The organism is Streptomyces sp. NPDC016677, from assembly GCF_055562815.1.
The window spans coordinates 56520-112230 of record NZ_JBVHEO010000013.1; the positions used below are offsets into that span (position 1 = coordinate 56520).

Consider the following 55711-nt stretch of genomic DNA (forward strand, 5'->3'; position numbering starts at 1 on the left):
GAGCCGCACCCCGGCAGGCCAGGGAGGCAGGGAGAACTCCCTAAACCCCTCCCTGACCCCCCTCCCTGCCCCTGACCAGCACGAATGATCCATCAGGGAGTCAGGGAGGCACGCAGCTCAGACCCCTCAAACACCCCACGCAGAGGCACCCCGAAGGGGGTGCCTCTGCCTCCCTGGCCACGCGCCAGAAGGGATTCCGCATGTACCCCGAGAACACCCCTCACGCGCCCGTTCAGCGGGCCATGGAAGTCCACCAGCCCACCCCCATCGTCCCCGCCGCCGTCGACCCGGCAACCGTCGTCCCCGTCCAGCCGCACACGGTGCCGACGGTCGCGAGCATTGTCCTCCCGGACGGCCGAGTCGTCACCGGCTACGCCGTGGCCCCGGCTCAGCCCGAACCGGTCACGGCCAAGCCGGCCGTGTCCCGCACAGCGGTCAACGTCGCCCTCGGCGGCATCGGGTTCCTCGCGGTGTGCGGCGGACTGCTCCTGCTCACCTCGTTCATCGCCGCGCTGACCGCGTTCATCGGCCAGCTCATCATCCTCGCCGCCGTCATCTTCGGCGGCTGGATCGCCGTGCGAATCTTCGCCTCGCACGGCCACCGCGACGGCGGCACGACCGTGCACATCCGGCGGGCTGTCTTCAAGCGCAACCACTTCCACGGCTGACCCGGGAGGACTAGCCATGGCTCTCACCACGGTCACGTGCATCGTCGCCGTCTGCGACCTGTGCGGACGGCACAACACCAACACGGAACACGGCGTCCACTACGCGACCCGGGACGACGCCCTCGCGGACCTGACTACCTCCTACGACGACGCCCCCGCGTGGGCCCTCACGGCCGACGGACGCCTGATCTGCGACCGCGCCGACCAGGCCCACCACGAACAGCGCATCACCGTCCACGGCTGGCACCCCACCGGCGGCGCCATGTCCCTCACCTTCACGCCCGACACCCCCGCGCACCGCGCGCACCCCTAGCTACGCCAAGGGCGGCCCCCGTCTCGCCAAAGTCCGGGGCCGCCCTTGTCCACCTGCCATCCAACTGACCTGTGGAGGTCTCCCAGCATGACGCAACCCACCCCGATCCGACGAGTGCGCGGCCGACGGCCGACGCTGCTGGATCTGTACTGCTGCCAGGGCGGCACCGCCGCGCTGGAGCTGCTGGGGGCCGGCCGTCTGGGGGTGGCCGCATGAACGCGACGCTCTACCCCCTGCACACCGCGCTGAGCCTCGCGGCGTCCGGCGTGCCGGTGCTGCCCCTGCGCCGGGGCAAGGTCCCCTTCGGCAACTGCACCGCGTGCGCGGGCAACGCGTGCGGTGGCCGGCCGAACATGAAGACCCCCGGGCCCTGCGACTGCCCCGGCGTCTGCCACGCGTGGGCCGCCGCCACTACTTGGCCCGGCGTCATCGTCTCGCCCCCGTGGCAGGCGGCGTGGCGACGCGCGGTGTGCGTCGGCTACCACCCCGGCGGCGCCGGGCTCACCGTCGTCGACCTGGACGACGCGGACGCCATCACATGGGCCCGCGCCACCCTGCCCGCCACCCGGACCGTGCCGACGACGCGCGGTGAACACTGGATCTACCGGGGCGCCACGACCTCCCGCAACAACGTGCGTCCCGGCGTCGACATCAAGTCGACCATGTCCTACGCCCGCTACCTCGGTGCTGGGACCGGCTCCATGACCGACCTCCCCGACACCGTCCGCGCCCTGGTCGCCAAGGTGCCCGCCCCGGCCCGCCAGGCGCCCCGGACCGTCACCGCGGCTGCCCCTCTCGGCGGCGGGGACTGCCCGCACCGCAGCCCCGTTTTCCTCGAACGCGGCATCGCGATGGCCGTGCAGCAGATCACCGCCGCCCGCAGCGCGGTCCACGCAACCGTGTACCGGACCTTCCTTGCCGTGCTGGCCCGGCACGGCCGGTGCGGCTGCCTCTCCGAGGCGCACGTCACGCGGCTGTTCACCGCCGCCCAGAGCAAGGGCGAGACGGCCCGGCACTGCACGGACGCGTGGACCAACGCCCGCACCACGTTGGGACTGTGAGCCATGTCCGATGACGACAAGAACCCCGCACGCCAGATCATCACCGACTACGCCCAATCACACTTCCGGTACTTCCGCACCGCTGACGGGACTGTGTACGCGCAGAAGAACGGCCATCCCGTGGCCCGCCCGATCCGCTCCCAGGGCACCACCGGAAGCCACCGGCAGGAACTCATGGTCGGACTCTTCCGCGACGGGGTGGGCGTGTTCAACGGCACCGCCATGAAGGAAGCGCTGGACCTGATCGAAGCACTGGCGCTGACCGAGGACGTGCAGCCCGTGCACATCCGCGTCGCTCCCGGGTTCGACGGGGCGACGTGGCTGGACCTCGGGCGCAGTGACGGGCAGTCGGTGCGTATCCACCCCACCGGCTGGGACATCCGCACCCCGGACCCGCGTGAGGTCTGCTGGCGCCGTACCCAGCTCACGGGGGAGTTGCCCTTGCCGGTCCGGGACACCAACGGCAAGGGCATCGATCTGCTGATGCGGCTGTGCAACTTCGCCAACGCCGAGACCGAGTGCCTGGCCATCGCGTGGCTGATCGGCTGCCTGGGCCCGTCCGTGCCCGTCCCCGCCCCGTTCCTCACCGGCCCCCAGGGCGCCGGCAAGTCGACCGGGGGGCGGATGCTCGTACGGATCATCGAGGGCATGAGCGGCGACCTGCGCCGGGCCCCCAAGGACGAAGAGAACCTGATCGCAGCGGTGGCCGCCGGATGGGTCACCGCCCTGGACAACCTCTCCCACATGACCCCGGACCTCTCCGACGCCATGTGCTGCATCGTCACCGGCGCGGAGAACGTGAAGCGCGCTCTGTTCACGGACGGGGACGTGTTCCGCGTCGGCTACCGCCGGCCGCTGCTGCTGACCGGGATCGACGTGGGCGTGATCCGCCCCGACCTCGCAGAACGGCTCCTTCCCCTGCGACTGGAACGCCCCCGGGTGCGGCGCACCGAGGCGGAACTGTGGTCCGACTTCGCAGAGGTGCTGCCCGTCATCCTCGGCTCGCTCCTGGACCTCACGGTGCAGGTGCGGGCGGCTGAAGCGGACATCCCCACCGACCTGCGCATGGCCGACTTCGCGCACCTGTGCGCGCAGCTCGACGCCGCAACCGGTCTCGGGGCGCTGGCCGCGTACCGGGCCAGCCTGGACGACCTCAACGACGACGTCATCGAGGGCGACCTGTTGGCGCAGACGGTGCTGAAGCACGCCGCCGGCATCGCGCCGGGGGCGGAAGAGCGGATGACGTCCGCCGAATGGCTGTACGCCCTCACGGGCCTCTACAGCGGCGAGGAGTGCCGTCCCCTTCCTAAAGGGTGGCCGACGACCGGCAAAGTGCTCTCGGACCGCCTCAAGCGGCTTCAGCCCACCCTCGCCGCCCGGGGCGTCTTCATCGACTGGGGACGCACCAAGACATCCCGGTACATCGAGATCGCGCGTCCCGCCGCACCACCGCCGCCTGAGCAGGAAGCCGCCTTCTGAGCGCCTGGCGCCCGGTCCGCTCGGAACAGCAAGAGGAGCACCAGGCCGCGCGTGCTCCTCTTGCTGTTCGGCGGCCCCGCCGCCCTGCGATGGACGCGCCGCGTAGCGGCTCCTTCTTCACGCTCTGAGCCGCGCACCACAACAGACACCACCCCCTCTCTTGTCCGAAGGAAAGAGACGCTGCGTCACCTGCGTCACCCGGCCCCCACAAACGGCGTGTGGCCTGCCGAAACAGCGGTGACGCAGACGGCCGAATCCTGCGTCACCCCGCGTCACCCGCGTCACCAGGTGACGCGGGTCTACGTCACCAGGTGACACACGCCCCCGCCCCTGCGTCACCCCGAAACCGCAGGTCAAAGCCCCGAATGACGCAGATGACGCGGGTGACGCAGAAATCCGCACCTCGGACACAGCCGCGCACAGCCGCACCCCGAAATGCCCAGGTATGGAGATCCCAGCATGACCACGCACACCCGGCGCCGCCGCACCCCGAAAGACGAGTTGATCCCCCTGCCGGAAGTCCTGGAAGAACTCGGCATCAGCCGCCCGACCTGGTACCGCTGGCGCGACCGTGGCCTCACCCCCGAGGCACGCCGCACACCGTCCGGCCGTATCTGTGTACGCCGCAGCGTCCTGGACGCCTTCAAGGACGAACTGGAGGCCGCGTGACCGAGTGGAGCTACACCGTCAAGTTCTGGGCCATCCGAAAGCGCAACTACCGGAAGCCGTACCAACTGCGGTGGATGGTGGGCACCCGCGAGCACGCGGAGTCGTTCCTCACCCAGGGCCTGGCCGACAGCCGCCGGTCGGAACTCATGACGGCGGCCCGGAAGGGTGAGCCGTTCGACGTGGAGAGCGGCCTCCCGAAGTCCATGGTCGACCAGAACCGAGACATCCCCTGGTACGAGCACGCACGCAACTACATCGCGATGAAGTGGGACGACTCCCCCGGCAACACCCGGCGGACGTTGGCCGAAGCCATGGCGACCGTGACGCCGGCGTTCGTGAAGGACACCAAGGGCATGCCCGACGCCCGAACCGTACGAAGCGCGCTCTACGGGTGGGCGTTCAACAAAAACCGGTGGGAGGAAGAGCCGCCAGCCGAGGTGGCGCAGGTACTGGCTTGGTTCCAGCGGAAGTCGCTGCCCACGTCGGCCCTCACGGACCGGCTCTTGGTGAAGGCCGCGCTCAGAGCCCTGTCCAAGCGGCTGGACGGGAAGACGGCGGCCCCAGGGACAATCAGCCGCAAGCGCGCGATCTTCTACAACTCCCTGGAGTTCGCGGTCGACGCCGAGTTGCTGACGGACAACCCCTTGGACCGCGTCAAGTGGAAGGCGCCCGAGCAGGTCACGGAGGAAGTGGACCCGGCGTGCGTCCCGAATCCGGCGCAAGCCGCCAAGCTGCTGGCTGCCGTGCGTGACCAAAGCAAGCGGGGGCGCCGACTCGTCGCGTTCTTCGGCTGCATGTACTACGCCGCCGCGCGGCCGGCGGAAGTGATCGGCCTACGGGTCACGGACTGCGATCTCCCCCGGCGGGGGTGGGGCGTGCTGCGGCTGCATGAGACCCGCCCCCGATCCGGCACCGCGTGGACGGACAGCGGTGAGGCACATGAGAAACGGGGCCTGAAGCACCGCCCCCGCAAGGCAGTGCGGCCCGTGCCGATCCCGCCGGAACTGGTCGCGCTGCTGCGGTGGCACCTCACCGCGTACGGCACGGCGCCGGACGGGCGCGTCTTCCAGACGCTGCGGGGCGGACTCGTGCAGGACACCGGATACGGGGAGGTGTGGGCAGAGGCACGGTCGCGCGCGCTCACGCCGGCCGAGTTCCACTCTGCACTGGCCAAGCGGCCTTATGACCTTCGTCACGCCGCAGTGTCGACCTGGCTCAGCTCTGGTGTGGAGCCGCAACTGGTGGCTGAGCGGGCCGGCCACAGTGTGGCGGTCCTGTTCCGGGTGTACGCCAAGTTCCTGAAGGACGGCGACGACGCGGCCAACGCCAAGATCTCCGCGCGGCTGGAACGGAGCGTCTGAGGGGGCGGAAATTCCGTCCGCGCTCCGTCCGCAGAGTCCGAGACGGGGCGTTCGAACGCGAGACAGGGTGAGACACCCCGCCTTTCGAAGCGGGGTACGACAAGAGGCCCGTGACCTGCTGAGACAGCAGGTCACGGGCCTCTTGTTCCCGTGTGGCGGCGCCAGGATTCGAACCTGGGAAGGCTGAGCCGGCAGATTTACAGTCTGCTCCCTTTGGCCGCTCGGGCACACCGCCGGGGTTCGCTGCCCTTCGAACCGCTTTTCGGCGGTGCTCCGTGGCAACGACGTAAACAATACCCGATGCCACGGGGTGCTTCGCCACCCGATTGATCTGCGCCCGGGGCGTGGCGGGTGGCTAGGCTTGGCCGACACGCAACCGGACACAAGGAGCCACAGGACATGGCCGACTCCAGTTTCGACATCGTCTCGAAGGTCGAGCGGCAGGAGGTCGACAACGCCCTCAACCAGGCCGCCAAGGAGATCTCGCAGCGCTACGACTTCAAGAACGTGGGCGCCTCGATCTCGTGGTCCGGCGAGAAGATCCTCATGGAGGCGAACTCCGAGGAACGGGTCAAGGCCATCCTCGACGTCTTCCAGTCCAAGCTGATCAAGCGCGGCATCTCGCTGAAGGCCCTGGACGCCGGTGAGCCGCAGCTCTCCGGCAAGGAGTACAAGATCTTCGCGTCGATCGAGGAGGGCATCTCCCAGGACAACGCGAAGAAGGTGGCGAAGATCATCCGCGATGAGGGGCCGAAGGGCGTGAAGGCCCAGGTGCAGGGCGACGAGCTCCGGGTCTCCTCCAAGAGCCGCGACGATCTGCAGACCGTGATCGCGCTGCTGAAGGGCAAGGACTTCGACTTCGCGCTGCAGTTCGTGAACTACCGGTAGTTCGTCGGACCGCCGCTGAGGGAGCGGCCTGGCCTGCGCGGAGACTGTCGGACGGCCGGGCTGCCGGACGGCCGGAGGCGGGTTGCCGGACGGCCGGGGGCGGGCTGCGGGCTGCGGGCTGCGCGGGCCGGTGTGCCGGTGCCGCTCGTCCAGGCGTGCCGCGTGCCGGTGCGGAAGGTCGTAGGTGTGGCCTGTCAGTTGCCCCGGCGGGTGTTGAGGCGGGCGGCCTGGCGGGTCAGGTAGTCGCGTTCGGCGAGGTTGGACGCCTTGTGGGCCGCCTCGGCGTACAGCCGGGCCGCCGTCGCCTGCTCGCCGCCGCGTTCGTGGAGGTAGGCCGCCGCGGCGGTGTGGCGGGGCAGCGCGGGATCCAGCTCGGCGAGCGCGGCCAGACCGGCGCGCGGTCCGTCGGCCTCGCCGACGGCGACCGCGCGGTTGAGCCGGACGACGGGGCTGTCGGTCAGGCGTGTGAGCTCGTCGTACCACTCGACGATCTGCGTCCAGTCGGTCTCCTCGGCGGTGGGCGCGTCGGCGTGGAGGGCGGCGATGGCGGCCTGGGCCTGGAACTCGCCGAGCCGGTCGCGGGCGAGGGCCGCCTGGAGGATGCCGATGCCCTCGGCGATCGACGCGGTGTCCCACCGGCCGCGGTCCTGCTCGGCGAGCGGTACCAGGCTGCCGTCGGACGTGGTCCGGGTGGCGCGCCGGGCGTGGTGGAGCAGCATGAGGGCGAGCAGCCCGGACACCTCTGGATGATCGATGCGGGCGGCGAGCTGCCGGGTGAGCCGGATGGCTTCGGCGGCGAGGTCGACGTCACCGGAGTAGCCCTCGTTGAAGACCAGGTAGAGGACGCGCAGGACGGTGGCGACGTCGCCGGGCTGGTCGAAGCGGACGCCGGCCACGGTGCGCTTGGCCCGGCTGACGCGCTGTGCCATGGTCGCCTCGGGCACCAGGTAGGCCCGGGCGATCTGGCGGGTGGTGAGGCCGCCGACGGCGCGCAGGGTGAGCGCGGTCGCGGACGACGGGGTCAGCGAGGGGTGGGCGCACAGGAAGTAGAGCTGGAGCGTGTCGTCCACCGCGGGCGCGGGTCCGGGCGCCGGTTCCTGCTCGGCGACGTCCTCGCGCCGGCGTCGGGCGGTGTCCGACCGGGCCTGGTCGAGGAACTTCCGCCAGGCCACGGTGACCAGCCAGCCCCTGGGGTCGCGGGGAGGGCCGTCCGGCCAGCGGCGGAACGCTTCGACGAGCGCGTCCTGTACGGCGTCCTCGGCCGCCGCGAAGTCGGCTCCGCGGCGGACGAGGACGGCGAGGACGTTCGGCGTGAGGCGCCGGAGCAGGGCCTCGTCCATCGGTGGGGTCACTCCGTGATGGTGGGCGGCGCGGTCAGGAACGGGCGCAGCTCCAGCCACTCGTGGATCGGCTCGCCGCCCGCGCCGGGGGCGGCCGACAGCTCACCGGCCAGCTCGACGGCGCGCTCGTAGCTGTCGACGTCGATCACCATCCAGCCGGCGACGAGGTCCTTGGTCTCGGCGAACGGGCCGTCGGTGACCGGCGGGCGCCCCTCACCGTCGTAGCGCACCCACGTCCCCTCGGGGGCGAGCGCCTGTCCGTCGACGAACTCGCCGGTCTTCTCCAGCCGGTCCGCGAAGTCCTGCATGTAGCGCATGTGCGCCGAGATCTCCTCCGGCGTCCATCGGTCCATGGGGACGTCGTTGACCGACGCCGGGGCGCCGCGGTAGTGCTTCAGCAGCAGGTACTTGGCCATCGTGTCTCTCCTCGGTGCCGACGCGGCCCCTTGTGGTCGCGTTCGATACGGGGACGGAGCCGGTCACTCGTTCTCGACATCGTCGACATCGTCGGCCGATATTTTTTTCTTCCGGGTCACCGGGGTGTCGTGGATGCGCTCAGTGCGGCCGGCGCACGGTACGAGTAGCCGGTTCAGCCCTGCTCCGCACGCGTGCGGCGCGGCCGAGGCCCCCCGGCCGCGCCGGGCGTCTCAGTCGCGGGAGTTGCCGAACAGGATGCGGTAGACGACCAGGAGGACGAACGATCCGCCGATCGCCGCCGCCCAGGTGGCCCCGTCGTAGAAGTCCTTCGTGATCGGGTGGTCCAGCCAGCGGGCCGATATCCAGCCGCCGATGAAGGCGCCGGCGATGCCGATGAGGGTCGTGCCGATGAGGCCACCCGGGTCCCGGCCAGGCAACAGGACCTTGGCGATGGCCCCGGCCAGCAGTCCCAGGATGATCCAACTGATGACGGTCATGCCGTGAACCTGCCCTCTCTTGCTGTGCCCGCGCTACGAGCGCACTGTGATCGGCATTGCTTCTGCCACGCTTCGCGCGGCGGTGCGGCCGTTCCTGCTCTCGGTTCTTCTCGCTCTCATTGCTTGAAGACGTAACGGTCACGGCGGTGGTTGCAGGGAGCCGTGGAACACGGCTCAGGGCGGGTACGTGGTTCGCGGATGCGACGGCCGCCGTGCCGGACGGGGCGCGGCGTCGGCGTGCTCAGCGGGCCGTGAACGGCTGGTCGGTCCGGACGATGTCGCGGCCCAGCGGGAGCAGGGAGACCGGTATCAGCTTGAAGTTGGCCACGCCGAGCGGGATGCCGATGATCGTCACGCACAGCACGACGCCGGTGACGATGTGGCCGAGGGCCAGCCACCAGCCCGCGAGGAGCAGCCACAGCACGTTGCCGACGCAGGAGGCCGCGCCCGCGTCCCGGCGCTCGACCGTGGTGTACCCGAAGGGCCACAGCGCGTAGATCCCGATGCGGAACGCCGCGATGCCGAACGGGATGCCGATGATCGTGATACAGAGCAGCACGCCCGCGAGCAGGTAGCCGAGGAACAGCCAGAAGCCGCTGAGGACGAGCCATATGAGGTTGAGGATGGTCTTCACTGCCTGCGACCTGCCATCTTCTCGAGTCGGGCGATGCGTTCCGCCATGGGCGGGTGGGTGGAGAACATCTTCGAGAGGCCCTGCCCCGGGCGGAACGGGTTGGCGATCATCATGTGGCTGGCCGTCTCGATACGGGGCTCCGGGGGCAGCGGAAGCCGCTTGGTGCCCGCGTCCAGCTTGCGCAGGGCGCTGGCGAGGGCGAGTGGGTCGCCGGTGAGCTGGGACCCGGACGCGTCGGCCTCGTACTCGCGGGAGCGGCTGATGGCCAGCTGGATCAGGCTGGCGGCCAGCGGGCCGAGCAGCATGATCAGGAGCATGCCGAAGAGGCCGGGGCCGTCGTCGTCGTCGGAGCGGCCGATGGGGATCAGCCAGGCGAAGTTGACCAGGAACATGATCACCGAGGCGAGGGCGCCGGCGACCGAGGAGATGAGGATGTCCCGGTTGTAGACGTGGCTCAGCTCGTGGCCGATGACGCCGCGCAGCTCGCGTTCGTCGAGCAGGCGCAGGATGCCGTCGGTGCAGCAGACCGCCGCGTTGCGCGGGTTGCGGCCGGTCGCGAAGGCGTTGGGGGCCTCCGTCGGGGAGATGTACAGGCGCGGCATGGGCTGGCGGGCCTGGGTGGAGAGCTCACGGACCATGCGGTACAGCCCCGGCGCCTCGAACTCGCTCACCGGGCGGGCGCGCATCGCGCGTAGAGCCAGCTTGTCGCTGTTCCAGTACGCGTACGCGTTGGTGCCCAGGGCCACGAGGACGGCGACGACGAGCCCGGCTCGGCCGAAGAAGCTGCCGATGACGATGATGAGCGCGGACAGTCCCCCGAGGAGTACTGCGGTCCTGAGCCCGTTGTGCCGGCGGTGCACGGTACGCCCTCCAAGTGGTGCAGCAGGGGAACCCCTTGTTTGAACCCTTTGCTTGCTGGTCTCGCTCGCTGGTCTCGCTCGCTGTGGTCGCTTCCCGGTCTGTCGATGCCACCGGTGTGTGGTGACACGTCCAGTGGACCCTTCCGTACTGGTCAACGCGAGGCGACGGCCACCAGTTCCCCGGTGGACGCGCGGGTGCGCGTGGACCGTCCGGGTGACTGGGGCGGTGTACGGGGTGGGGCGGTGTACGGGGGTGGGGCCGGGGCGGGGACTCAGAAGAGCCCGGTGTCGGCGAAGCGGAGGATCAGCTGGGGCGCTCCGGAGAGGGCGGCGGCCAGGACCGCGGTCACCGCGAGCGCGGCGGTGAGCGGGGCCGGCACGAGGTGCTTGCGGGGTGCGCCCGCCGGGGCGCGGAACAGCAGGGCCGTCCACCGGAGGTAGTAGTACAGCGCGACGACCACGTTCACGGCCATGACCACGGCGAGCCAGCCGAGGCCGGCGTCGACCGCCGCGGAGAAGACGGTGACCTTGGCGAACAGGCCGATGATGCCCGGCGGCAGCCCGGCGAGGCACAGCAGGAAGAAGGCCAGGAGGAGGGCGGTGAGGGGGTTGGAGGCGTACAGGCCGCGGTAGTCGGTCAGGCGGTTGCCGGACTTCGTACGGCCCACCAGGGCGGCGACCGCGAAGGCGCCCAGGTTCACGGCGCCGTACATGAGGGCGTAGGCGAGGGTGGAGCCGATCGACCGCTCGGGGTCGTCGGAGTACGCGGCGGCGGCGATCGGCACCAACAGGTAGCCGGCCTGGCCCACTGACGACCAGGCAAGCAGGCGTACGGCGCTGTACGCGCGCGTGCCGCGCTGCCGCAGGGCGCCGGCGTTGCCGACGGTCATGGTGAGCGCGGCGAGCGCGGCCAGGGCCGGGCCCCAGACGTCGGCGTACGACGGGAGGGCGACGACGGTGACGAGGACGAGGCCGGAGAAGCCGACCGCCTTGCCGACGACGGACAGGTAGGCGGCGACCGGCAGGGGCGCGCCGACGTAGGTGTCGGGCACCCAGAAGTGGAAGGGCACGGCGGCCGTCTTGAAGGCGAAGCCCACGAGGGTGAGGACGACGCCGGTGTGGGCGAGGGTGGTGAGCTGCCCGTCGACATCCTGGACGCGGCCGGCGATCTCGGTGAGGTGGAGGGTGCCGGTGGCGGCGTAGACGAAGCTGACGCCCAGGAGGCTGACGGCGGTCGCGGTCACCGAGGAGAGGAAGAACTTCAGGGCGGCTTCGGAGGAGCGCCGGTCACCGTGCCGCAGGCCCACCAGGGCGAAGGCGGGCAGGGAGGCGACCTCCAGGGCGACGATGAGGGTGGCCAGGTCGCGGGAGGCGGGCAGCAGGGCGGCGCCGGCCGCGGACGACAGCAGCAGGAACCAGTACTCGCCCTCGGGCAGGCCCCGGTCGGCGTCCTTGAGGGCGGTGACCGACAGCAATGCGGCCACGAGGGCGCCGCCGAGCACCAGGAGTTGGACGGCGAGGGTGAACGGGTCGACGACGTAGCTGCACGCGCGCGTGGCGCCGGTCAGGCAGAAGGTGGCCCGGTCGCCGTCCAGCAGGGGCAGCAGCAGGAGCAGCGAGGCGGCCAGGCCGGCGACGGACGCCCAGCCGAGCAGGGCCTTGCGCCGCTCGGCGACGAAGAGGTCGGCGACCAGGACGGCGAGTCCGACGACCGCCACGACGGTGGGCGGCGCGACGGCGAGCCAGTCGACGGACTGGACGAGGTTCTGGGCCAGTGGCTGGGCGGCCGGGGCGCTCATCGGGTGCCTCCTGCGAGGAGCTGCTGCACGGCCGGGTCGGTCAGGCCGAGGAGGGCCCTGGGCCACAGCCCGGCGACGACGGTGAGGGCCACGAGCGGGGTCCAGGCCGCGAACTCGTAGCGGCGTACGTCGGGGAGCGCGGGGGCGTCCGGCGCGGTGACGCCCATGCAGACGCGGCGGACCACGATCAGCATGTACGCCGCGGTCAGCAGCGTGCCGAACGCGGCGATGGACATGAAGGTGAGGAAGGCCGGGCGGCTGAGGCCGCTCGCGGGGTCGAACGCCCCGAACAGGGCGAGCATCTCGCCCCAGAACCCGGCCAGTCCCGGCAGACCGAGGGAGGCGACGGCGGCGAAGGCGAGCAGACCGCCGAGGCGGGGTGCCCTGCCGTAGAGCGCGGCACCGGTCTCGGCTGCGAGGGTGTCGAGGTCGGTGGAGCCCGTGCGGTCTTTCAGGGCACCGACCAGGAAGAAGAGCAGGCCGGTGATGAGGCCGTGGGCGATGTTGGCGAACAGGGCGCCGTTGACGCCGGTCGGGGTCATGGTGGCGATGCCGAGCAGGACGAAGCCCATGTGGCCTACGGAGGAGTACGCGATGAGCCGCTTCAGGTCGCCCTTGGCGCCGCGCCGGGCGAGGGCCAGGCAGGCCAGGGAGCCGTAGACGATGCCGACGACGGCGAAGGCGGCGAGGTAGGGCGCGAAGGTGCGGAAGCCGTCCGGGGCGATCGGGAGGACGATGCGGACGAACCCGTACGTACCCATCTTCAGCAGGACACCGGCCAGCAGGACCGAGCCGACGGTCGGCGCGGCGGTGTGGGCGTCGGGCAGCCAGCTGTGCAGCGGCCACATCGGGGTCTTGACCGCGAGCCCGATCCCGATCGCCAGTACGGCGATGACCTGCACGGATGTGGTCAGCGACCGGCCGTTGTCAGTGGCCAGTGCCATCATGTCGAACGTGCCCGCCGTGATTCCGGTCAGGAGCAGGCCGAGCAGCATGACCACGGAGCCGAGGAGCGTGTACAGGATGAACTTCCAGGCGGCCTCGGCCCGGCCCTCGCCGCCCCAGCGGGCGATGAGGAAGTACATCGGGACGAGGACCATCTCGAAGGCGAGGAAGAACAGCAGCAGGTCGAGGACGGCGAAACTGGCGAGCGTGCCGGACTCCAGGACGAGCAGCAGCGCGACGAACGCCTTCGGGGTCGGGCCCGAAGGCATCTTGAAGTAGGAGTAGAGCGCGCAGAGGAAGGTCAGCAGCGCGGTCAGGACCAGGAGGGGGAGGGAGATGCCGTCGATGCCGAGGTGGATGCGCACGTCGAGTGCGGGGATCCAGCTGATGTCGGTCGTGGCCTGCATCTTCGACGGCTGGTCGTGGTCGAAGCCGAGCGCGAGGACGACCGCGGCGATGAGGACGGCGCCGGTCACGGTGACGCCGTGCCGCAGCACGGCCTGCTCGGGCGACTTCCCCTTCAGCCCGGGCGGCGCGGGCAGCAGAGCGGCGACGGCCCCGAGAAGCGGGCCGACCACGATCAATGCCAGAAGGAACTGCATCACGGACTCGTTGATATCGATCACGCCTGCTCACGCTCCCGTGGCGACGAGGACGGCGGCGACCGCGAGGACGACGGTGCCGGCGAGCAGCGCGCTCACATAGGTCTGCACATTGCCGGTCTGGGCACGGCGTACGGCGGCCCCGAGCCAGCGGGGCAGGGCGCCCGCCCCGCGTACGTAGGTCTCGACGACCTCGCGGTCCAGGAACCGGACGAGGCTCGCTCCGGCCCGCACCGGGCGGACGAAGAGCGCGGTGTACACGGCGTCCAGGTGGAAGCCGACGGCCGCGTGCCGGTGCAGCGGGCCGAGGAGGAGCCGTCCGGGGTCGGCGGGGTCCGGCGCGTGGGCCACGCTGCCGTAGGCGGGCTCGTGGCCGGCGATGGCCTCGGCCTCCACGACGCCGGCGTCGCGCTCCGGGTGGGCGGCGACGGCGCCCAGGGGGACGCGGGCGGCGAGCGCGGTGGTGTGCCGCCAGGCTCCGTAGGTGACGATGCCGCCGACCAGGGCCACGCCCGTGCCGAGCACGGAGGTGGTGAGGGTCGGGGTGAGGTCACGGCCGTCGAACCAGTCGGGGAGCACGCGGAAGGCGAGTCCGCCGAAGGCGAGTGACGGGATCGCCAGCACCCACAGCACGGCGTTCATGGCGAGCGGTTGCTTGCCGTGGTCGGGAGCGTCGGTGCCGTGGCCGCGGAAGGCCAGCAGCCACAGGCGCGTCGCGTACGCGGCGGTGAGCAGGGCCGTGAGCAGACCGGCGACGAGCACGGTCCAGCCCGCGGCGGCCGGGGCGTGCTCGGTGTGGCCGCCGACGACGTGTTCGGCGGCGCCCAGGACGGACTCCTTGGAGAAGAAGCCGCTGAAGGGAGGGATCGCGGCGAGGGCGAGCAGCGCCACGGTCATCGTCCAGTAGGCGTCGGGGACCCGGTCGCGCAGGCCCCGCATCCGGGACGTGGCGGCGAGCGAGTTGGTGCCGGCCGCGTGGATGAGCACGCCCGCCGCGAGGAACAGCAGCGCCTTGAAGGCGCCGTGGGACAGGAGGTGGAAGACGGCGGCACCACGGTCGGCGACGGCCAGGGCGCCGGTCAGATAGCCGAGCTGGCCGATCGTCGAGTAGGCCAGGACGCGCTTGATGTCGTCCTGGGCGAGCGCGGCGAGCGCGGAGCCGGTCATCGTGACCGCGGCCATGACGGCCAGGACGACCATGGCGGCCTGGGATGCCTCGAAGACCGGAAGGAGCCGGGCGGTGAAGTAGACACCGGCGGCGACCATCGTCGCCGCGTGGATCAGCGCGGAGACGGGCGTGGGGCCCGCCATCGCGTCGGGGAGCCAGGTGTGCAGCGGGAACTGCGCCGACTTGCCCGCCACGCCGGCCAGGAGCAGCAGGGCGGTCACGGTCGGGTGGTCCAGGCCGCCGTCGCTCGCGACCGCGCCGAGGATCTTGGTGATCCGGAAGGAACCGGCATCGCCGGCGAGGGCGAACAGACCGATCAGAAAGGGGACGTCACCGAGCTTGGTCACCAGGAACGCCTTGAGGGAGGCGGCGCGGGCCTCCGGCGTCTCCCAGTAGTGGCCGACCAGGAAGTAGGAGCAGATGCCCATGATCTCCCAGCCGACCAGCAGCACCATCAGGTCGCCGGAGTAGACGACGAGGAGCATGGCGGAGGTGAAGAGGGAGACGAGCGCGGCGTACGAGGGGTAGCGCGGGTCGTCGCGCAGGTAGCCCGTCGAGTAGAGCTGCACGCAGGTGGCGACCAGGCCGACCAGGACGGCGACGAGGGCGGCGAAGCCGTCGATGTGCAGGGCCAGCTCGACGGGGACCGAGCCGGTGGGGGTCAGCTCGGTGGCGGCGTCGACCGCCCGGCCGCCGCCCTGGCGCGCGGCCACGACCACGGCGAGGACGAACGCCGCGAGCGTCGGCAGGACGGCGAGCGGGCGGGCGAAGGCGGGTGCGGTCCGGCCCAGCAGCAGGCCGGCGGCGGCGCCGAGAAAGGGAAGGAGGGGGACGAGGGCGGCGAGGGTGGTCGTGGTCACGCGCTGGCCTCAGCCTTCTCGGCGGCCGTTCCGGTCGCGGGGGCGTCGGGGTTGTCGGGGTCGGAGCCGTCGTCCGGTTCGGGGCCCTCGGCGGTGTCGCGGAGGCGGTCGATGTCCGCGGTGCCGCGGTTGCGGTGGACGGCGAGCACGATCGCCAGGCCGATGCCGATCTCGGCGGCGGCGATGGCGATGGTGAACAGGGTCAGGGCCTGCCCGGAGTGCAGGGTCTCCTCGGCGGCCCGGCTGAGCCAGACGTCGAAGGCGACCAGGTTGAGGTTGACGGCGTTGAGCATCAGCTCGACCGACATCAGGACGAGGATCGCGTTGCGGCGGGCGAGGACGCCGTAGAGGCCCGTACAGAAGAGGAGGGCGGCGAGGACGGCGGGGTAGGCGAGGTGCATCAGTGGGCACCGCCCTTGTCGGACCTCGGCTGGTCGACGGCCCGCGCGTCGGCCTTGGCCTTGCGGGAGAGGACGATCGCGCCGACGAGGGCGGCGAGGAGGAGGACGGAGAGGGCCTCGAAGGGGAGGACCCAGTGCTGGAAGAGGCTCGCTCCGGTCACGGCGGTGGAGCCGGCGGCCGGGCCGTCGAGGTCGATCCAGGTGGTGCGGAACGCGTCGACGACCACCCAGACGAGGGCCGCCGCGGCGGCGACGGCCACGGCCAGGGCGGCCCAGCGGTTGCCGGAGTCGGCGTCCGGGGAGCGGCCGATGGGGGCCCTGGTGAGCATCAGGCCGAACAGGAGGAGGACGACGACGGAGCCGACGTAGATGAGGACCTGCACCCAGGCGATGAACTCGGCGGTGAGCAGGAGGTACTCGACGGCGAGACCGCCGAGGGCGACCACCAGCCACAGGGCGGCGTGGACGAGCTGCCGGGTGGTCACGGTGACGAGGGCGGCGCCGAAGGTGACCAGTCCGACGAGCAGGAAGGCGATCTCGACGCCGGTCGGGGAGAGGAAGCCGTGGGTTTCGGCTGCGAGACTCACGCGTCGTCCTCCCGTGGCTCGGCCTGCCGTGTCTCGGCCTGCTGTGTCTCGGCCTGGGCTGCGGCCAGCTTCTCGGCGGTCTTGCGGGCGGCCGCGACTTCCTTCGGCTCCTCCGCGCCCGGGTCGAGGGCGGGCGGCGCCGGGACGGTCCACATCCACTCGCGGAGCTTGTCGCGCTCGTGGGTGAGGTCGCGGATGTCGGTCTCGGCGTACTCGAACTCGGGTGACCAGAACAGGGCGTCGAAAGGGCAGACCTCGATGCAGATACCGCAGTACATGCACAGGGAGAAGTCGATGGCGAAGCGGTCCAGGACGTTACGGCTGCGTTCGCGGCCACCGGGGGCCGCGGCGGGCACCGTCTCCTTGTGGGAGTCGATGTAGATGCACCAGTCCGGGCACTCACGGGCGCACAGCATGCAGACCGTGCAGTTCTCCTCGAACAGGCCGATGACGCCACGGCTGCGGGGCGGGAGGTCGGGCTGGACGTCCGGGTACTGCTCGGTGACGGTCTTCTTCGTCATCGTGCGCAGGGTGACGGCCAGGCCCTTGGCCAGGCCGCTTCCGGGAATGCGGGGCCGGGAGGGCGGGGAAGACGCGGCCATGGTTACTGGATCACCACCTTGACGATGCCGGTGAGGGCGATCTGGGCGAGGGCTAGGGGGACGAGGAGGGTCCAGGAGAGCTTCTGGAGCTGGTCCTCGCGCAGACGGGGGTACGTCACACGGAGCCAGATCACGACGAAGGCGAGGACGGCGGTCTTCAGCAGGGTCCACACCCAGCCGAGGCCGTCGGCGCCCCAGGGGCCGTGCCAGCCGCCCAGGAAGAGGACGGTGGTCAGGCCGCACAGGACGACGATCCCGGCGTACTCGGCGAGGAGGAAGAGGGCGAAGCGCAGGCCCGTGTACTCGGTGTACGCGCCGAAGATGATCTCGGAGTCGGCGACGGGCATGTCGAAGGGCGGGCGCTGGAGTTCGGCGAGGCCGGCGATGAAGAAGACGATCGCGCCGACGATCTGCCAGGGCAGCCACCACCACGCGAAGGCGTCGAGGATGCCGGGCAGCGAGACCGTGCCGGCGGCCATCGCGACCGAGGCGGCGGCGAGCAGCATGGGGAGTTCGTAGGCGAGGAGCTGGGCGGCGGTGCGCAGGCCGCCGAGGAGGGAGAACTTGTTGGCGGAGGCCCAGCCGGCCATGAGCGAGCCGAGGACGCCGACGCCCATCACGGCGAGGACGAAGAAGACACCGGCGTCGACGGCCTGGCCGACCGCGCCCTCACCGGGGCCGACGGGGATGGCCAGGAGGACGAGGAGGTACGGGAGGAGGGCGACGGCGGGGGCGAGCTGGAAGATACGGCGGTCCGCGCCCGCGGGGACCACGTCCTCCTTCTGCGCGAACTTCACGCCGTCCGCGACGAGCTGGGCCCAGCCGTGGAAGCCGCCGGCGTACATCGGGCCGAGGCGGCCCTGCATGTGAGCCATCACCTTGTGCTCGGTCTGGCCGACGATCAGGGGGAACGCCAGGAAGACGACGAAGACGATCAGGAGGCGCAGGATGACGTCGAGCGCGTCGTTCACTGCGGGCCTCCTTGCGGGTCTTCGGGGGCGGAGGGTTGCTCGGGGGTCTCAGGGGCCTCGGGCTTGTCAGGGGTGTCGGGGGTGGAGGGTTGCTCGGGGTTGTCGGGGGTTGCCGGGCGGCCGGGGGTCTCCGGGCGGCCAGGGGTCTCCGGGCGGCCGGGGGTCTCCGAGGTGCCGGGGCTGGCGGGGCTGTCGGCGTTCTCCGGTGTGGCCGCCGGAGTAGTGGCTGGGGAATCCTCGCCGCGTTCGGCCGCGGGCTCGTCGAAGGCCGGGCGGGCGTGGTGCCACGGGGCGTCCGGGCTCCGCGGGGCGGTGGGAGCGGTCTGGGGTTCGTCGGGCACACCGTCACCCGCGGTCGTCCGCTGACTGGCGGAGCCCTCCGCCGCGCTCCGCGCCCGTCGGGGGGCCACGGCACCGCCGGTCTCCGACCGCTGCGAGGCCGAACCCTCGCTCACGCTCCGCGACCGCCTCCTGGCCGGTGCCGACGGGGCCGTCGGAGTCTCGGCGGACGGAGCCGCTCGGCCGGCGGAGCCCTCCGCAGCCGAACGTGAACGCCGGGGCGCCGACGAAGTCCCGGCAGCCGGCGCCACCTGACGGACGGTGTCCTCCACCTGACGTGCGGTGTCCCCCTGCCCAGGGGATTCCGCCTGCCGAGAGGATTCCACCTGCCGAGGAGCGTCCACCTGACGGGAAGGGCCCACCGCCTGACTCGCCGACCCCTCCGTCACCGAACGCGTCCGGCGGACGGGACGATCGCCCGTCGCGCGAGCCGGGCGGGCGTCGGCGCCGGTGCCGGTCGCGCGGCCGGCGCCGCGGGCCGGGCGGGCCGGGGCGGCGGGGAGCCGGCCCTTGAGGGGGCCCCATTCGTTCGGGTCGGGGACGCCCGGCGGCAGCATCTGCCGGCGCCGGGGGCCGGCGTGGCCGCCGCCCGCCGAGGACTCCCCCGGCTCCTTCGCGCCCGGCCACGCCTTGGCGACCCGGGCGGCGAGGACGAAGTCCTTGCGCAGGGGGTTGCCCTCGAAACTCTCCGGCAGGAGCAGGTGGTCCAGTCCCGGGTGACCGTCGAAGACGACGCCGAACATCTCGTGGGTCTCGCGCTCGTGCCACGCCGCCCCCGCGTACACACCCACCGCGGTGGGCAGGACCGGGGACTCGTGCGGAACCGTCGTCCGCAGCAGCAGGCGCCGTACCGGCGTCAGCGCGACCACGTGCGCCGCGACGCGGAAGCCCGTGCCCGGTTCGTCGACCGCGCTCAGCCAGTCGAAGTACGTGCAGCCCAGCCGGTCGCGTGCGGTCTCCAGGGCGGAGATCCAGTCCGCCGGGGGGACGTCCACCGTCAGGACCTCGTACGACTCCTCGGCGGTGGCCTGGGGGCCGAAGAGTTCCGCGGCGTCGGCGGGCAGCCAGCCGACCGTGCTCATCGGTCCTCCTCCGGCTCCGGCGCCCCGGCCGGGGCGGACGGCCGCACCAGGTCGCTCTGCAACGCGGCCGCCGACGGCCGCCGCGAGGTGCCGTACCGCTCCCCCAGCGACTCCCGCGCGATCTTCTCCTGGAGCTTGAGGATGCCCTGGAGCAGCGCCTCGGGGCGCGGCGGGCAGCCGGGGACGTAGACGTCGACCGGGATGATCTGGTCGACGCCCTTCGTCACGGAGTACGAGTCCCAGTACGGGCCGCCGCAGTTGCTGCACGCGCCGAAGGAGATGACGTATTTCGGTTCCGGCATCTGTTCGTACAGCCGCTTGACCGCCGGTGCCATCTTGTCGGTGACCGTGCCGGAGACCACCATCAGGTCGGCCTGGCGCGGTCCCGGCGCGAACGGGATGACACCGAGGCGGATGAAGTCGTGGCGGGCCATCGACGCGGCGATGAACTCGATCGCGCAGCAGGCGAGCCCGAAGTTGAAGACCCAGAGCGAGTAACGGCGGCCCCAGTTGAGGACGACCTTCATCGGCTCGGGGGCGAGGCGCGAGAGGGCGCCCAGCCGCTTCGGCTCCGGCAGCAGCACGGGTTCGGACGGTTCGGACGGCGTCACGTCCATGCCAGGACGCCCTTCTTGTATGCGTACAGCAGGCCCACGGCGAGGAAGCCGAGGAAGATGAACATCTCCACGAGCGTCGTCGCACCGTAACCGGGTGCGGCGAAGACCGTCGCCCAGGGGAAGAGGAAGATCGAGTCGACGGCGAAGATCACGTAGAGGAACGCGTAGACGTAGTAGCGGACCTGGGTGTGGGCCCAGCCCTCGCCGACGGGGTCGACCCCGCACTCGTAGGTGAGGAGTTTCTCGGGGGTGGGGACCACCGGGCGCAGCAGGCGGCCGGCGCCGAACGCCACGGCCACGAAGAGCACGCCGACGACGGCGAGCAGTCCGACGACCGAGTACGACTGGAAGTAGTCCGACGCCACGACGGTGGTCGCGTCGGCCGGGGTCGCACCACCGATGGTCGGTTCCGGCACGTCCGTCCCTCGCTCCCTGTCCGGCCCTGTCCGCCCTGTCCACTACTGGGACTACTGCGAGTCTAGGGCCTGCTAAAGACAGCGTAAGCGGGGTGGGGTTTTCCTCAGTGGTTCCGGGCGGTTCACCTCATGGCGCCGGGCCCCGGCGCGCGGCACGCTGATCCGTATGACCGAAAGCCTCTCGTCACCGCCGCCCGACGACCGCCCGCCGCCGGCCCGTTTCGCCTACGACCGGCATACCTGGAAGGAGATCGCCCATCTGCTGGCGAACCTTCCGGTGGCGCTGCTCGGGTTCGTCTACGTCGTGACGGTTCTGCCCCTGGGTTTCGGGCTGACGGTCACGGTGATCGGGCTTCCGCTGCTGGCGGCCGGGCTGATGGGCGCGCGCCTGTTGGGCAGACTTGAGCGGGGACGGACCCGTGCGCTGCTGGGGGTGCGGGTGGACGAGCCGAGCCGACTGCCGTCGCGGGGCGGGGGCGGGTTCTTCCAGCATCTGTGGTCAGCACTGAAGGACCCGGTGGGCTGGCGCACGGTTCTGTACGCGTTCATACGGCTGCCCTGGGGCATCCTCACGTTCGTCACCACGCTGACCTCGCTGTTCGTGCTGTGGCCGGTGCTGCCCTTCATCGCCCGGGGGCTGGGCAACGCCGACCGGGCGATGGTGCGCGCGCTGCTCTCCCCCTCGGACGAGCTGGAACGGCGGATCGCCGAGCTGGAGTCGGACCGGGGCGTGGTGGTCGACACGGCCGCCGCCGATCTGCGGCGCATCGAGCGCGACCTGCACGACGGCGCGCAGGCCCGCCTGGTCAACCTGGCCATGGGGCTGGGTCTGGCCAAGGAGAAGCTGCTGGAGGGTCAAGCCGACGAGCACGTCGCGGCGATGGTCGACGAGGCGCACGGCGAGGTGAAACTGGCCTTGCAGGAGCTGCGGGACCTGGCGCGCGGCATCCACCCCGCCGTCCTGACCGACCGCGGCCTGGACGCGGCCCTGTCCTCGGTCGCCTCCCGCTGCACCGTGCCGGTGCGGGTGACGGTCGACCTGACGGAGCGGCCGGCGGCTGCCATCGAGGGGATCGCGTACTTCACCGTCTCGGAGCTGCTGCAGAACATCAGCAAGCACAGCGGGGCGCGTTCGGCCGCGGTGGAGGTCTGGCGCGCGGAGACCCGGCTGCTCATACAGGTGTGGGACGACGGCCGCGGGGGCGCGCGCCTGGACGGCGGTACAGGGATGAAGGGGCTCGCGGACCGGCTGGGTGCAGTCGACGGCCTGTTCGTCGTCGACTCCCCGGAGGGCGGCCCGACGACTGTCACGGCCGAGCTGCCGTGGCGCGACCGCACGGACATACCCGCCGGGAAGTAGCGGTAAGCAGCGGGAAGCAACCGGCAACGAACCACCGCGCACCCCGAGCGCAGATCTCGCCGTGATGCCTGCCTGAGTGCGTCCCGGCGTTCCGAGGTGGGGAAAACCCCCGGTCCAAGAGACCGACGGGCTCCATGTCCCGCGGCCCCGTGACCGAGGAGGGTGGAGGTACGACGGCACAGCCGTAGGACACGGGCGCAACCACAGGACACAGGCACTGAGGCACTGAGGCGCTCAGGCACTCAGCGCTCAGGCACCATCCAGGCACTCCTGGACGCGGACACCCCAGGACACAGCACAGCCGCAGGGACGAGCAGAAGGACGGCACCGATGGCCATGGAGTACGGACAGGAGTACAGCCTGGACAGCGGCCCCGGTTTCCGCGGGAGCACCGGCGAGCGGCGCCACCGGCTGCCGGCCGGTCTGCGGGCACCGTTCGAGGCGCGCAGCTGGCGCGAGTTCGGTTACGTGCTGCTGAGCCTGCCGATCAGCATCGTCCTCTTCACCTTCGCCGTCACGATGGTCTCGCTGGGGGCCGGACTGCTGGTGACCTTCCTCGGCGTACCGGTGCTGGCGGCGGCGCTCGCCGGATGCCGCGGGTTCGGCGCGCTGGAGCGGATACGGGCGCGCGGGCTGCTGAGCCTGGAGGTGGCCGACCCCGAGCCGCCGCGGATACGGAAGCGGGGCGCCCTCGCCTGGATGGGCGCCGTCCTCAAGAGCGGCACCTCCTGGCGGGCGCTGCTGTACGCGCTGCTGCACCTGCCGTGGGCGGTCGTCTCGTTCGGTATCACGGTCGCCGTCTGGACCTGGGGCTGGGCGATGCTGACGTACCCGCTGTGGTTCTGGGTCTTCCCGGTGTACGCCGGCCAGGACGGGTTGCAGTTGTACGGCGACGAGACCCACCGGATCTATCTGGACAACCCCTTCGAGATCACCGTGACGGCACTGGTGGGGCTGCTGTTCACGCTGGCCGCGCCGTGGATCGTACGGGCCCTGACACTGGTGGACCGGCTGATGGTGCACGGGCTGCTCGGTCCGTCGCGGCTGGCGACGCGGGTCGTGGAACTGGAGTCGGACCGGGGCGTGGTGGTCGACACGGCCGCCGCCGACCTGCGGCGCATCGAGCGCGACCTGCACGACGGCGCGCAGGCCCGCCTGGTCACCCTCGCCATGGACCTGGGCCTGGCCAAGGAGAAGCTGCGTGAGGACCCGCGGGAGGCCGCGCGGATGGTGGACGAGGCGCACGGCGAGGTGAAGACGGCGTTGCAGGAGTTGCGGGACCTGGCCCGCGGCATCCACCCCGCCGTCCTGACCGACCGCGGCCTGGACGCGGCCCTGTCCTCGGTCGCCTCCCGCTGCACCGTGCCGGTGCGGATGGAGGTGGATCTGGCGGAGCGGCCGGCCCCGGCGATCGAGGGGATCGCGTACTTCACCGTCTCGGAGCTGCTGCAGAACATCAGCAAGCACGCGCGGGCCACGTACGCGGCCGTGGAGGTGTGGCGGGTGGAGAACCGGCTGATGCTCCAGGTCACGGACAACGGAGTGGGCGGAGCCGACGCGTCGGCCGGTTCGGGGCTCGCGGGGCTGGCGGAGCGGCTCGACGCGGTGGACGGGATCCTGGTGGTGGACTCTCCGGCCGGCGGACCCACCCGGATCACGGCGGAGCTGCCGTGGCGCTCGGACCGGCCGGCCTGAGCCGCATGTGCCCGATCACCACAAGGCGCCCCCCAACCGAGCCATGCAACCCGGCCACTGCGTGTGAGCCGCCACCCCGCATAAGCCCACACCCCCAGGCACGACCCGACCGGCACGGGACGCGGCCGGGCCCCCTCATTACCGTTGCCCGGACACACGCGGAGCCGGATGCTGGGATGCTGGACCCGTTCACAGGGGCGGGTAGGGCCGGCGCGGGGCTGTGGGGGGGCCGAGAATCGTGGAGGACAGGGTGCGGGTGGTCATCGCCGAGGATTCAGTGCTGCTCAGGGAGGGCCTGACCCGGCTGCTGACCGACCGCGGGCATGAGGTGGTGGCGGGGGTCGGTGACGGTGAGGCTCTGCTCAAGACCGTCACCGAGCTGGACGGCCAGGGGGAGCTGCCGGACGTCGTCGTGGCGGACGTGCGGATGCCGCCCACGCACACGGACGAGGGCGTGCGGGCGGCGGTGCAGTTGCGCAAGGCGCACCCGGGGATCGGTGTGCTCGTGCTGTCGCAGTACGTGGAGGAGCGCTACGCCACGGAACTGCTCGCGGGTTCCAGCCGCGGGGTCGGCTACCTGCTCAAGGACCGGGTGGCCGAAGTGCGGGAGTTCGTGGACGCGGTGGTGCGGGTCGCCCAGGGCGGCACCGCGCTCGATCCCGAGGTGGTCGCGCAGTTGCTCGGGCGCAGCCGCAAGCAGGACGTGCTCGCGGGACTCACCCCGCGTGAGCGGGAGGTGCTGGGGCTGATGGCCGAGGGCCGGACGAACTCGGCGATCGCCAGGCAGCTCGTGGTGAGCGACGGAGCCGTCGAGAAGCACGTCAGCAACATCTTTCTGAAACTCGGGTTGTCCCCGAGCGACGGCGACCACCGCCGTGTCCTCGCGGTGCTCACTTATCTCAACTCATGAATCTTTTCCCTGATTCATGATCGGGTTTTCAACTTTTTCAACTCCGCGTCTCCACCACCCACCCCCGGATATCACCGCCAGGCCTCTCCGGGCATCACGGCAAACCCCGGCGGGCATCACCGCAAACCCCGGCGGGCATCACCGCCAAACCCTCCGGTCATCACCGCCAGGATGGCCGTTCATCCGAACGGACGATGAACCGATCGATGAACGGGCGCTTCTTTTCCCGCGCCGAGGAGGCGGGTGAGCCGTGGGAGCGCAGGGCAGCGGGCTGTCTCGAAGTCGTGTCCATCATGCGAATGTCCCCCGATGGGCGACCCCCACGGTCGTAGGGTTGATCCTGGGATGGTCGGCATACGGCCACTCCCCGGACAGCCGCCTCAAGGGAGGTCCAGTTCAGTGACCAGCCAGGTCAGCAGCCCAGCGGAGCAGGCCGACGGAACGGTCGTAGGAGAGCAGCGCAAACCGGCGGGGGGCAAGGACGTCCGCCGGCTGGACCGGGTGATCATCAGGTTCGCGGGTGATTCGGGCGACGGTATGCAGCTCACCGGAGATCGTTTCACCTCGGAGACCGCGTCGTTCGGAAATGATCTTTCTACGCTGCCGAACTTCCCGGCCGAGATCAGGGCGCCCGCCGGTACCCTGCCGGGCGTCTCCTCCTTCCAGCTGCATTTCGCCGACCACGACATCCTCACCCCGGGCGACGCCCCGAACGTACTGGTCGCGATGAACCCGGCGGCGCTGAAGGCGAACATCGGGGACATGCCGCGCGGCGCGGAGATCATCGTCAACACGGACGAGTTCACCAAGCGGGCGATGCAGAAGGTGGGGTACGACGCCTCCCCGCTCGACGACGGGTCCCTGGACGGTTTCAGCCTGCATCCGGTGCCGCTGACCACGCTGACCGTGGAGGCGCTGAAGGACTTCGCCCTCACCCGGAAGGAGGCCGAGCGCAGCAAGAACATGTTCGCGCTGGGCCTGCTGAGCTGGATGTACCACCGGCCCACCGAGGGCACGGAGAGATTTCTGCGCGCCAAGTTCGCGAAGAAGCCGGAGATCGCGGCGGCCAACATCGCGGCGTACCGGGCGGGTTGGAACTTCGGGGAGACGACCGAGGACTTCGCGGTCTCCTACGAGGTGGCCCCGGCGGCGACGGCGTTCCCGCCCGGCGTGTACCGCAACATCTCCGGCAATCTGGCCCTGTCCTACGGCCTGATCGCCGCGTCCCGGCAGGCGGACCTGCCGCTGTTCCTGGGTTCGTACCCGATCACCCCGGCCTCGGACATCCTGCACGAACTGAGCAAGCACAAGAACTTCGGTGTGCGCACCTTCCAGGCGGAGGACGAGATCGCCGGGATCGGCGCGGCGCTGGGGGCGGCCTTCGGCGGCTCGCTCGCCGTCACCACCACCTCCGGCCCGGGTGTGGCGCTCAAGAGCGAGACGATCGGGCTCGCGGTCTCCCTCGAACTGCCCCTGCTGGTCGTCGACATCCAGCGCGGCGGCCCGTCCACGGGGCTGCCGACCAAGACCGAGCAGGCCGACCTGCTCCAGGCGATGTTCGGTCGCAACGGCGAGGCGCCGGTGCCGGTGGTGGCCCCGCGCACCCCGGCCGACTGTTTCGACGCCGCGCTGGAGGCGGCCCGGATCGCGCTGACGTACCGGACCCCGGTCTTCCTGCTCTCCGACGGCTACCTGGCCAACGGCAGCGAGCCGTGGCGCGTCCCGGAGCCGGCGGAACTGCCGGACCTGCGGGTGCGGTTCGCGCAGGGACCCAACCACACCCTGGACGACGGCACCGAGGTCTTCTGGCCGTACAAGCGCGACCCGCGGACCCTCGCCCGCCCCTGGGCGGTCCCGGGCACGCCCGGCCTGGAACACCGCATCGGCGGCATCGAGAAGCAGGACGGCACGGGCAACATCTCCTACGACCCGGCCAACCACGACCTCATGGTCCGCACCCGGCAGGCCAAGGTCGACGGCGTCGACGTCCCCGACATCGAGGTCGACGACCCGGACGGGGCGAGGACCCTGGTGCTGGGCTGGGGTTCGACGTACGGGCCGGTCACGGCCGCCGTGCGGCGGCTGCGCGCGGCCGGGGAGCCGATCGCCCAGGCCCATCTGCGCCACCTCAACCCGTTCCCGGCCAACCTCGGCACGGTCCTCAAGGGCTACGACAAGGTGGTGATCCCCGAGATGAACCTCGGCCAGCTCGCCACGCTCGTCCGGGCGAAGTACCTGGTCGACGCCCACTCGTACAACCAGGTCAACGGGATGCCGTTCAAGGCGGAGCAGCTCGCCACCGCGCTGAAGGAGGCCATCGATGACTGAGGCACTCAAGCTGGTCCCGAAGGCCGAGGGCAAGCAGTCGGCGAAGGACTTCAAGTCCGACCAGGAAGTGCGCTGGTGCCCCGGCTGCGGCGACTACGCCATCCTCGCCGCCGTGCAGGGCTTCATGCCCGAACTGGGGGTGGCGAAGGAGAACATCGTCTTCGTCTCCGGCATCGGCTGCTCCTCCCGCTTCCCGTACTACATGAACACCTACGGGATGCACTCCATCCACGGCCGCGCCCCCGCCATCGCCACCGGCCTGGCCGCCTCCCGGCGCGACCTGTCCGTCTGGGTCGTCACCGGCGACGGCGACGCGCTGTCCATCGGCGGCAACCACCTGATCCACGCGCTGCGCCGCAACGTCAACCTCAAGATCCTGCTGTTCAACAACCGGATCTACGGACTGACCAAAGGCCAGTACTCCCCGACCTCCGAGGTCGGCAAGATCACCAAGTCGACGCCGATGGGGTCCCTGGACGCGCCCTTCAACCCGGTCTCCCTCGCGCTCGGCGCGGAGGCGTCCTTCGTCGCGCGGACCGTCGACTCCGACCGCAAGCACCTCACCGAGGTGCTGCGCCAGGCCTCCGCCCACCCGGGCACGGCGCTGATCGAGATCTACCAGAACTGCAACATCTTCAACGACGGCGCGTTCGAGGTCCTCAAGGACCGGCGGCAGGCCGAGGACGCGGTGATCCGCCTCGAACACGGGCAGCCGATCCGGTTCGGGACCGACAACGCCAAGGGGGTCGTGCGGGACCCGGCCACCGGTGACCTGAAGGTGGTGGCGGTCACCCCGGAGAACGAGGCGGACGTGCTGGTCCACGACGCCCACGCCGCCTCCCCGACGACCGCGTTCGCGCTGAGCAGGCTCGCCGATCCCGACACCCTGCACCACACCCCGATTGGCGTCCTGCGCTCCGTGGTCCGGCCCGCCTACGACTCCCAGATGGCCGACCAGCTCGACAGAGCCGTCGAGTCGGGGGGCAAGGGCGACCTCGCCGCGCTGCTGGCCGGCGGCGACACCTGGACCGTCGTGGGCTGAGCCCGCACGGCTGCACCGAGGCCCGGGGCGACGGCCGAGCGGTCAGCCCCGGGCCTCGTCGTACGCGCGGCGGGCCCGCGCCACCTCGTCCATCCGGTCCTGCGACCACTGGGCCAGCCCCCGCACCTGTTCGGCCGCCTCCCGGCCGAGGTCCGTCAGGGAGTAGTCCACCCGCGGCGGGATCACCGGCTTGGCGTCCCGGTGGACCAGACCGTCGCGCTCCAGGACCTGGAGCGTCTGGGTCAGCATCTTCTCGCTGACCGTCCGGCCCTGCCGGGAGACCGCCCGGCGCAGCTCGCCGAAGCGGTGCGGGCGGTCGAGCAGCTCGATCAGGGCCAGCACGCCCCAGCGGCTGGTGACGTGTTCCAGGACGAGCCGGTGCGGACACAGTGACTCGCGACTGACACTTACTTCCATAGCCGTACCTTACTTCAAAGTGGGTACTGCAGAAAAGTTAGCGCCCCTCTTAAGGTGAGTGACCGAGAGAGAAAAACGTCACCGCACGAGGAGCACACAGATCATGAGCATCGTCGTCACCGGAGCCACCGGACACCTGGGCCGCCACGTGGTCGAGCAGCTGCTGGAGAAGGTCCCGGCCGAGCAGATCACCGCCGTCGTCCGCGACGAGGCGCGGGTCGCCGACTTCGCGGAGCGCGGGGTACGGATCGCCGTGGCCGACTACAACGCGCCCGAGACCTTCGACGGGCTCTTCGCGGCGGGCGACAAGGTGCTGCTGATCTCCAGCAGCGAGGTCACCAAGGACCGCCCCGCGCAGCACAAGACGGTCATCGACGCCGCCGCCGCGGCCGGCGTGGCGCTGCTGGCGTACACCAGCGCCCCCAGCAGCCTGACCGCCGCGCTCGCCGACGACCACCGCGCCACCGAGAAGGTCCTGCTCGCCTCCGGCCTGCCGTGGGTGATCCTGGGCAACGGCTGGTACCACGAGAACCACACCGAGAAGCTCGCCCAGGTCCTGGAGCACGGCGCCGTCGTCCAGGCCGCCCGCGAGGGCCGCGTCTCCTCCGCCTCGCGCGCCGACTACGCGGCCGCCGCCGTCGCCGTACTGACCGGCGAGGGGCACGAGAACAAGCGGTACGAGCTGGGTGGCGACGAGGCGTGGAGCTTCGCCGAGTACGCGGCCGAGGTGAGCCGGCGCTCGGGCCGCGAGGTCGCCTACCGCCCCGTGTCCGTCGAGGAGTACGTCAGCACCCTCGTCGCCGCCGGGCTGCCCGAGCCGGTGGCCGAGATCCTGGGCGGCGCGGAGGCCTCCACCGAGAAGGGCGAACTGGTCGTCACCACCGGCGACCTGTCCCGGCTCATCGGCCGCCCGACCACCCCGGTCAGCGAGGCGATCGAGGCCGCGCTGCGCAAGTGAGCGCACCCCCAAAAACACCCCCAGAACACCCTCACCACACCCCGGGAACACCTCCGGAACGCTCCCGGAACGCGCCCGGCGCCTTCCCGGCACACCGCCCCTGTCATGACCGTATAGCGATACGGGCATGACAGGGGCGGGCGTGCGGCGCTACGGTCGTGCAGGCGACCAGCGCGTGACAGGGAGGTGCCCATGACCGGGACGTCGAAGGGCGAGCAGCGAATAGGCCTGCTGAACGGCTTCGCGGCCTACGGGATGTGGGGCCTCGTCCCCCTCTTCTGGCCGCTGCTCAAGCCCGCCGGGGCCGGGGAGATCCTCGCCCACCGCATGGTCTGGTCCCTCCTCTTCGTCGCCGTCGCGCTGCTCTTCGTACGGCGTTGGGCCTGGGCGGGCGAACTGCTGCGGCAGCCGCGCAAGCTCGGCCTGGTCACCGTCGCCGCCGCGGTCATCACCATCAACTGGGGCGTCTACATCTGGGCCGTCAACAGCGGCCATGTCGTCGAGGCGTCCCTCGGCTACTTCATCAACCCGCTGGTCACCATCGCCATCGGCGTGCTGCTGCTCAAGGAGCGGCTGCGGCCCGTGCAGTGGGCGGCCGTCGCCACCGGTCTCGCGGCCGTCGTCGTCCTCACCGTCGGCTACGGCCGGCCGCCGTGGATCTCCCTGTGCCTCGCCTTCTCCTTCGCCACGTACGGCCTGGTGAAGAAGAAGGCCAACCTCGGCGGCGTCGAGTCGCTGGCCGCCGAGACGGCGATCCAGTTCCTGCCGGCGCTGGGCTACCTGGTGTGGCTGAGCGCGCGCGGCGGCTCCACCTTCACCACCGAGGGCGCCGGGCACGCCGCGCTGCTCGCCGCGACCGGCCTGGTCACCGCGGTCCCCCTGGTCTGCTTCGGCGCCGCGGCGATCCGCGTCCCGCTGTCCACGCTGGGCCTGCTCCAGTACCTGGCACCGGTCTTCCAGTTCCTGCTCGGCATCCTCTACTTCCACGAGGAGATGCCACCCGAGCGCTGGGCCGGTTTCGGTTTGGTGTGGGTGGCGCTCGTGCTGCTCACCTGGAACGCGCTGCACACCGCGCGCCGCAACGCCCGGACGCTGAAGGCCGGGGCGGTGCGGACCGGGACGAAGGCGGAGGCGGAGGCGGAAGCGTCCCGGGCGGCCGCGCCGGACTCCCGCCGACAGGTCGTGTAACCCGTACGAGTGACCGCACGCGCGGGCCCGTCACCTCGGCCGCCGTGCCTACTCCGCCGAGGTCCGGGCGCGCTCGGTGAGGCGGCCCATGCGGGCGCGGGCGGACTCCAGTTCCTCTATGTCGTCGGCGGCCGGACCCTCCTCGACGGCGAGTGCCGTCCACAGGCCGATCAGCTCGTGCCCCAGCTCCAGCCCGAGCGCGGGGTCGCGTACGGCACGCCAGGCGGTGGCCGCGCTCCGCACGGTGCCGTAGGCGGCCTCCGCGTCGCCCGCGCGGTGGTGGGCCCGGGCCACGTCCAGCGCCGTGTGCAGGGCGCGGACCGGGTCGCCGGACAGGTAGGCGATGTAGGCGGACAGTTCGCGCAGCCGCAGGACCTCGGGGTGGCCGGCGCCCAGCGTGCCGGTCGCCTCCGTCACGGCCTGCTCGGCGAGTCGTGCCGCTTCCTCCGTCCGGCCCTCCCGGACGGCCTCGTTGACGCGGGCCGTGGGCTCCGCGAGCACGGCGGGGGCGGTGCTGTCCCCGGGGGCGGTGACCGGTCCGTCCCCGAGCACGGCCTCGGCCACGGCGTCGAACCCGCGGGCGGGCGTCGGCTGGGTGTCGGCGGCCAGGTCGGCCTCGGTGACCAGACCGGCGCCGCGCCCCGGGCGGACGTCGGACCTGGGAGGCACGGGAGGCGCGGGAGGCGTCACGGGGAGAGGCGCGGGAGGCGCGGGAGGCGTCACGGGGAGAGGCGCGGGAGGCGCGGGGGTCCCCGGCGCCGCCGGCCCGTCCATCCGCGGCGGCGGGCCGAACTCCCCGGTCGGCGGCGCGACGGTCCCCGGAGCCACGGCGGCCTCCGGCAGCGTACGCAGCCGGAATGTCGGGGACGGATCACCCGCCGGTCCACCCGGAACCGAAGCCGAACCCGGAATCGAAGCCGGCCCCGGCCCCGGTCCCGGTCCCGGCCCCGGCCCCGGGCGCACGCCCTGGTGAGCGGGCCGTTCCTCCGCGCGGCGGCCGGCGTCCGTCAGCGGGTCGGTGCGGGCCGGCTCGCCCATGAGGTGGCTGGAGCCGTCCGGATCGACGCGGAGCGGAACGACGTAGCCGATGCGCTCGTCGTGGACCGTGGCGAGGACCGGCCCGCCCGCGGCGCGCGCGAGGCGCTGGAGCCGGTTCAGTACGGTCTGCTGCATCTCCTCGCCCGGGACCGCGGCGACGGGAACGCCGCCGACCGTGCCGGTCCCGGCGCCCCGCACCCGCACGTCGATCGGCGGGGCGGCGGGGGCCGCCGGGTGCCCGACGTGCTGGTGGTCCCGCTTCTTGTCGCGGCTGAGTCGTGCCATCGTCCCTCATTCGTGGGCGGGTTCCGTGTGCGGCCGTACCGGTGGTTTCCCTCCCCGTGCCGTCCGGAGCCATTCGAACACCTACTGTTGAGTTTCTCCGCTCGCTCGCGGTCCTCACGTCACCGCGCTGTCACAGGCTCGTTCCAGCAGGTGGCGGCCGGGCCGGCGGGGCGTTCCGGGCCGCGGGGCGGGGTGTGACGAGGGAGGAGCACGGGCATGCGCACCAGCATGCGGCAAGGACCGGAGATCTGGATCCGCGGGCCGGTGTCCGCACCCGAACCGGTGCCACCGCCGTCCGCCACGACGCCCCGCACCCTACGGCACCGCTCCTGGGTCGGCACCCACGGCGGCGCCGGCGTCACCACCCTCGCCGAGGTCTACGGCGGCCACGACTGCGGACGCGACTGGCCCGGGCCCGCCGATCCGCCGTCCGTGCTGCTGGTCGCCCGGACCCACGCGGCGGGGCTGGCGGCCGCCGTCCGCGCGCTGGACGCGTTCCGCCACGGGGAGGCACCGCCGGGGCTCGCCCTCGACGCGGTCGTCCTGGTGGCGGACGCGCCGGGACGGCTGCCCCGTCCCCTCGCCCAGCGGGTGCGGCTGCTGGAAGCGGCCGTCGACGTCCACCGCGTCCCCTGGGTCCCCGCCTGGCGGCTGGGCGACCTCGGCGGTTCCCCGCCCCGTGGCACCGAGGCGCTGGCCCGGCCGGCCGGGGCGGAACACTGACGGCCACCGGCGCGCCGCCTTCCGTCCCTGACCAGCCGGTGCGCCACCCCCGGGCGGGCCGCGCCGGGCCGGGGGCCGGAGAGATCGCCGAGGCGGTCCGGTCGGGGCGGCTGCGGGCCGTGGACACCGTGGCGGAGGCGCTCGGCCGGATCGCGGACGCCGACGGCTCGCTCGGCGCGTTCCTGGAGGTCTGGGAGGAGGACGCGCTGCTGCGGGCCGCCGAGGTGGACGCGCGGACCGCGGCGGGCGCACGGCTGCCGCTGGCGGGCGTGCCGATCGCCGTGAAGGGCCGGCGCGGGCTGCGTACGGCGGGACCGCTGCTCGCCGCGGGATGTGTCGCCGTGGGCGCGACGTCCGTGCCGGGCCCCGGCACCGGATGGCAGACCTGGGGACTCGGGGCCCAGGGCCGCCGTACGGTCAACCCGTGGCGGGCCGACCGTACGCCGGGCGGCTCCTCGGCCGGGGCGGCGGCGGCCGTGGCGACCGGACTGGTGCCGCTGGCGACCGGCAGCGACGGGGCCGGGTCGGTCCGTATCCCCGCGGCGTGGTGCGGCGTACTGGGACTGAAGCTGACCGGCGGCGCCGACCGTACGCGGCTGACGGCGCCCGGCGTCCTCACCCGGTCGGCGGCGGACGCGGCGGCCTACTGGCGTGCCGTGGTGCCGGACACCCGGGCACCGGAAGCGGCGGCGCCCGCGCTGCCCGTGCCCGCCGTCTGGTCCGCCGACCTGGGCTTCGCCGCTCCCGACGACGAGCCCGTCGCCCTGGCCCGCGCCGCCGTGGACCGCCTGGTCGCGGCGGGTGCCGTACGGCTCGTACGGCCCCGGCGTCCGCTCCGGCTGCTGGACCCGGGGCCCGCCTGGCTGGCCCTGCGCACCCCCGGCGCCGACCCGGCGGACGCGCGCCGGACGCGGGCCGAGAACGACGGCCGGCTGGCCCGGCTGTTCCGCACCGCCCCGCTGCTGCTGACGCCGACGGCCCCGACCCCGCCGCACGGCCACGAGGGTCCGGGCGACCGCTACTCGACGGCGCTGACCTGGGCCTTCAACCTCAGTGGGCATCCGGCGCTCAGTCTCCCGGCCGGTTTCGGCGCCGACGGCTGTCCGGCCGGGCTCCAACTGGTCGCGCCGCACGGCGCGGAGGCGCTGCTGCTCGCGGTGGCCGCCGCCTCCCGCGTGGCCATCTGCGTCAGGCCGTGACGTCCTTCGCCGTGAAGCGCGCCCAGGCCGCCGAACCGAACACGGCGGCGTACAACGCCTGGAGGCCGAGGTTCTTCACCAGGTCGTCCCAGTAGACCGGTTCGCGCAGCAGGTCGGCGAAGGACAGCCAGTAGTGGGAGAAGAAGTACGGCTGGAGGGCGTGCAGCTGCGGGATCTGGTCGAGGATCTGAACGGTGATCAGCAGCCCGACCGTCGTCGCCATCGCCGCGATGCCACTGCCGGTCAGCGTCGAGACGAACAGGCCGAGCGCGGCCACGCCGACCAGCGAGGCGGCGACGACCAGGGCGATCAGCAGGGCGCGGCCGAGGCCCTCGGCGAAGGAGATCCGCGTCCCGGAGATGGTCGTCACCTCCCCGAGCGGGAACAGCAGGGCGCCGACCGCGAGCGCCGAGACGGCGACCACCAGCGTGGCGGCCAGGCAGAAGGTGAGCACGGTCGCGTACTTGGTGAGCAGCAGGCGGGTGCGGCCGGCCGGGGCGACCAGCAGGTAGCGCAGGGTGCCGGCGCTCGCCTCGCCCGCGATCGCGTCGCCGGCGACGACGCCGACGGCCATCGGCAGGAAAAAGGGCAGGGTCGCGGCGAGCGCGGTGAAGACCAGGAACAGTCCGTTGTTGGTGACCTGCGAGATGAACGCCGGCCCCGCGCCGCTCCCGCCGCCGGCCGCGCCGCCCCCGTCACCCGTCTCGATCTTCACGGCGATACCGACCAGCACGGGCACGGCGGCCAGTACCGCCAGCAGGGCGAGGGTGCGCCAGCGCCGGAAGGTGGTCAGCACCTCGTTGCGCAGCAGGCCGAGGCTCCACAGGGCGCGCGGTACGGACACGGTCGGCGGGACGCTTGCCTCGGCCCGTGCCTGAGCCGGTGCCGCTGCCCGTGCCTCAGCCGGTCCCTGAGCCGGTGCCCCTGCCCGTGCCTCGGCCGGTCCGTCTGCCCGTGCCTCAGCCCGCGACATCGAATCCCTCCCCGGTCAGCGCCACGAACGCGTCCTCCAAGGAGGCGCGCTCCACTGCGAAGCCGCGCACCCGGGCCCCGGCCGCCACCAGCGCGGCGTTCACCTCGGCCAGGTCGCGCTCCGGCGGCTCCGCCGTCACCCGGTCCTCGGCGATCACCACGTCGGCGGCCCCCTGCTCCTTCAGTACCCGGGCCGCGTCCGCCGCGTCCGGCGTGGTCACCACCAGCCGCCCGCGCGCCCCGGCCGCCAGGTCGGCGACCGGCCCCTGGGTGAGCAGACGGCCCCGGGTCATCACGGCGGCGTGCGTGCAGACCTGTTCGATCTCGTCCAGCAGGTGGGAGGAGAGGAAGACGGTCGTGCCGTCCGAGGCCAGTTCGCGCACGAGGACGCGGATCTCCCGCATGCCCTGCGGGTCCAGTCCGTTGGTGGGCTCGTCCAGGACGAGCAGACGGCGCGGCTGGAGCAGCGCCGCGGCGATGCCGAGCCGCTGCTTCATGCCCAGCGAGTACGCCTTGGCCTTCTTCCCGGCGGCGGCTGTGAGGCCGACCCGGTCCAGCGCCGCCGCCACCCGGTCGCGCCGGGTGCGCGGGTCGGCGGCCGGGTCGGCGGCGTCGTAGCGCAGCAGGTTGTCGCGGCCGGTCAGGAAGCCGTACAGGGCCGGGCCCTCGATGAGGGCACCGACCCGGGGCAGTACGGCGCGGGCGGCGCGCGGCATGGGCCGGCCGAGGACCCGGGCGGTGCCCGAGGTGGGTTCGATCAGGCCCATCAGCATGCGGATGGTGGTGGTCTTGCCGGAGCCGTTGGGGCCGAGGAAGCCGAAGACGCTGCCCGCCGGGACGGTCAGGTCCAGACCGTCCACGGCGAGCTGGCCGCCGCGGTAGCGCTTGGTGAGGCCGCGGGTGGCGATGACGGCGTCCATCGGCTCCTTCACTCACTGACTCGCTTCGTCCGCTGCCGTGTGCTGCGGTGTACTGCCCCTGACGCCCTCACCGGCCGGCGTCGGCCGCCTCGACCAGCGCGTCCTTGGTGACGGCGCCCACGTAGACCGTGCCGTCGTCGGTGATCAGGGCGTTGACCAGGCGGGTGCTGAACACCGTGCCCGAGCCGAACTCGCCCTTGACCTGGTCGCCGAGCGAGTTCACGAAGCCGCCGAGGTCACCGGCGGCGTCGCCGGTGGGCAGGCCGCCCTGGGCGCCGGTGTCGAAGGTGGCGACCGCGTTCCAGCCCTCGCCGATGACCTTCAGACCGTCGAGACCCTTGGCCAGCTCCTCCTCGGACTTCTGCTCCTTGCCGGAGCCGAACCCGGTGCCGGACCCGGAGGCCGGCGCCTCCTCGATCTCGTCGCCCTCCGTGACCTTCGCGCCCTTGGGCGGCGTGAAGTCGAACGTCGACGCGGCCGGCTCGGCGAAGCTGACCTGGGTGAAGCCGGCGTCCACGACCGCCGAGCCGCCGCCCGCCGGGCTGAGCGTGAACTTCAGCGGCACGCCCGTCTTCGCGTCCACGGCCACACTGATCGAGCCGACCGTGGAACCCTTCTGCTTCGGCTCGATCACCAGGCGGTACGCGTCCCGGCCGGCCACCTGCGCGGTGCCGTCGACGGTCACGGACGTGGTGTCGTCGACCGCCTTCAGGGCCTCCTCGGCCATGTCGCCCGGGGTGGCCGGCAGCTCCTCGCGCCGCTGGCCCTGCTTGGTCCGGTCGTCGGTGGCGGTGGTGGTGGAGTGGTAGACCTCGCCGGACTCGCTGTCGTAGCCCCAGACGTCCTTGCCGTCGTGGATCAGGCTGTACTCGGCGGCGTCCTGGAGCAGCGACACCTTCTGCCGGTCCGGGCCGTCCACCGCGACGCGCAGCGTGTGGGTGCCGGAGGCCAGCTCGGTCAGTTTCGTGGACGGGTCCGCGGAGGAACCGCCGTCCGCGGAGCCGGAGGACGAGCCCGCGCCGTTCATGAGGCCGCTCTCCAGACCCCCGAGGTCCGGCAGCCCGAGGTCGGTGCTGATCTTCACCGTGCCGGACAGCTGCTGTACGTCCGACGCGGCCACCTTCTCCAGCAGTTGCTGCGAGGTGATGTCGGGAAGGTCGGGGTCCCCGGAGTCGGCGAGCGCGGGAACCAGTCCGATGGTCGCCGCCGCGACGCCCATCACCGTGACCGGGACGACGTACCGCGCGACCTTGCGCCGCGCCGTCCCGCGCTCCTCGGTCTCGGTCTCGGATTCGTACGGTGTCATGTGCCCTACCTCCGTCGTAGGCGGCGGATGTTCGCGACCTCGCACCAGTCCACCCTGAGCCGCCATTCTCACCCGAATCGGTGAGGAAGTGTTGTTTTCCGTGATGACCATCTGACCAAATCGGCCATCGGGAAGCGTCAGACCGCAGGCTCAACTCCGCCTACTGCTGCGGTATGACACGCACGCACGGAGCACTCCCCCACCCGTAGGGGCAAGGGAGTGCGGGGGGGTGCGGGGCAGTGCAGGGGACGTGCAGTGGCGTGCGGTGGCGTCCGGGTGGGCTCAGCCGGCCCGGTGCACCACCGCGTCGCACAGCTCCACCAGCGCCGTCTTCGCGTCGCACTCCCGCAGCGGGGCCAGGGCCGCGCGGGCCTCCTCGGCGTAGCGGACGGTGTCCCGCCGGGCCTGGTCGAGGGCGGGGTGGGCGCGCAGCAGGCGCAGCGCCTCGGCGTGCCGGTCGTCGTCGGTCAGGTCGGAGGCGAGCAGTTCGCACAGGGCGAGGTCCTCGGCCAGCCCCAGCCGGGCGGCGCGCTCGCGCAGCCTGAGGACCGGGAGGGTCGCGATGCCCTCGCGCAGGTCGGTGCCGGGTGTCTTGCCGGACTCGGTGGAGTCGGAGGCGATGTCCAGCACGTCGTCGGCGAGCTGGAAGGCGACGCCGAGCCGCTCGCCGTACTGGGTGAGGACGTCCACGACCGTCTCGTCGGCGCCGGACATCATCGCGCCGAACCGGCAGGCGACCGCCACCAGCGAGCCGGTCTTGCCGCCCAGCACGTCCAGATAGTGGTCGACCGGGTCCCGGCCGTCCTGCGGGCCGGCGGTCTCCAGGATCTGGCCGGTGACCAGCCGCTCGAACGCCAGGGCCTGTACGCGGACCGCCTCCGGACCGAGGTCGGCGAGGATCTGCGAGGCGCGGGCGAAGAGGAAGTCGCCGGTCAGGACCGCGACGGAGTTGTCCCAGCGGGTGTTGGCGCTGGGCACCCCGCGCCGCACCGCGGCCTCGTCCATCACGTCGTCGTGGTACAGCGTGGCGAGGTGGGTCAGCTCCACGACCACCGCCGAGGGCACCACACCCGGGGCGTAGGGGTCGCCGAACTGCGCCGCGAGCATCACCAGCAGCGGCCGGAACCGCTTGCCGCCCGCCCGCACCAGATGCTGGGCGGCCTCCGTGATGAAGGGCACCTCGCTCTTGGTTGCCTCCAGCAGTCCTTCCTCGACTGCCGCCATTCCGGCCTGGACATCGGCTTCCAGAGCCTGGTCCCGCACGCTCAGCCCGAACGGCCCGACGACGGTCACGAGGGGTCTCCTGTCTGCTGGTGTCTACTCGCGGTTACACGGCTGGTCGATAGGTCGCTGCCATCACTCAAGTCAGCGTATCCGGTCACGTTTCGATCACCGATAGCGCCCACCGTTACAGGCCGGTCGGTATCAGATCATGAACTGTATGTTTTTGATCAGGTGATATGAGCGGACATGGATCGACTTCGCGGGGCGGCCGGGGCACGCCGACGCCGCGATTCCCTCTGGACCCCTCCTGGACCCCTCGGAGACTCCCCGGCCCCGCCGGTCCCGCCACCGGTCCACCAAGGCTGCGTCGAGGGCCCAGCGAAGGCCCACCGGGAATCCATCGAAGATCCCACCACTCCTCCCAACGTCGCGCGACCCGGGAACGTCACCCATTCGACCTACAGACCCCGTTACAGACCCCCGTTCCAGACCCCCGCCCCAGCCCTCGTTCCAGACCCCCGCCCCAGCCCTCGTTCCCGCTGCCGGGCGAGTCAGGCGGGCGCTCCCGCCACGACGACGGTCACCCCTGGCCAGTAAAAACCAAGTTGACCTCATTGCCCGATTTGCCCCGCTCGTCGACGCCAGTGACTTGACTCACGCCGCCGCCCGACCGCACACCGCCGCCCACGCACCCCCCATCCCCTTGCCCCGTACGCCAGTTGACCCTTGCCACTCGCAAAGGATCAAGTACCCCAAATGCCTCAGACCAAGGTCAACAGGCACGTTAGGTGATTCCGGCACTTGTTCCGGACATGTGCTGTCGCATACGTTCCCGGCCTGTCGAGCGGACGCCGAATCCTGCCACCGCCCGACGCACACGCATCCGACTCATTCACGGCAGGAGCGGGGGACCCAGGTAAGTCGCCGCGCCGGTCACCGGACGTCACCCGACGTCCCGGAGGACCGGAGCGGCTCGGGGTGAAGCCGGGCCCGACAGGGCACGGCCGGGCACCTCCCCGCCCGAACCCGACAGCTCACCTCGCAGGCGTATGGAGAGGACCGCACCATGCCCGCAAAGGCTCTCCGGCACGCCGCCGGCGCCAACCGTCTCGTCCGCAAGCTCGCCCTCGCCGGTGCCGGCGCCGCCGTACTGGCGCTGCCGATCGCCGGCGCCGCCAGCGCGTCCGCCGCCCCGGCCGCCGTCCCCGCCGCCGACTCGACCACGGCGACCACCACGGCCGCCCTGACCGCGGCCAACGGCTACAGCAACAACCTCGACGGCTGGATCCGCCAGTCGCTCGACATCATGGCCGAGAAGGGCATCCCGGGCTCGTACGACGGCATCTACCGCAACATCATGCGGGAGTCGTCCGGCAACCAGTTCGCGATCAACAACTGGGACATCAACGCCATCAACGGCACCCCGTCCAAGGGCCTGCTCCAGGTGATCAAGCCGACCTTCGACGCGTACCACGTCGAAGGCACCTCCTGGGACATGTACGACCCGGTCGCCAACATCACCGCCGCCTGCAACTACGCGGCCGACCGGTACGGCTCCATGGACAACGTCTACAGCGCCTACTGAGCCCGGCCTCGGGCGAAGAGTCGTTCGAGGACGACGGCCACGCCGTCGTCCTCGTTCGACAGGGTGACCTCGTCGGCGACCGCCCGCAGTTCCGGGTGGGCGCCGGCCATGGCGACGCCGTGGGCCGCCCACCGGAACATGGGGATGTCGTTGGGCATGTCCCCGAAGGCGACCGTGCGCTCCGGGCTCAGCCCCAGGCGCTCCGCCGCCAGCTCCAGACCGGTCGCCTTGGTGACACCGCACGGCTGGAGTTCGACCGTCCCCGGCCCCGACATGGTGACCGTCGCCAGCGACCCGACCACCGCGCGGGCCGTCGCCGCCAGCTCGTCGTCGGACAGGTCAGGGTGGCGCAGCAGCACCTTGCTGATGGGCGCCGCCCACAGGTCGTCCCGCCGGCCGACCCGCACCGCGGGCAGTGTGGGGTGCGGCATCAGGTACCCGGGCTCGATCAGCGTGAGCCCGTCCACCCCGTCCTGGTCGACGGCGGCGTACACCTCGCCGACCTCGGCCTCGATCTTGCCGAGCGCGGTCTCGGCCAGTTCCCGGTCCAGGGTGACCGACCACAGCATCCGGTCCGCGCCGGCGTCGTACACCTGCGCGCCCTGTCCGCACACCGCGAGCCCCCCGCAGCCGAGGTCGCCGAGGAGCGCGCGCACTCTGGGCGCCGGGCGTCCCGTCACCACCAGGTGGTGCGCGCCGGCCCCGGTCACCCGCGCGAGCGCGGCGAGCGACCGCTCGGAGACGGTGTCGTCGCCGCGCAGCAGCGTTCCGTCCAGATCGGTGGCGACGAGATCGTATGCGGTGGGGTTCATGATCAGAGAATACGGACGTCGCGCGCCCTCGACTCACCGTCGTCAAGCGCACGTTCCCGACGCGGATGTCCGAAACCTGACGCATCACCGGCTAAAGGCGGTTGAAGCGCTGTGCACCGGTTGGCAACAACATGCTCCGCTCTCTACCGCTCCGAGGGGCCCCAGGGGTACTTTCCTTCTGTCCAGGGGGACTTGATCGGGGGGTCGAGTTGAGCAGCGGACACATTCGTGTGCTGAGGCCGGAGGAACTGGGCGAGGGGGAACGGGAGCACTGGCGGGAGCTGCGCGCCAAGTCGCACGCCCCTCGCAACCCTTTCATGGAACCGGAGTTCACCGAGGCCGTGGGCCGGGTACGCCCGGCGGCGCGGGTGGCGGTGCTGTACGAGGGCGGCGAGAGCGCCGGTTTCCTGCCGTACGAGCGCGGACCGCTGGGGCAGGGGCGCGCCATCGGCCTCGGGGTGTCGGACTGCCAAGGGGCGGTATTGCGCCAGGGCCCGCTGCCCGATACCCGCCACCTTCTGCGCGCCTGCTCGCTGTCCAGCTTCGCCTTCGACAACCTGGAAGCGGAACAGGGGCTGTTCACGCCGTACGCCGCCGAGGAGTACGCCTCGCACGTCATCGACGTCGCCGACGGCTACGGGGCGTACGAGAACGTACTGCGCGCCCAGTCGCCGAAGTTCCTCAAGACCACCCTGGCCAAGGAGCGCCGGCTCGGCCGCCAGGTCGGGGACGTGCGGTTCGTGTTCGACGAGCGCGACCCCGCCGCGCTGCGCACGCTGATGGCCTGGAAGTCGGCGCAGTACCGCAGGACCGGGCGCCGCGACCGGTTCGCGCAGCGCTGGATCACCGAACTCGTCGGCCGGCTCGCCGCCACCCGCACCCCGGAGTGCGCCGGCACGCTGTCCGTCCTCTACGCCGGCGGACAGCCGGTCGCCGCCCACTTCGGGCTGCGCTCGTCGACCGTCCTGGCCTGCTGGTTCCCGGCGTACGACGTGGCGGTGGCGAAGTACTCGCCGGGGCTGGTGCTGCATCTGCGGATGGCCGAGGCCGCCGCCGCCGAGGGGATCGGTCTGCTGGACATGGGACGGGGCGCGGCGGAGTACAAGGACTCGCTGAAGACGGGCGAACTGCCCGTGTACGAGGGCGCGGTGACGCGCTGGGGGGCGGGCGCGGCGCTGTACTGGCTCGGCCGCGAGCCGGCGCGCCGGGCCCACGGGTTCGTGCGCGACCGGCCGCGGCTCGCCTCGCTCGCGGCGCGGACGCTGAAGGGTGTGGCGCGGCTGCGTCGCACGTGAGGACGATCGGAAGCGATCCAGGGGGGATGCGCATGTTCGGAGCAGCGCGTGCGAGACAGGGCCGCGTACGGCGAGACTTGGCGCGGCGGGAGACGGAACGGGAGATACGGGAGTTCCTGAGCATCGGACCGGTGCAGGTGGCCGAGCTGGAACTCGGGGACCACGGGGAGGGGGCCTCGCTCAGACCGGGGCCGGGCAGTCCGCCCGTGGCCGCGGGTGAGGTGTTCGTCCTGGTCCGGCGGGCGGGGCGGCCGGTGGGCACGCTGGTCGGACGGGTGCCGGAGGGGGCCGACGCGGTGTCCGTGCTGGCGGGGCTCGCCCAGGACCTGGTGAAAGGGCCGGTGCCGGGGGAGGCGCCGGTGGCGGCGAAGGGGTCCGGACCCGTGCCGCCGTCCGCGAGTGTCGTGGTCGCCACCCGGGAACGGGCGGGCCAACTGGCCCGCGCCCTCGACTCGCTGCTCGCCCAGGACCACCCGGACTTCGAGATCGTCGTCGTGGACAACGCGCCGCTGACCGACGAGACCCGCGTCCTGGTCGAGCGGAAGTACGGCGACCGGGTGCGCTACGTGTGCGAACCGGTGCCCGGCCTCGCGACCGCGCACAACCGGGGGCTCGACGTCGTACGCGGCGAGGTGACCGCCTTCACCGACGACGACGTGGTCGCCGACCCGCGCTGGCTGGCCGAACTGACCGCGCCCTTCGCCGCCGACCCGGGTCTCGGCTGCGCCACCGGCCTGATCCTGCCCGCGCGGCTGCGCACCCCCGCCCAGGTGCTCCTGGAGAGCCACGGCGGCTTCGCCAAGGGCTTCACCCCACGGACGTACGACCCCGCCGACCCGCCCGCCGACGAACCGCTGTTCCCGTTCACCGCCGGACGGTTCGGCTCCGGGGCCGGCATGGCCTTCCGTACGGCGGTGCTGCGCGAGGTCGGCGGCTTCGACCCGGCCACCGGCGCGGGCACGCACGCCCGGGGCGGCGACGACCTCTACGGCTTCGTCCGCGTCCTCGCCCACGGGTACCGGCTGCGCTATGTCCCGGCTGCCCTGGTCTGGCACCACCACCGGGAGACCTGGCGGGACCTGGAGACCCAGGCGTTCGGTTACGGGGCGGGGCTGACCGCGTATCTCACGGCCGTCCTCGTCAACCGCCCGGGGCTGCTGCCGGCGTTCCTCGCCCGGCTGCCGGGCGGGCTGGCCCACGCGCGGGCCCTGACGGCCGTACGGAACGGGGAGGGCAGTGACGGGGAGGGCAGCGGCGGGGTAGGCAGTGACGGGGAAGGCCTTGACGGGAAGGGCAGTGGCGGGCAGGGCAGTGAGGGGAAAGCGGGCGCCCGGGTTCCGGGCGGGCACGACGCCCGTACCCACCCCTGGCCGCGGCGCCTGTCGCGCCTCCAGCGCCGGGGCATGCTGTACGGCCCCCTCGGCTATCTGCGGGCCCGGCGCGCCCTGCGCACGGTCGGACTGGAGTCGCCCGGGGCCGCGGTGGGCCGGGGCGTGAGGACAATGGGGAGGCGCTGATCATGACAGGAGAGCCCGCGAGAACCACTGGGGAGAGCACAGCGAGGACGGGGGAAGCGGCGGGTGACGGGGGTGCCGGGGCGGGTGCGCACATCCCCGTCTTCCTCTATCACGCCGTGATGGACGACCCGCCCGCCTGGATAGCGGAGTTCACGGTCACCCCGCGCCAGTTCGCCGCGCACCTGGACGCGATCGCCGACAGCGGCCGTACGCCCCTGACGATCAGCGCGCTCGCCGACCACCTCGCCGGGCGGGCCCCGCTGCCGCCCCGCCCGGTGCTGCTGACCTTCGACGACGGCTTCGCCGACCTGCCGGGGCCGACCGCCGAGACGCTGGCCGGGCGCGGCCTGGCCGCCACCGCCTACCTCACCACCGGTGCCATCGCGCCCGGCGGACGCAGTCTGCTGCCGCCCGCCCCGATGATGACCCTGGACCAGGCGGCCGGCCTGGAGGACCACGGCATGGAGATCGGCAGCCACACCGTCACCCACGCCCAGCTGGACACCCTGTCCACCGGGGCGCTGGCGGTCGAACTCCGCTCCTCCAAGGCCGTACTGGAGGACGCCCTCGGCCACCCGGTCCGCCACCTCGCCTACCCGCACGGCTACAACAGCGCCAAGGTACGGTCCCTGTCGGCCCGCGCCGGCTACGAGACGGCGACGGCGGTGCGGCACGCGCTCAGCTCCGACCGCGACGAGCGCTACCGCATCGCCCGGCTCATCGTCCGGCGCACCCACACCGTCGCCGACGTCCAGGGCTGGCTGGCCGGGCGGGGCGCGCGGATCGCGCCCTACCGCGACAGCCCCAGGACGGTCGCCTGGCGGTGGTACCGGCGGGGCCGCGCGCTGGTGCGGGGCCCCGAGTTCGCCGGGTGACGGCCCACGGAGGACCGTTCACTCCAGCGGCTGGTTGAGGTACGGGTCGGCGGCCACCTCGCGCAGACTGCGCCAGGACGCGTCACCGGCCACCGAGAGGTCGCAGTGCGGTCCCGGGTCCCGGTAGTTCCACTGGAGCGCGGCCTTGACGCCGTCCAGGCCCTTGAGGACCCGGGGCACCTGCGCGTACCACTGGGCCTGCCGGTCCGGCCGGTCCGGGTCGGACGCGCTGCCGAACTCCGACAGCATCAGCGGTTTGTCGTCGGATATGTGCGCCCGGATCCAGTCGTGCGTGGCGTTCTGCGTCTGGGCGAAGCTCAGCCACTCCGTCTTGTGGCAGAGGTAGTAGTTGTACTGGTTGTAGCCGATCCAGTCGACGTACTCGTCGCCGGGATACAGCCGCTCGAACAGGTCGGCGTGGTTCAGGTAGCCGGTGATCACCCACGTCCACACCACGTTGTCCACGCCGAGGTCGCGGAACCGGTCGTGGATGTGCCGGTAGGCGCGGACGTACTCCTCCGGGCTGCCGCTGGCCGGGGTGCGGGTGTCCATCTCCAGGTCGAAGGAGAGGAACACCTTCTTGCCGGTGCGCTCCCCGTACTCCTTGATCCGGGCCGCCTGGACGTCGATGACGGAGTCGTCCAGCTCGCCGCCGGCTATCTGCCGCCACGTCGGCTGCTGCTGCTCGGTGCCGCCCCACCACTTGCTCTCCCAGGACAGCAGCAGCATCCGGTCCTCGCCGACGCGCTGCTCCTGCTCGGTCAGCAGCCGGCCCTCCAGTCTGGTGTCCGTGACGGCGGACATGTCATGGTACGTGTACACGATGTCGAGCTTGCGGCCGGCCTTCTCCTCGTAGGCGCGCACCTTCTCGGCGAGGTCCGCCTTGTCGTGCGGCACGAAGGCGCCGAACCAGGCGCCGCAGGGCGGTTCGAGCAGTTCGGTCGGGCGGCACCTCTCGTCCTGGCCGGACGGGCTCGTCCCGGAGCCGCCGTCCGGTCCGGCGGTGTCGCGCAGGGCGAGCACCGCCAGCAGGGCCGCGCACGCGAGGGTGGCGGAGGTCAGCAGGAGGCGGCGCCTTGCGCGCCGGAGGGGGCGGGGCGGGCCGGACCGGCCAGGCCGGCGGGGTGGGCGGGGCACGTTCACAGAGCGGAACCCTTCCGTGTCCTCGGTGGCGTCCCCGGGGCCGGAGCCGGGGCCGGGGACGCGCGCAGGCGCGGGCAGAACGCGGCGAGCGTGGTCAGCAGGGTGAGGACCAGCAGGACGCGTTCCCCGCTGAAGGAGTGCGTGGCGATCAGCACCGTCGAGACGAGGATGACGACGCCGACGCTCAGCAGCACGGCCAGCATCAGCCGCTCCAGCAGGTCGGAGTGGCGGTCGAAGTCGGCGGTCCGGCGGTCGACGGGGCCCTCGGCGGGGCGGGACCGCAGCGCCGGGCCGCAGATCCGGACCAGGGCCGCGCCCGGACCGGCGGCCAGGAAGAGCGCCACCGCCGCGCCGCGCGGCGGTGAACCGCCGGGCAGGGCGAGCGCGGCCAGCGCCAGCCAGCCGCCGAACGCGGGCAGCATGCGGATCACGAGGTCCTGCGGTGTCATCGGCTCACTCCCCCGTCGGCCCGTCCGGTCGGAGGACGTAGACCGTTCCCGCGCTGTTCTCCGCCACCAGCTGGAAGCGCGGTGACGCGGCCACCGACCGGCGTATGCGGTCCAGTTGCCCGCCGTCGAGCTGGCCGTTCATCTCCGAGTTGGCCACCTGCCCCTGGGTGAGCAGGAGATAGGCGCGGGCGGGCGGTTCCACGGCGCTCATGTCCCGGGCCAGGGTGGCGGCCGGGCTGCGCACGATCCGGTCGACATGGCTGCGGCCGTCGTCGAGGAACCAGTAGTGGTCGACGCTCCAGTACGAGTCGTAGGCGAGCGGGTAGTTCCGGTTCGCGGCGACCACGAGCGATCCTTCCGGTGCCTGGTCGAACAGTTGGCGTATCAGGGCGACTTCCTGCGGCGGGAAGTAGTTGATCCGGTCCTTGCCGGAGTAGGCGGGCACGAAGGCGAGCGTCCCGGCGAGCAGCGCGACCAGCGGCACCCACACGCCGTACCTGAGGTCGGGCAGCGGCAGCCGCCTGCGCCGGGCGGTGGCGGCGGGCCGCCCGGCCGCCTCGCGCGCGGCGAGGTCGGCGGCCAGGGTGCGCACCTTGGGCAGCAGCGCCGCCCCGGCGAAGAAGGCCGCGCCGGGCAGCATGAACATCAGCACCCGGAAGATCATTTCGCTGCCGTAGCTGCTGGCCACGAACATGGGCAGCGGCGCCGCGGCGATCAGCAGCAGGGGCAGCGCCCGGTACCGCAGCACCGGCTGGCGCAGCACGCCGAGCGCCGCGAGCAGCAGGACGGAGCCCGACAGCAGACGGGCGGCCCAGGAGGTGGCGATCGCCCCGGTGCCGGTCGGGGTGGCGCCGTACCCCGTCTCCACGTTGGCGCCGACATCACCCACCGAGCGGATCATGTCCGGCATCGCGGCGGACAGGAAGGGCAGCGCCGCCGTGAGGCACCAGGCCAGGAAGATGACCACCGTGGTGACCGTCGGCACCCAGTCGCGGTAGCGGCGGGCGAGACACAGCGCCAGCAGGGAGACGACCAGCATGCCGGGCGTCAGCTGGTGCGTGACGACGATGGTCGTGACCAGCACGGTCAGCAGCACCGTCCAGACCGCCGGGCGCTGCCGGCCGCGCCCGCCGCGCCGGCCGCCGTACCGGCGCAGGACGACGGCGAGCACGCCCACGTGCAGCGCGAAGGCGACGGACTGCGGGGAGAAGTAGTCCTGGCCCACCCAGTTGGCCACGTAGAAGAGCCAGACCGAGGTCCAGATCAGCCGGCGGTCGGTGGTGAAGGTGCGGTAGATCAGCAGCAGGGGGAGCAGCAGCATCAGGCTGGAGACCAGGGGCCACCACGCCATGTACATCGCGGTGTTGTCCACGCCGAGCAGCCGCACCAGCGCCGCCTGGGCGGCGAAGAAGCCCGGCCACTGGTCGTAGACGGCCATGTCGCCCAACTGCTCCTCGGTCCCCAGACCGCCCGAGGTCAGCAGATGGTCGATGACCGCGTCGTGCTTCCACGCCCAGGCGTACAGCGGGGTCGGGTAGACCAGGGCCTGGGTGGCCCGCTCCATCAGCAGCAGCCCGACGACGTACGCGAACGACCAGCCCTGCGGGCGCCTCGGGTCGCGGACGGTGAACCAGAAACCGGCCGGAAGCACGGCGACGCCCGCCCAGAAGGCCGGGTGCACCGCGCTGACCAGGCCGAAGTCGTCGAGGCGGGAGACGTCGGTGTGGCCGATCGCGTACGCCCACAGGGCGAGCGCCGCCAGCAGGGGCAGGGCCGGCCAGGCCCCGGCGGCGCGGTACCGGGGCCTCCAGGCGGGCGGGAGGTCGGAGAGGTCCGTCATGGAATCGGCGGCGGAGTCCGGTGGCTCCGGGGGAGCGGGGGGACGGCGGCGCGTGGTGCGCGCGGCGCCACGAAACCGCGCGCCCGCCTGCCGCCGCGCCCCCTGGGGCCGGGCGGGCGTGTCTCCAGGGCGCCGGACAGTCGCCTCTCCCGGCGGACGGGCGGACACGTCTTCAGCGCTGCGGTCCGCCGGCTCCTGGGAGACGGGCCTCGCCGCCGCCCCGGCCGCTTCGGCCTCCGGGAGGGCCTCGGCGGCGCCGTCGGCATCGACGACATCCGCGGCACCCACGGCATCTGCGACATATGCGGCAGCGCCGACATCGCCGACGGCGCCGACGTCTGTGCCGGGCTTCACGGCCGCTTCGTCCGGCCCTGCCTCTTCGTCCGGCCCTGCCTCTTCGTCCGGCCCTGTCTCTTCGTCCGGCCCTGTCTCTTCACCTCTCCCGACCGCTTCGTCGGTCACCACCGCCTCGGCACGTTCGGGCGGTGCGTCCGGGGACGGGGACGGCGTGTCCGGGGACGGCGTGTCCCGGGACGACGCGTCCGGGGCCTCCGGTGCGGGCACGGGTTCCGGTGCGGATCTCTCCCGTGGAGTTGCTGGCGGACGCACGACGTTCCCCCCTGGCGGTTCGGCTCTGTGCTCGATCAGTCCCTGGATCTGTCGTTCGGTCTGGAGCGGTGCGGGGGCTCGGACGTCGGGGCCGGTCGGCGCGGTGGCAGGACCAGGACGAGCAGGACGAGCAGCGCGAGCAGCAGGAGAAGGGGCAGCGCGACCGGCGCGAGCGCCTGCCGCCACACCCAGCCGCCCACCGCGGCGAGATACAGAACCCCCCAGCGTCCCGGCCACGGCAGCCGGTCGCCCGCGTACGCGAGCAGCAGCCACAGCGGCACGAGACACAGCAGTTGCAGAACGGGCGGTGCCCAGCGCAGCAGCGGCTCGGGGCCGTCGAGCCCCACCGCGTCCGCGAGGAATCCGGCCGTCTTGGTGTAGAACGTCCCGTCCACCGGCTGTGGTTCCCGGCCGAGGGCGACAGGTGCCACGTACAGGGCGATCACGGCGGCCCCCAGGGCGGCCCCGGGGAGCCGCCAGTCGAGGCGGGCGCTCAGGGTCACGGAGGCCACGAACACGACCAGCAGTACCCCGCCCGCGACGAGCGCGGCCGGCGGCAGTTCCTCCAGCAGCTCACGGCCGGTCAGTGCCGTCCGGGAGACCCCGTCCAGCCAGGGAAGTCCGCGCAGGGCCGTCCAGAAGACCGCGGTGGCGAGACCGAGCACCGCCCAGAGGCCGATCCACAGCCGCCTCTCCCAGGTCTCCTCCTCGACGGACCCAGCGGACGGAGCGGACCCGACAGACCCGACGGACTCGGCGGACTCGGCGGACCCGACGGACCCGGCGGACCCGGCGGGCTCGGCGCCCTGCCTTCCCTGGGAGCCCGGAGCGCCCTGGGCCACCGGGGAACCCCTGCCCCCGGCAGCCCCGCCGGCCCCGCCCTCCGGGCCGGGCGGACCATCGGCCGCCCCGCCCCCCGCACCGTCCGACGACCGGACGATCACGGCCAGCGGATCCGCCTCCAACGCCTCCCGCTCGTAACCGGGCCGCCCGATGAAGAGGGTGACGGTGTCCTCCCGCCCGTCCACCTCCCGCCCCTCCCCCTGCCTCCCGTCGGCCGGATCGACCGCGTACGCGGCCTTGCGGGCCCAGTTCGTGCCGTAGCCGGCGGTGGCGTTCAGCCGCGCCCAGCGGGTGCCGTAGGAGGGCGTGCCGGGTGCCGACGGCTTCCGGCGGCCCCCCGTCGCGTCCCCGTCGCCGGGTACGCCGCCCGGTCCCCGGCCGGAACCACCACCGCCGCGCAGCGCCGCGCGCAGGCCCGGCACGCAGCCGGCGGCGACCAACGTCATCCCCAGCAGCACCGCCCAGCCGGCGCCCGCGATCCCGGCCGGAGTGAACAGTACGGTCGCGCTGCCCAGCACGAGGGCGCACATCGTGCCCTGGACAGCGGCGAGCGCGCCGGTCCGGCCCTGCACCCGCAGCACCCCTATGTACAGCTCCACCACGATCCGCGGCAGCGCCCCGAGGGCGAGCAGCCGCAGCACCGCGGAGCCGTGCTCGGCGTAGTCGTCGTCGAACGGGGCGAGGATCTGCGGCGCGAAGGCCACCAGGAACGCCACGACCGGCACCAGCAGCAGCGTCATGCGGCGCAGCGCCCCGCGGACGCCGTCGGCGAGGTGGCGCGGGTCGTGCGAGGCGTGCGCGGTGAGCGAGGAGGCCATGTTGATGGCCATGAACTCCATCGTGCCGCCGACGGTGTACGCCACGTAGAAGTAGCCGTTCTCCGCGGCGGTGAAGCGGACGGCGACCATCACCGGCAGCAGGTTGATCATGGCCAGGCTGAACAGCGCGCCCAGCGAGTCACCCGCCAGGAAACGGCCCATCTCCCGGTAGACGGGCGGTTCGAGGTCGTGGTCCGCGGCGGCCTGCCGCGGGATCAGCCGACGGAAGATCAGCCAGCCGAGGGGCAGCGTGGAGAAGGAGATCGCCACGGCCCACGAGACGAAGATGCCGAGCACCGGCAGCGCGGAGGCGAAGACGGCGAGCAGGATCAGCTTCCCGACCGAGAACACCGCGTTGCCGGCCGGCACCCACTCGGCCTTGCGCAGCCCGGTCAGCACCCCGTCCTGCAGGGTGAGCAGCGCCCAGGCCACGCACGCGGCGACGAACAGGGTCCCCGCCACCGGCGTGCCCAGCGGCGCGTACGAGTCGCCCCACCGGTCGAGGGTGAGCAGGAAGACGCCGGCCGCCAGCGCGACGACCACCGAACTGGCCGCGTAGGCACGCCAGACCAGCGCCCCCGTCGCCCGTCCGGCACGCGGCACGAAGCGGACCACGGCGCCGATCATCGTCGTCGCCGTGATGCTGGCGAGCAGCCGCATCGCCGCGATCGCGGCGGAGCCCTGGCCGACGGCCTCCTCGGTGTAGTACCGGGCGGACACCAGCCAGAACCCCAGCCCGAGCACGGCGGACACGCCGGTGCTGAGCATGAGGAAGTAGGCGTTCTTGAACAGCGAGTCGGAGCCGTGCGCCCCGTCGGACGGCCGGCCCCCGTCGTCCGCCCGCGCCTCGGCCGTCTCCTGCACCTGCGCCTCAGTCACGGAACGGCCCCGGCCCGCGCGGTAACGGACCCGGTCCTTCCGGCAGTGCCCCCGGCCCGCTCAGGTCCTCGGGCGGCTCAGCCGGCCGGACGCCGGAATCCTCCAGGACCTCGATGGCCTCCCGCGCGCGCAGCGGGTCCACGGGCAGCGCGTGCCGCGCGAACCAGCGCGCCGCCTCGGGAGCGGGCGAAGGGTCGGTGAACTCCGGGCCCGCGTAGTCGTCCAGAGGCGGGTCGTAGAGGTACCCGACGGTGATGCCCCGCCGCGCCAGAGCCGCCACCGCCGCGTCCCGGTCCGCCACGAGCAGCGGCACCCGGAACAACGGCTGCACCGCGCCGTCCGGCCCCTCGCGCCCGGCCCGTGCCCAGCGCGTCGACAGCAACAGCTCCGTCCCCGCGCGGCAGTCGGCGAGCACGTCGTCCAGCCGGTCGAGGCCGCGGCCGACGCGGGCGATCCGGAACCGGCCGGATCTCAGCCGGTAGTCGTGCATGTCGACGCGGACCCAGGGGTCGTGCGCGTCCAGATCCGGTGCGGCGGCGACCGCGCGGGCCAGCTCCTCGGGCCGCAGCGGCATCCGGATCTCCTCGCGCTCGGCCATGCCCAGCACCCGCAGCGTCGCCCAGGCGGCCCGCCGCAGCCGCAGCCTCCGCACGGCCGCCTCCGCGTACGGCCGCACCGCGTAGGCGAGTTCGGCCGTCAACCGGCGCGGCGCCAGCAGGTCTTCGCACGCCTTCTCCAGCGCCTCCCGCACGCCCGGATCGGCGACCGCGAGGATCCCCCCGGCGTGCGCCCCGACGTGCTTGGACAGGCTGAAGACGGAGGCGTCGCCCCAGGTCCCGACCGGACGGCCGCCCACCTCGCTGCCGATGGCGTGCGCCGCGTCCTCGAACAACGGGATGCCCAACGCGTCGCACCGCGCCCGCAGTCCGGGCGCCGGGTCCGGGTTCCCGTACAGGTTCGTCGTCAGTACGGCGGACAGCGAGTCCCAGGTCTCCTCGGGCACGGCGTCGAGGTCGATGGAGGCGTCCCACGGGTTCAACGGCGCCTGCACCGGGCGCAGTCCGGCCGCCAGGACGACGAAGAAGATGACGTCGTCGTTGACCGGCGACATCAGCACCCGGCCGCCCGGCGGGCACCAGTGCCGCAGTGCCGCGTACAGGCCGAACCGGCACGACGGTACGTACACGCATTCCCGGCCGAGTCTGTCGCGCATGGTCCGCGCCGGGCGTTCCGGCCTGGCATGCGACGACACCGAACCCGGACCGGCCTCCCCAATGGCCATCCGCTCCCCCTGTTGTGCCGTCGGAACGCCCCCTCCCCGAGGCCTTCCGGCACCCGTCCAGACTCTCCCCGTTCGCACCGCTCCGTCAAGATTGCGGATCGGCCTGTGGACAACTTCCCGCACACAAGCGGAAGCGGAGCGCTACCCGCCGGACACCCCGCCCGGCACCCGACCGGGCACCTCACCCGTCACTCACCCCGCCGTACACACCGTCGGCCCGCGCTCTGCCCCGACGCGCCCTGACCGCCGTAACGTGTGGCCCGGCCACCCGGAACCCCCGGCACAGGCGGTGCCCACCCGGCACCGACATGCCCCGACCCGCACGGGCACGCACCGGCACGCGCCCACCGGCACCGGCACGCACCGTCGAGTACGAAAGCGAGGCAGCGCAGATGCCCCTCTTCGACGTCCCCGAAGGCCACCCCTTCGGCCCGCACAACCTCCCGTACGGCGTGTTCTCGCCCCCCGGGAAGGAGGAACGGACGGTGGGCGTCCGGCTGGGCGACCACGTCCTCGACGCCGGCGCGGCGGCCCGCGCCCTCGGATCGCCGTACGCCTCCCTCCTCGCCCGGCCCACCCTCAACCCGCTGCTGGCGGCCGGCCGCACCACCTGGTCCGACGTACGGCGTGCGCTGACCGCCTGGGTGACGGTCCCCGCGCACCGCGAGAGCCTCGCCCCGCTGTTCCACCCCCTCTCCTCGGTCACCCTGCACCTGCCCTTCGAGGTGGCCGACTACGTCGACTTCTACGCCTCCGAGAACCACGCCCGGAACGTCGGCCGCATCTTCCGCCCCGACGCCGCCGACTCCCTGACCCCGAACTGGAAGCACCTGCCGATCGGTTACCACGGCCGCTCCGGCACCGTGGTGGTCTCCGGCACGGACGTCGTACGCCCCTCCGGCCAGCGCAAGTCCCCCACCGACCCGGCGCCCGTCTTCGGCCCGTCCGTACGCCTGGACATCGAGGCCGAGGTCGGCTTCGTCGTCGGGACGCCGAGCGAGCCCGGCCGGCCGGTCCCGCTCCACGACTGGCGCGAGCACGTGTTCGGGCTGTGTCTGCTGAACGACTGGTCGGCTCGGGACATCCAGGCCTGGGAGTACGTCCCCCTCGGCCCGTTCCTCGGCAAGTCCTTCGCCACGTCGGTCTCGGCGTGGATCACCCCTCTCGACGCCCTGGAGGCCGCGCGGACCGCCCCGCCGGAGCGGACCCACCGGCTGCTGCCGTACCTCGACGACGCCGACCAGGAGCCGAGCGGCTACGACCTGCGGATCTCCGTCGCCGTCAACGGCCACGTCGTCTCGGAGCCGCCCTTCTCCACCATGTACTGGACGGCCGCCCAGCAGTTGGCCCACCTGACCGTCAACGGCGCCTCGCTGCGCACCGGCGACCTGTACGGCTCGGGCACCGTCAGCGGCCCTTCCGAACGGGAACGCGGGTCCCTGCTGGAGCTGACCTGGAACGGCCGCGAGCCCCTCGAACTCCCGGACGGCAAGCGAACCTTCCTGGAGGACGGCGACGAGGTCACCCTGTCCGCCTGGGCCCCCGGCCCGGACGGCACCCGGGTGGGACTGGGCGAGGTGACGGGGCGGGTGGTCGCGGGCTGACCAGAACGCTCGGGGCGACCGCGACCGCGACCGCAACAGCAAGGGCGCGGGCACGGGAGCGGGCGCAGGAGCAGGAGCAGGAGCAGGAGCAGCCAAGGAAACGGCCAAAGAAACGGCGAAGAGAAAGGAGCCTCCGGAGCGAAGGCCGAGCGAGACGACGGACACTTGGCGCTCCTCGGACCTGACTCGCACCGCCCCGCACCGTCATACTGTCGGCGGACGGTGCGCGAGCACCTTTCCGCACTCCCCCGCACGAGCCAGAGCCGAGCCGCCTTTCCGACCAGGATCCGGAGCCCGTGGCATGACCGTCAGCCTGCTTCTGCTGAGCGTCGTCGCCCTGACCACCGCCGTGCCGGCGCCCCGTGCGCTGACCCGGGCCAGTTGGCCGGAACGGGACCCGGTGGTCGCGCTGTGGGTGTGGCAGTGCCTGGTCGCCACGGTCCTGCTGTGCTGTCTGACCGCCCTGGCCCTGGGCGCCGCCGCCGTCTTCGGCACGGTCCGCGCCCAGCTCTTCGCCCCGGCGCCGCCCGGGGTGACCGAGGCGTACAACCTCTCCGCCGGCCCGCCCTGGACGGCGGCCCTCACCCTGCTGCTGGCCTGCGGAGCCGCCTGGACCACCGCCATGCTCGCCCGGGAACTGGCCGAAGCCCGCCGGCGCCGGGCCCGGGCCCGCTCGCATCTGCGCGAGCGCGCCCCCGACCTGCCCGCCGGGCTCCCCACCGCGCGCGGGCCTCTCCTCGTGCTGGAGGACGAGTACCCGGACGCCTGGTGGATGCCCGGCAGCCCGCCCCAGCTGATCGTCACCACCGGCGCCCTGCAACGTCTCACCGACCACCAGATCGACGCGGTCCTCACCCATGAGCGCGGCCATGCCCGCGCCCGCCACGACTGGCTGCTGCACCTCTCCACTGCCCTGGCCACCGGCTTCCCCCGTGTCCCGCTCTTCGCCCACTTCTGCGACCAGACCCACCGCCTGGTGGAACTCGCCGCCGATGACACCGCCTCCCGGCGCTGCGGCCACCTGACCACGGCCCTCGCCCTGATCGAGCTGAACCAGCACCGGGGCGTCCTGTCCTGCGCCTCCAGCCACCGTCTCCTCGGCGAACGCGTCGACCGCCTCCTGGAGCCGCAGCCCCGCCTGGGCCGCCGCCACCGCGCCATGACCACGGCGACGGCCGCCCTGGTGCCGCTCCTCCCCCTGCTGATCACCTTCGCCCCGGGCCTCACGGCTCTGTCCTGAGCCGCCGGCACCCGGCTATATCCAGTCGTCGGGCTCCGGCTCCTGCTCGGGCCAGTCGTCCGGACCCCTGTCCGGCGCGGGGTCCGCGGAGGGGCCGGCGGTGAGTGAGGGAGCCGAGGACGGCTCGGTGCCGCCGGCCGGTCCGTCCAGCCCCGCGAGCACCTCCAGCACGCCTTCCCCGTACGTCGTCAGCTTCTTCTCACCGATGCCGCTGATGGAGCCGAGCTGCCCGATCGACGTGGGCCACACCGTGGCGATCTCCCGGAGCGTGGCGTCGTGGAAGATGACGTAGGCCGGGACGCCCTGTTCCCTGGCCTGCTCGGCACGCCACGCGCGCAGCGCCTCGAAGGCCGGCACCAGCGCCTGGGGCAGCTCCGCCGCCGCGGCCTTGGGCTTGCGCTCACCGCGTCCCCCGCCGGACGCCTTCACCGCTGTCGGCTTCTTCGGCTCCTTGCGCAGCGGGACCTCCCGCTCCCGGCGCAGCACGGCCGCGCTGTCGTCGGTCAGCACCAGCGTGCCGTACTCCCCCTCCACCGCCAGCAGCCCTTGGGCCAGCAGCTGCCGGACGACGCCACGCCACTCGCCCTCGCTCAGCTCAGTCCCGATGCCGAACACCGAGAGCTGGTCGTGGTCGAACTGGATGACCTTGGCGGTGCGCTTGCCCAGCAGGATGTCGATGATCTGCCCGGCGCCGAACTTCTGCCCGCGCTCCCGCTTCAGCCGCACCACCGTCGACAGCACCTGCTGCGCCGCGACCGTGCCGTCCCAGGTCTCCGGCG

General features: G+C 72.4%; 51 protein-coding genes, 1 tRNA gene and 1 riboswitch (1 of these 53 running past the window's edge). Of the genes, 23 read left to right on the forward strand and 29 right to left on the reverse strand.

The annotated features are described in order from the left end of the window. The first annotated feature begins 200 nt into the window (after positions 1 to 200). From ACZ3IG_RS27520 to ACZ3IG_RS27550, 7 genes are all read left to right on the forward strand, one after another. The gene (locus ACZ3IG_RS27520) at positions 201 to 668 is read left to right on the forward strand and encodes a hypothetical protein (protein ID WP_467435388.1); all 468 of its coding nucleotides are present in this window, start codon (positions 201 to 203) and stop codon (positions 666 to 668) included. Positions 669 to 684: 16 nt separating this feature from the next. Further along, positions 685 to 981, forward strand: a complete 297-nt coding sequence (locus ACZ3IG_RS27525) for a hypothetical protein (RefSeq protein ID WP_467435389.1) — start codon at positions 685 to 687, stop codon at positions 979 to 981. Between the two features lie 87 nt (positions 982 to 1068). Further along, positions 1069 to 1197, forward strand: a complete 129-nt coding sequence (locus tag ACZ3IG_RS27530) for a hypothetical protein (RefSeq protein ID WP_467435390.1) — start codon at positions 1069 to 1071, stop codon at positions 1195 to 1197. Beyond that, positions 1194 to 2042 (forward strand): bifunctional DNA primase/polymerase, encoded by an 849-nt coding sequence (locus ACZ3IG_RS27535; RefSeq protein ID WP_467435391.1) that lies wholly within the window; start codon positions 1194 to 1196, stop codon positions 2040 to 2042. Before ACZ3IG_RS27530 ends, ACZ3IG_RS27535 begins: the two co-directional genes overlap by 4 nt. A gap of 3 nt (positions 2043 to 2045) precedes the next feature. Further along, a complete protein-coding gene (locus tag ACZ3IG_RS27540) occupies positions 2046 to 3521 on the forward strand; it encodes an ATP-binding protein (RefSeq protein ID WP_467435393.1) in 1476 nt (491 codons plus the stop codon). 459 nt (positions 3522 to 3980) lie between these two features. After that, positions 3981 to 4190 carry a helix-turn-helix transcriptional regulator gene (locus ACZ3IG_RS27545; protein WP_467435394.1) on the forward strand — a complete coding sequence of 70 codons (210 nt, stop codon included), beginning with the start codon at positions 3981 to 3983 and terminating at the stop codon, positions 4188 to 4190. Then, entirely contained in the window at positions 4187 to 5551 is a 1365-nt protein-coding gene (locus tag ACZ3IG_RS27550) for a tyrosine-type recombinase/integrase (RefSeq protein WP_467435395.1), read from the forward strand. Before ACZ3IG_RS27545 ends, ACZ3IG_RS27550 begins: the two co-directional genes overlap by 4 nt. 153 nt (positions 5552 to 5704) lie before the next feature. Here ACZ3IG_RS27550 and ACZ3IG_RS27555 read toward each other — a convergent pair. Then, positions 5705 to 5786: transfer RNA gene (locus tag ACZ3IG_RS27555), tRNA-Tyr, on the reverse strand. Positions 5787 to 5950: 164 nt separating this feature from the next. Between ACZ3IG_RS27555 and ACZ3IG_RS27560 the strand changes: the two genes are divergently transcribed. Continuing rightward, on the forward strand, positions 5951 to 6439 hold the full coding sequence (locus ACZ3IG_RS27560) for a YajQ family cyclic di-GMP-binding protein (RefSeq protein WP_189417980.1): 489 nt from the start codon (positions 5951 to 5953) through the stop codon (positions 6437 to 6439). A gap of 194 nt (positions 6440 to 6633) precedes the next feature. Here the strand turns inward: ACZ3IG_RS27560 and ACZ3IG_RS27565 are convergent, their stop codons facing one another. The 15 genes from ACZ3IG_RS27565 to ACZ3IG_RS27635 form a co-directional block, all read right to left on the reverse strand. Further along, a complete protein-coding gene (locus ACZ3IG_RS27565) occupies positions 6634 to 7779 on the reverse strand; it encodes an RNA polymerase sigma factor (RefSeq protein ID WP_467435549.1) in 1146 nt (381 codons plus the stop codon). 8 nt (positions 7780 to 7787) lie between these two features. Then, complete coding sequence (locus tag ACZ3IG_RS27570; protein WP_467435397.1) at positions 7788 to 8195, reverse strand: YciI family protein; 408 nt, start codon at positions 8193 to 8195, stop codon at positions 7788 to 7790. A gap of 231 nt (positions 8196 to 8426) precedes the next feature. Continuing rightward, positions 8427 to 8693: a GlsB/YeaQ/YmgE family stress response membrane protein gene (locus tag ACZ3IG_RS27575; protein ID WP_403533516.1), complete on the reverse strand. Its 267-nt coding sequence runs from the start codon at positions 8691 to 8693 to the stop codon at positions 8427 to 8429. A gap of 241 nt (positions 8694 to 8934) precedes the next feature. Next, on the reverse strand, positions 8935 to 9327 hold the full coding sequence (locus tag ACZ3IG_RS27580) for a YccF domain-containing protein (protein ID WP_467435398.1): 393 nt from the start codon (positions 9325 to 9327) through the stop codon (positions 8935 to 8937). Then, positions 9324 to 10187, reverse strand: a complete 864-nt coding sequence (gene htpX, locus ACZ3IG_RS27585) for a zinc metalloprotease HtpX (protein ID WP_467435399.1) — start codon at positions 10185 to 10187, stop codon at positions 9324 to 9326. Before htpX ends, ACZ3IG_RS27580 begins: the two co-directional genes overlap by 4 nt. A gap of 272 nt (positions 10188 to 10459) precedes the next feature. Next, complete coding sequence (locus ACZ3IG_RS27590; RefSeq protein WP_467435400.1) at positions 10460 to 11986, reverse strand: NADH-quinone oxidoreductase subunit N; 1527 nt, start codon at positions 11984 to 11986, stop codon at positions 10460 to 10462. Further along, entirely contained in the window at positions 11983 to 13557 is a 1575-nt protein-coding gene (locus ACZ3IG_RS27595) for an NADH-quinone oxidoreductase subunit M (RefSeq protein WP_467435401.1), read from the reverse strand. The genes ACZ3IG_RS27590 and ACZ3IG_RS27595 overlap by 4 nt, the downstream gene beginning before the upstream one ends. 6 nt (positions 13558 to 13563) lie before the next feature. Then, positions 13564 to 15561, reverse strand: a complete 1998-nt coding sequence (locus tag ACZ3IG_RS27600; protein ID WP_467435402.1) for an NADH-quinone oxidoreductase subunit 5 family protein — start codon at positions 15559 to 15561, stop codon at positions 13564 to 13566. Continuing rightward, a complete protein-coding gene (nuoK, locus tag ACZ3IG_RS27605; protein WP_467435403.1) occupies positions 15558 to 15962 on the reverse strand; it encodes an NADH-quinone oxidoreductase subunit NuoK in 405 nt (134 codons plus the stop codon). The genes ACZ3IG_RS27600 and nuoK overlap by 4 nt, the downstream gene beginning before the upstream one ends. Continuing rightward, positions 15962 to 16549 carry an NADH-quinone oxidoreductase subunit J family protein gene (locus tag ACZ3IG_RS27610; RefSeq protein WP_467435404.1) on the reverse strand — a complete coding sequence of 196 codons (588 nt, stop codon included), beginning with the start codon at positions 16547 to 16549 and terminating at the stop codon, positions 15962 to 15964. The genes nuoK and ACZ3IG_RS27610 overlap by 1 nt, the downstream gene beginning before the upstream one ends. Continuing rightward, positions 16546 to 17151, reverse strand: coding sequence for a NuoI/complex I 23 kDa subunit family protein (locus ACZ3IG_RS27615; RefSeq protein WP_467435405.1), 606 nt, complete (start codon positions 17149 to 17151; stop codon positions 16546 to 16548). Before ACZ3IG_RS27615 ends, ACZ3IG_RS27610 begins: the two co-directional genes overlap by 4 nt. A 2-nt stretch (positions 17152 to 17153) precedes the next feature. Next, on the reverse strand, positions 17154 to 18122 hold the full coding sequence (locus tag ACZ3IG_RS27620; RefSeq protein WP_467435406.1) for a complex I subunit 1/NuoH family protein: 969 nt from the start codon (positions 18120 to 18122) through the stop codon (positions 17154 to 17156). Continuing rightward, positions 18119 to 19543 (reverse strand): NADH-quinone oxidoreductase subunit C, encoded by a 1425-nt coding sequence (locus tag ACZ3IG_RS27625; protein WP_467435407.1) that lies wholly within the window; start codon positions 19541 to 19543, stop codon positions 18119 to 18121. Before ACZ3IG_RS27625 ends, ACZ3IG_RS27620 begins: the two co-directional genes overlap by 4 nt. Beyond that, complete coding sequence (locus tag ACZ3IG_RS27630; RefSeq protein ID WP_467435409.1) at positions 19540 to 20160, reverse strand: NADH-quinone oxidoreductase subunit B; 621 nt, start codon at positions 20158 to 20160, stop codon at positions 19540 to 19542. The genes ACZ3IG_RS27625 and ACZ3IG_RS27630 overlap by 4 nt, the downstream gene beginning before the upstream one ends. Continuing rightward, positions 20151 to 20576, reverse strand: coding sequence for an NADH-quinone oxidoreductase subunit A (locus ACZ3IG_RS27635; protein ID WP_467435410.1), 426 nt, complete (start codon positions 20574 to 20576; stop codon positions 20151 to 20153). Before ACZ3IG_RS27635 ends, ACZ3IG_RS27630 begins: the two co-directional genes overlap by 10 nt. Positions 20577 to 20742: 166 nt before the next feature. Between ACZ3IG_RS27635 and ACZ3IG_RS27640 the strand changes: the two genes are divergently transcribed. The 5 genes from ACZ3IG_RS27640 (at position 20743) to ACZ3IG_RS27660 (ending at position 27911) form a co-directional block, all read left to right on the forward strand. After that, positions 20743 to 21936, forward strand: coding sequence for a sensor histidine kinase (locus ACZ3IG_RS27640; protein WP_467435411.1), 1194 nt, complete (start codon positions 20743 to 20745; stop codon positions 21934 to 21936). Between the two features lie 330 nt (positions 21937 to 22266). Then, positions 22267 to 23631: a sensor histidine kinase gene (locus ACZ3IG_RS27645; protein ID WP_467435413.1), complete on the forward strand. Its 1365-nt coding sequence runs from the start codon at positions 22267 to 22269 to the stop codon at positions 23629 to 23631. A gap of 250 nt (positions 23632 to 23881) precedes the next feature. Continuing rightward, entirely contained in the window at positions 23882 to 24541 is a 660-nt protein-coding gene (locus tag ACZ3IG_RS27650; RefSeq protein WP_308114494.1) for a response regulator transcription factor, read from the forward strand. A gap of 399 nt (positions 24542 to 24940) precedes the next feature. Next, positions 24941 to 26869, forward strand: a complete 1929-nt coding sequence (locus tag ACZ3IG_RS27655; protein ID WP_467435414.1) for a 2-oxoacid:acceptor oxidoreductase subunit alpha — start codon at positions 24941 to 24943, stop codon at positions 26867 to 26869. Beyond that, complete coding sequence (locus ACZ3IG_RS27660) at positions 26862 to 27911, forward strand: 2-oxoacid:ferredoxin oxidoreductase subunit beta (RefSeq protein ID WP_467435415.1); 1050 nt, start codon at positions 26862 to 26864, stop codon at positions 27909 to 27911. Before ACZ3IG_RS27655 ends, ACZ3IG_RS27660 begins: the two co-directional genes overlap by 8 nt. A gap of 42 nt (positions 27912 to 27953) precedes the next feature. Here the strand turns inward: ACZ3IG_RS27660 and ACZ3IG_RS27665 are convergent, their stop codons facing one another. After that, entirely contained in the window at positions 27954 to 28328 is a 375-nt protein-coding gene (locus ACZ3IG_RS27665) for a winged helix-turn-helix transcriptional regulator (RefSeq protein WP_467435416.1), read from the reverse strand. A gap of 103 nt (positions 28329 to 28431) precedes the next feature. Between ACZ3IG_RS27665 and ACZ3IG_RS27670 the strand changes: the two genes are divergently transcribed. Then, complete coding sequence (locus ACZ3IG_RS27670) at positions 28432 to 29286, forward strand: NAD(P)H-binding protein (protein WP_467435417.1); 855 nt, start codon at positions 28432 to 28434, stop codon at positions 29284 to 29286. A gap of 192 nt (positions 29287 to 29478) precedes the next feature. Continuing rightward, the gene (gene rarD, locus ACZ3IG_RS27675; RefSeq protein WP_467435418.1) at positions 29479 to 30474 is read left to right on the forward strand and encodes an EamA family transporter RarD; all 996 of its coding nucleotides are present in this window, start codon (positions 29479 to 29481) and stop codon (positions 30472 to 30474) included. Positions 30475 to 30522: 48 nt separating this feature from the next. On the opposite strand, the gene ACZ3IG_RS27680 is transcribed toward rarD, so the two are convergent. After that, positions 30523 to 31797 carry a tetratricopeptide repeat protein gene (locus tag ACZ3IG_RS27680; protein WP_467435420.1) on the reverse strand — a complete coding sequence of 425 codons (1275 nt, stop codon included), beginning with the start codon at positions 31795 to 31797 and terminating at the stop codon, positions 30523 to 30525. 216 nt (positions 31798 to 32013) lie between these two features. Between ACZ3IG_RS27680 and ACZ3IG_RS27685 the strand changes: the two genes are divergently transcribed. Together ACZ3IG_RS27685 and ACZ3IG_RS27690 are read left to right on the forward strand one after the other, a co-directional pair. After that, positions 32014 to 32520, forward strand: coding sequence for a DUF6668 family protein (locus tag ACZ3IG_RS27685; protein ID WP_467435421.1), 507 nt, complete (start codon positions 32014 to 32016; stop codon positions 32518 to 32520). Between the two features lie 38 nt (positions 32521 to 32558). Continuing rightward, complete coding sequence (locus ACZ3IG_RS27690) at positions 32559 to 33719, forward strand: amidase family protein (RefSeq protein ID WP_467435422.1); 1161 nt, start codon at positions 32559 to 32561, stop codon at positions 33717 to 33719. Here the strand turns inward: ACZ3IG_RS27690 and ACZ3IG_RS27695 are convergent. The 4 genes from ACZ3IG_RS27695 to ACZ3IG_RS27710 all read right to left on the reverse strand — a co-directional run bounded on the left by ACZ3IG_RS27695 (position 33709) and on the right by ACZ3IG_RS27710 (position 38210). Next, complete coding sequence (locus tag ACZ3IG_RS27695) at positions 33709 to 34692, reverse strand: ABC transporter permease (protein ID WP_467435423.1); 984 nt, start codon at positions 34690 to 34692, stop codon at positions 33709 to 33711. The two genes, ACZ3IG_RS27690 and ACZ3IG_RS27695, sit on opposite strands and share 11 nt — an antisense overlap. Continuing rightward, positions 34679 to 35611 (reverse strand): ABC transporter ATP-binding protein, encoded by a 933-nt coding sequence (locus ACZ3IG_RS27700; RefSeq protein WP_467435424.1) that lies wholly within the window; start codon positions 35609 to 35611, stop codon positions 34679 to 34681. The genes ACZ3IG_RS27695 and ACZ3IG_RS27700 overlap by 14 nt, the downstream gene beginning before the upstream one ends. Before the next feature lie 67 nt (positions 35612 to 35678). Next, positions 35679 to 36917 carry a LolA family protein gene (locus ACZ3IG_RS27705; protein WP_467435425.1) on the reverse strand — a complete coding sequence of 413 codons (1239 nt, stop codon included), beginning with the start codon at positions 36915 to 36917 and terminating at the stop codon, positions 35679 to 35681. A 282-nt stretch (positions 36918 to 37199) separates the two neighbouring features. Further along, on the reverse strand, positions 37200 to 38210 hold the full coding sequence (locus ACZ3IG_RS27710; protein WP_467435426.1) for a polyprenyl synthetase family protein: 1011 nt from the start codon (positions 38208 to 38210) through the stop codon (positions 37200 to 37202). 805 nt (positions 38211 to 39015) lie between these two features. Further along, positions 39016 to 39203: riboswitch (cyclic di-AMP (ydaO/yuaA leader) on the forward strand. Between the two features lie 4 nt (positions 39204 to 39207). On the opposite strand from ACZ3IG_RS27710, the gene ACZ3IG_RS27715 reads away from it, so the two are divergent. Beyond that, complete coding sequence (locus tag ACZ3IG_RS27715) at positions 39208 to 39726, forward strand: transglycosylase SLT domain-containing protein (RefSeq protein WP_467435427.1); 519 nt, start codon at positions 39208 to 39210, stop codon at positions 39724 to 39726. On the opposite strand, the gene ACZ3IG_RS27720 is transcribed toward ACZ3IG_RS27715, so the two are convergent. After that, on the reverse strand, positions 39720 to 40538 hold the full coding sequence (locus tag ACZ3IG_RS27720; RefSeq protein ID WP_467435428.1) for an HAD family hydrolase: 819 nt from the start codon (positions 40536 to 40538) through the stop codon (positions 39720 to 39722). The genes ACZ3IG_RS27715 and ACZ3IG_RS27720 overlap by 7 nt on opposite strands. Before the next feature lie 230 nt (positions 40539 to 40768). Between ACZ3IG_RS27720 and ACZ3IG_RS27725 the strand changes: the two genes are divergently transcribed. The 3 genes from ACZ3IG_RS27725 (at position 40769) to ACZ3IG_RS27735 (ending at position 44225) form a co-directional block, all read left to right on the forward strand. Next, a complete protein-coding gene (locus tag ACZ3IG_RS27725; protein ID WP_467435429.1) occupies positions 40769 to 41833 on the forward strand; it encodes a GNAT family N-acetyltransferase in 1065 nt (354 codons plus the stop codon). A gap of 131 nt (positions 41834 to 41964) precedes the next feature. After that, complete coding sequence (locus tag ACZ3IG_RS27730; protein WP_467435430.1) at positions 41965 to 43350, forward strand: glycosyltransferase family 2 protein; 1386 nt, start codon at positions 41965 to 41967, stop codon at positions 43348 to 43350. A 119-nt stretch (positions 43351 to 43469) separates the two neighbouring features. Then, the gene (locus ACZ3IG_RS27735; protein ID WP_467435431.1) at positions 43470 to 44225 is read left to right on the forward strand and encodes a polysaccharide deacetylase family protein; all 756 of its coding nucleotides are present in this window, start codon (positions 43470 to 43472) and stop codon (positions 44223 to 44225) included. 18 nt (positions 44226 to 44243) lie between these two features. Here the strand turns inward: ACZ3IG_RS27735 and ACZ3IG_RS27740 are convergent, their stop codons facing one another. The 5 genes from ACZ3IG_RS27740 to ACZ3IG_RS27760 all read right to left on the reverse strand — a co-directional run bounded on the left by ACZ3IG_RS27740 (position 44244) and on the right by ACZ3IG_RS27760 (position 52019). Then, entirely contained in the window at positions 44244 to 45362 is a 1119-nt protein-coding gene (locus ACZ3IG_RS27740; protein WP_467435432.1) for a glycoside hydrolase family 26 protein, read from the reverse strand. 2 nt (positions 45363 to 45364) lie between these two features. After that, positions 45365 to 45817, reverse strand: a complete 453-nt coding sequence (locus tag ACZ3IG_RS27745; RefSeq protein ID WP_467435434.1) for a hypothetical protein — start codon at positions 45815 to 45817, stop codon at positions 45365 to 45367. 4 nt (positions 45818 to 45821) lie between these two features. After that, positions 45822 to 47657, reverse strand: coding sequence for an immunoglobulin domain-containing family protein (locus ACZ3IG_RS27750; RefSeq protein ID WP_467435435.1), 1836 nt, complete (start codon positions 47655 to 47657; stop codon positions 45822 to 45824). Positions 47658 to 48301: 644 nt separating this feature from the next. Then, positions 48302 to 50806 (reverse strand): lipopolysaccharide biosynthesis protein, encoded by a 2505-nt coding sequence (locus ACZ3IG_RS27755; RefSeq protein WP_467435436.1) that lies wholly within the window; start codon positions 50804 to 50806, stop codon positions 48302 to 48304. Continuing rightward, positions 50799 to 52019 (reverse strand): DegT/DnrJ/EryC1/StrS family aminotransferase, encoded by a 1221-nt coding sequence (locus ACZ3IG_RS27760; RefSeq protein WP_467435438.1) that lies wholly within the window; start codon positions 52017 to 52019, stop codon positions 50799 to 50801. The genes ACZ3IG_RS27755 and ACZ3IG_RS27760 overlap by 8 nt, the downstream gene beginning before the upstream one ends. 461 nt (positions 52020 to 52480) lie before the next feature. On the opposite strand from ACZ3IG_RS27760, the gene fahA reads away from it, so the two are divergent. Both fahA and ACZ3IG_RS27770 read left to right on the forward strand, forming a co-directional pair. Beyond that, a complete protein-coding gene (gene fahA, locus ACZ3IG_RS27765; protein ID WP_467435439.1) occupies positions 52481 to 53692 on the forward strand; it encodes a fumarylacetoacetase in 1212 nt (403 codons plus the stop codon). 301 nt (positions 53693 to 53993) lie between these two features. Continuing rightward, entirely contained in the window at positions 53994 to 54932 is a 939-nt protein-coding gene (locus tag ACZ3IG_RS27770; RefSeq protein WP_467435441.1) for a M56 family metallopeptidase, read from the forward strand. Positions 54933 to 54947: 15 nt separating this feature from the next. Here the strand turns inward: ACZ3IG_RS27770 and recQ are convergent, their stop codons facing one another. Continuing rightward, on the reverse strand, positions 54948 to 55711 hold the 3' portion of the coding sequence (gene recQ / locus ACZ3IG_RS27775) for a DNA helicase RecQ (RefSeq protein WP_467435443.1). The gene runs 1255 nt beyond the window's last position; only the last 764 of its 2019 coding nucleotides appear in the window; its start codon lies off the right edge, out of view; its stop codon occupies positions 54948 to 54950.

What these genes read in the sequence shown, in the direction of transcription:
- ACZ3IG_RS27520 (WP_467435388.1), top strand. Translation starts at nt 201, where the DNA reads ATGTACCCCGAGAACACCCCTCACGCGCCCGTTCAGCGGGCCATGGAA.
- ACZ3IG_RS27525 (WP_467435389.1), top strand. Translation starts at nt 685, where the DNA reads ATGGCTCTCACCACGGTCACGTGCATCGTCGCCGTCTGCGACCTGTGC.
- ACZ3IG_RS27530 (WP_467435390.1), top strand. Translation starts at nt 1,069, where the DNA reads ATGACGCAACCCACCCCGATCCGACGAGTGCGCGGCCGACGGCCGACG.
- ACZ3IG_RS27535 (WP_467435391.1), top strand. Translation starts at nt 1,194, where the DNA reads ATGAACGCGACGCTCTACCCCCTGCACACCGCGCTGAGCCTCGCGGCG.
- ACZ3IG_RS27540 (WP_467435393.1), top strand. Translation starts at nt 2,046, where the DNA reads ATGTCCGATGACGACAAGAACCCCGCACGCCAGATCATCACCGACTAC.
- ACZ3IG_RS27545 (WP_467435394.1), top strand. Translation starts at nt 3,981, where the DNA reads ATGACCACGCACACCCGGCGCCGCCGCACCCCGAAAGACGAGTTGATC.
- ACZ3IG_RS27560 (WP_189417980.1), top strand. Translation starts at nt 5,951, where the DNA reads ATGGCCGACTCCAGTTTCGACATCGTCTCGAAGGTCGAGCGGCAGGAG.
- ACZ3IG_RS27565 (WP_467435549.1), bottom strand. Translation starts at nt 7,779, where the DNA reads ATGGACGAGGCCCTGCTCCGGCGCCTCACGCCGAACGTCCTCGCCGTC.
- ACZ3IG_RS27570 (WP_467435397.1), bottom strand. Translation starts at nt 8,195, where the DNA reads ATGGCCAAGTACCTGCTGCTGAAGCACTACCGCGGCGCCCCGGCGTCG.
- ACZ3IG_RS27575 (WP_403533516.1), bottom strand. Translation starts at nt 8,693, where the DNA reads ATGACCGTCATCAGTTGGATCATCCTGGGACTGCTGGCCGGGGCCATC.
- ACZ3IG_RS27590 (WP_467435400.1), bottom strand. Translation starts at nt 11,986, where the DNA reads ATGAGCGCCCCGGCCGCCCAGCCACTGGCCCAGAACCTCGTCCAGTCC.
- nuoK (WP_467435403.1), bottom strand. Translation starts at nt 15,962, where the DNA reads ATGCACCTCGCCTACCCCGCCGTCCTCGCCGCCCTCCTCTTCTGTACG.
- ACZ3IG_RS27615 (WP_467435405.1), bottom strand. Translation starts at nt 17,151, where the DNA reads ATGGCCGCGTCTTCCCCGCCCTCCCGGCCCCGCATTCCCGGAAGCGGC.
- ACZ3IG_RS27625 (WP_467435407.1), bottom strand. Translation starts at nt 19,543, where the DNA reads ATGAGCACGGTCGGCTGGCTGCCCGCCGACGCCGCGGAACTCTTCGGC.
- ACZ3IG_RS27630 (WP_467435409.1), bottom strand. Translation starts at nt 20,160, where the DNA reads ATGGACGTGACGCCGTCCGAACCGTCCGAACCCGTGCTGCTGCCGGAG.
- ACZ3IG_RS27640 (WP_467435411.1), top strand. Translation starts at nt 20,743, where the DNA reads ATGACCGAAAGCCTCTCGTCACCGCCGCCCGACGACCGCCCGCCGCCG.
- ACZ3IG_RS27645 (WP_467435413.1), top strand. Translation starts at nt 22,267, where the DNA reads ATGGCCATGGAGTACGGACAGGAGTACAGCCTGGACAGCGGCCCCGGT.
- ACZ3IG_RS27660 (WP_467435415.1), top strand. Translation starts at nt 26,862, where the DNA reads ATGACTGAGGCACTCAAGCTGGTCCCGAAGGCCGAGGGCAAGCAGTCG.
- ACZ3IG_RS27665 (WP_467435416.1), bottom strand. Translation starts at nt 28,328, where the DNA reads ATGGAAGTAAGTGTCAGTCGCGAGTCACTGTGTCCGCACCGGCTCGTC.
- ACZ3IG_RS27670 (WP_467435417.1), top strand. Translation starts at nt 28,432, where the DNA reads ATGAGCATCGTCGTCACCGGAGCCACCGGACACCTGGGCCGCCACGTG.
- rarD (WP_467435418.1), top strand. Translation starts at nt 29,479, where the DNA reads ATGACCGGGACGTCGAAGGGCGAGCAGCGAATAGGCCTGCTGAACGGC.
- ACZ3IG_RS27680 (WP_467435420.1), bottom strand. Translation starts at nt 31,797, where the DNA reads ATGGCACGACTCAGCCGCGACAAGAAGCGGGACCACCAGCACGTCGGG.
- ACZ3IG_RS27685 (WP_467435421.1), top strand. Translation starts at nt 32,014, where the DNA reads ATGCGCACCAGCATGCGGCAAGGACCGGAGATCTGGATCCGCGGGCCG.
- ACZ3IG_RS27695 (WP_467435423.1), bottom strand. Translation starts at nt 34,692, where the DNA reads ATGTCGCGGGCTGAGGCACGGGCAGACGGACCGGCCGAGGCACGGGCA.
- ACZ3IG_RS27700 (WP_467435424.1), bottom strand. Translation starts at nt 35,611, where the DNA reads ATGGACGCCGTCATCGCCACCCGCGGCCTCACCAAGCGCTACCGCGGC.
- ACZ3IG_RS27705 (WP_467435425.1), bottom strand. Translation starts at nt 36,917, where the DNA reads ATGACACCGTACGAATCCGAGACCGAGACCGAGGAGCGCGGGACGGCG.
- ACZ3IG_RS27715 (WP_467435427.1), top strand. Translation starts at nt 39,208, where the DNA reads ATGCCCGCAAAGGCTCTCCGGCACGCCGCCGGCGCCAACCGTCTCGTC.
- ACZ3IG_RS27720 (WP_467435428.1), bottom strand. Translation starts at nt 40,538, where the DNA reads ATGAACCCCACCGCATACGATCTCGTCGCCACCGATCTGGACGGAACG.
- ACZ3IG_RS27735 (WP_467435431.1), top strand. Translation starts at nt 43,470, where the DNA reads ATGGACGACCCGCCCGCCTGGATAGCGGAGTTCACGGTCACCCCGCGC.
- ACZ3IG_RS27745 (WP_467435434.1), bottom strand. Translation starts at nt 45,817, where the DNA reads ATGACACCGCAGGACCTCGTGATCCGCATGCTGCCCGCGTTCGGCGGC.
- ACZ3IG_RS27750 (WP_467435435.1), bottom strand. Translation starts at nt 47,657, where the DNA reads ATGACGGACCTCTCCGACCTCCCGCCCGCCTGGAGGCCCCGGTACCGC.
- ACZ3IG_RS27760 (WP_467435438.1), bottom strand. Translation starts at nt 52,019, where the DNA reads ATGCGCGACAGACTCGGCCGGGAATGCGTGTACGTACCGTCGTGCCGG.
- fahA (WP_467435439.1), top strand. Translation starts at nt 52,481, where the DNA reads ATGCCCCTCTTCGACGTCCCCGAAGGCCACCCCTTCGGCCCGCACAAC.
- ACZ3IG_RS27770 (WP_467435441.1), top strand. Translation starts at nt 53,994, where the DNA reads ATGACCGTCAGCCTGCTTCTGCTGAGCGTCGTCGCCCTGACCACCGCC.